The sequence below is a fragment of the Kluyvera sp. genome (assembly GCF_965301105.1).
Map to the genome: position 1 here is coordinate 1 of NZ_CBDKZX010000028.1, position 45,629 is coordinate 45,629.

The following is a 45,629-nucleotide window of genomic DNA, read 5'->3' on the forward strand; positions in this document are numbered from 1 at the left end:
GTAACAACGGCGGTGGCGGTAACAACGGCGGTGGCGGTAACAACGGCGGTGGCGGTAACAACGGCGGTGGCGGTAACAACGGCGGTGGCGGCAACAACATCGGTGGCGGCAACAACATCGGTGGCGGCAACAACATCGGTGGCGGTAGCAACAACGTCAGTGGTCGTAGCAACGGCGGTGGTTCAGGCGTAACCGCGACAACCGTTCGCGGCGGACAAGCGGGTAATAACAACTCGGATAACAACAGTTCTCGATCGTCTAAGTGCAATCAGCCTGGGGCGATTGGCTGTAACTTCCGCTAATCAGGTCAAATGTTAGTCGGGAGATACCGATATACGTTTCATCTCCAGAAGGCCGTAGCCGGTGTGCTGCGGCCTTTTTATGTTTGAGAGTCGTTATAAAGAATGCACTGACACTGCCGATAATGAAGCTAACTATATAAATTTTCTATGTAAAACGGAGTTGCAAAAGTCTTAATGTAAGCATAATGTGAGAAAAATGTTTACATTTAGAGTGCTCGCTTCGAATTGCAGATCCTGGACGCAACGTCTTCATGGAAGATCTCAAATTATCGGAGAGTTACCATGCAAACATTCCCGCGATTTTTCACTGCTATCATCTCCTCGCTTGCCTTTTTCTGTTTCAGCGCGCTGGCCGCAAACAGTGGTGTGATCCACTTTCGTGGGCAGATCGTCGAGCCGCCCTGTGATTACCAACCTTCGCCGACCAAAATGAGCGTGAACTGTTATCAGGACGGTAAGAATCATGTTCAGACAGTATCAATGAAATCCCTGCTACAGGGGCAGCAGTTCGTCAATGACAAGAGCACCGCCACGCTGCACTGGCTAAATACGGATAAAAATGCAGCGATCCTCACCGTACAGTACAAATAGCCCGAAACGAAATGACGGGGTGTGTTGTTTATGGTAGGCAGTTTTAGTTGGCCACTTCATTTTCGATCTGGTTGATAGCAAGAAAGCTAACCCTGTTAACAACATAACTGAGCTATGTCGTGAAAGCTGGAGATGGGTGATAACAGCATAACAACTAAGGCCAGCCTCAGGGCTGGCTTTCTCTTCATCTAACCTGTCCACATTCACTGTAAGTTAAACTCATCATTGCAAGTAGATGGCTTGCTACTTCAAACGGGAGAGTAAAAAGAATGATTTTGGATTCCGATAAAGAAACGTTGACATTTTCTCATCATCAATATGAGCAATTACAGCAAAGGTATGAAGTAACATCAAATTATTTTATTCATCATTGCGTTCATCTCGGACTACAGGTGGTGAATCGAGTACAAATACATTTCTCAAAAAGTCATCCCGTCACTTTTTAATCTCATGGCATGTAGCATCTGAGACAGAATTAGTTACCCTCTGAACCCATCCCCATCCAGACATTTTATTCCCATCAAAATCTAGCTCAAAATCAGTAGCATTACCATCAGTGAAATGCGTCGCAGTTGTTTTATTCGATGAGAAATAACATTCTGCATCAGGTTTTACTTCTGGCTTATCATCACACCCAATCAAGGCAAATAGGCATAGTATCGCAAAGATCTTTTTCATTTTATTCACTATCCACTACACAATCAACGCCCATCAATGAACGCTGTTTACCACTGACTTTTATGACCATCTGAATTCCAGAATATGTCTCACCATCTTTGATGTAGATTAATTGATTACTGGCTTCACTTGTTTCAATCAATCCTGTTCTCATTTGCATCTTATCCCCTTCCTTCCACTTGTCATTACGTACAGGGCTAGTTTGAAAATCAAAATTCACTCCATGCATTTTAATCATCATTAAATTTCCATTTTCAAGGAATTCTAATGGATACTTAGAAACACCCTGAGAGGTAATTTCACCAGTGTTAAGAATTGAATCTTCGACAATTACTTTGTCACAATGACCTATAGCCATTACATTAAATGCAGATGCTAATAAAGTTAAACCTAATACAATCTTTTTCATTTAAACCACCATCAATATTGAAAAATATAAATAAGGATATTTCATTGTATTTTTTTCTGAACATAATTTACCTTGTAGTACAGGATCTATGCAATAACCCTGTGCATTAAACCTTTTCATTAACATGAGAGGAAATAGATTTCTTACTTATAAGTGGACTATCCATGATTACATATGTATTCACAGATAGCCACTAATGTTAAAGAGTGGTTACCTATCTTTTGTTAGACAGGCATTACATGTGGCTTTTGAGTAAGAAACTAAAGTTAGATAAGACTCTTCCACCTGACCAGGGGTCATAGTTGTTCTATTGAACACCTTAGCTAATAGATTATTCTTTCTATCAGATTCATAGATAGTAGTTGCAAGGTTCCCACAGTGTTCTTTATCTACTTTTAACCGAGTTACTGCTCTTATAGTTCCTTGTGTAACTACATCCATAAAATCATCTGTTTCATCCTTGGATAATATCTCATTTCTCATTGCAGAAACTTCAAATAATTCCACACACACTTCAATTCCTTTCATATGAAATATTGTTAACCGTTGAGAACCTGCATGAATATATCCACACGCTAATGCTTTGATCTGTAATATTTTTTCATTTTGTTATGCCGCAAAAATATCCAATCCTATTTTTTACAGTGCCATCATTCCCTCTTAATGTTGCTGCTCTATACATTTCTTGTTCTGCTGAACCAACGTTAGTAAAATCGACAACCATGAAATCAGCATCTTTATGTAAATCTTCTGCATTCTGTCTAGTTGTAAATAAAATACTATTGTGATTATCTGGTGATTGTTTATCACCTTTGAAATAAGTCAAACCTCTTGCTTTTGTTCCATCAGGTTTAAGATACTCTGAGGTTGCATAACCTGTCTTATCATCACTTTGCTTAATGTGAATGAACAAGATGTTATCTTTAGTCTTGTTGTCCTTAATCATGGCCTCAGTGATACATGTAAGATCCAATACTGATGTATCGGCTAATACTGGTGCTGATACAGTTGAAAGTACTGCTAACATCATTATTAATTTTTTCATTTTATTCACCATGTTATTAATTTTATTTGCTGAAAGTTGTCAATCAGATGATAACGCATAGTAAATCAATTCCTTTATAGTAGAACGTGAGATAGATAAGTAAATCAAGATTGTTCATTAGTTCATCAAGTTTGCAATGAAAGTGCTTACCCTCCAGATTTGATGTAGTAGCACCGTTATACTTTTGCTCACGCTCAGCAGCATCTATAGTGATGAACGATCTTGAGAAAGCCTTGTCTACGCCTTTACTACGTAACTGAACCTGAAACGAGATAGTGCCTTATGCACTGGCTCTTTCTTTGATATTGATACTCGCTATATGAGTTATTCCTAAGGGGTACTTTACACAAGTAGTAGTGTTGTTTCTAAGGAAAACCTATTTCAATCAGATTCTTATAGGTTTAAAACTACGGCTATGGTAGATAATCGATTCGTCTTAGTAAGAGGATAGTGAGCATGACCGAACGAATTCAGGTGCAGCAGGGGGATATCACCCGCCTTGAGGTGGATGTTATCGTCAATGCCGCCAATCCTTCACTGATGGGGGGCGGTGGCGTGGATGGCGCAATCCATCGCGCCGCCGGGCCGTCATTACAGGAGGCTTGCGCCGTTGTTCGCCAGCAGCAGGGCACCTGTCCGACCGGACATGCGGTGATCACCCACGCGGGAAACCTGAAAGTAAAAGCTGTCATTCATACTGTCGGGCCGGTCTGGCAGGGCGGGGGAGAACAGGAAGCCTCGCTCTTGCAGCAGGCGTACCACAACAGTTTGCAGTTGGCGCTGGATAATGGCTATCGCACGCTGGCCTTTCCGGCGATTTCAACCGGGGCCTACGGCTATCCTCATCGCGAGGCAGCGGAAATTGCCATCAGTACGGTGGCGGCATTTCTGACTCGCCGTAGCCTGCCGGAAATCGTCTTTTTCGTCTGCTTCGATGACGAAACCACGCGTTTATATCAGGAAATACTTGGCCAGACGCGGATCCCCGCGCTGGCCAACGACGCCAACACCTAGTGGCCGGCCGTCTGCGGTTTAGGTGCTTTTTGCTGTGGTTTGCCGGAAAACAGGAAACGCAGCAGGGGAATACGCAGATGAATTTCGTACAACACCAACGCACAGCCCACCACAAAAACCAACCCGGTCAGGAAGCCGAGCGTATTTGAGCTGATGCTCGGCATAATCCAGGCGCCGAAGAACAGCGTCAGCGGGTGGTGCACCAGATAGATAAATAAGGAAGCATTGACGAAATAGGTGACGCGTGCGGACTGGAAGTTCAGCATACGGTGGCCGAATGAGAACACCACGTTCACCATCCACACGCCTAATACCATCGTAATCACATATTCCGTTTCATACATCCATGCATCGCCAGAACCGTAGTGCTGATTCAGTCGATAGGCGATAAACCCGAACAGGGCCGCCACGATGCACCACGGTGAAGGGGTGGTGAACAGCGTTTTTAACTTCGGATGAATAAAGGCCAGCGCGCCGAGAATAAAGAAGGGCACGTAAAACAGCGTCTGCATGACCACGAAGTTAAACAGGCCATCACTCAGAATCGGCGGGTAAATAAGGAATAGCGTCCGACGGATAGCGGCGTAAACCACACCGAGCAGCAGGAACATGAGCGTAAGTTTGCCCATGGTCATGTTGTCGAAGAGATCGGCCCGGCGACGCATCTGGCGGCGGCGCATCTGGTGAAAGACCAGAATGCCGAGAGTAGTCAGCACCACCAGAACGAGCAGGAACCACAGGTGCGACACCAGTTCCCAGGCCAGCGTATTATATTTTTCGTAAAACGACAGCGTATGCCAGGTTTCCGTCTTACCCTTAACGTATTGCAGCATCAGGAATTGCGGCAGCGTGAGCAGCGGAATGGCGGTTAGCATCGGAATACCCACGCGCTCAACGCGAACCTTCCACCATTTTTTGATGGGATAGCGCAAAAAGAGCATGTAGGAAAAGTAGCCGGAGATAACAAAGAACACCTGCATGCGAAATGCGTGCACAAAATCGTTAAAAAGCGTCAGCCACCATGACGGCGTCGGGCTATTCATATGCCAGGTGTGGGTAGAATACAGGAGCGAAATGTGAAAAGGGATCCCCAGCAACATTAGCCAGGCCCGAATCGAGTCGAGAAAATATTCACGCTGTGCGGGTTTGTTATTCATAGGGTTAGGTACGATTCTCAGACTAATCGCCTTACAGACTAAGACGAGAAAGTTTACATTCGTTGGCAACCCTACACGAACTCTGGTTACCTGTCTCCAGGATAAGCACGCAAAGTGCAAAGCACAGTCGACGGTTGCTTAATACCTAAGCCACCGGGCTGAACAATATGGGGATTATGTTGTCGGATTGCTTGAATTTCCAGTAAAATGGATCGGATCGATTTAAGCACACAAAGGGGGAAGTGCTTAGTTATATGAAACAGAAACCACAGATGATGAAACTGCGTTGGTTAGGCGCAGCCGTAATGTTGTCCCTGTGTACTTCATCTGCATGGGCATTCACTATTGATGACGTTGCAAAGCAGGCTAAGTCGCTGGCGGATAAAAGCTATGAAGCGCCGAAAAGCAACCTGCCTTCCGTCTTCCGCGATATGAAATATGCGGACTACCAGCAAATCCAGTTCAACCACGATAAGGCATACTGGAGCAACATTAAGACCCCGTTTAAGCTCGAATTCTACCACCAGGGTATGTATTTCGACACGCCGGTGACCATTAATGAAGTCACGGCGACCTCCGTGCGGAAAATTAAGTACAGCCCGGACTACTTCACGTTCGGTGACGTTAAGCATGACAAAGACACCGTGAAGGATCTTGGCTTTGCAGGCTTCAAAGTGCTGTATCCGATCAACAGCAAAGATAAGAACGACGAGATCGTCAGCATGTTGGGTGCCAGCTACTTCCGCGTGCTCGGTCAGGGGCAGGTGTATGGCCTGTCTGCCCGCGGTCTGGCGATTGACACGGCGCTGCCGTCCGGTGAGGAGTTCCCTCGCTTCCGTGAATACTGGATCGAGCGTCCAAAAGCGACCGATAAGCGTCTGACTATCTATGCGCTGCTGGATTCCCCGCGTGCAACCGGCGCTTACCGCTTTGTGGTGATGCCGGGTCGCGATACTGTCGTCGACGTGCAGAGCAAAATTTATCTGCGGGACAAAGTGGGTAAACTGGGCGTTGCGCCGTTGACCAGTATGTTCCTGTTCGGGCCGACCCAGCCTTCCGCCGCGACCAACTATCGCCCGGAACTGCACGATTCTAACGGTTTGTCTATCCACGCCGGCAACGACGAATGGATCTGGCGTCCGCTGAACAACCCGAAACATCTGGCCGTCAGCAGCTTCGCGACCGAAAATCCGCAGGGCTTTGGTCTGCTGCAGCGTGGCCGTCAGTTCTCTCGTTTTGAAGATCTGGATGACCGCTACGATCTGCGCCCAAGCGCCTGGATCACGCCGAAAGGCGATTGGGGCAAAGGCACCATTGAGCTGGTCGAGATCCCAACCAACGACGAAACCAACGATAACATCGTGGCTTACTGGACGCCGGATAAACTGCCGGAAGCCGGTAAAGAGATGAACTACAAGTACACCATCACCTTTACCCGTGACGAAGACAAACTGCATGCCACGGACAACGCGTACGTGATGCAGACTCGCCGTTCTACCGGCGATGTCAAACAGTCGAACCTGATTCGTCAGCCTGACGGTACCCTGGCGTTCATCGTCGACTTTACCGGTGCCGATATGCGTAAAATGCCGCAGGATACGCCGGTAACGGCGCAGACGAGCATTGGTGATAACGGTGAAATCGTTGAAAACAGCGTTCGCTATAACCCGGTGACCAAAGGTTGGCGTTTAACGCTGCGCGTGAAGGTGAAAGATCCGAAGAAAACCACTGAAATGCGCGCTGCGCTGGTCAACGCGGACCAAGCGCTGAGTGAAACCTGGAGCTATCAGCTGCCTGCAAATGAATAAGACAACGAAGTATATCGACGCACTGTCGCTTACGGATGCAGAAAAAGCGGCGCTCCCGGACACGACGCTGCGCGCCGTGCACGAAGCGCTGGATGACGAGCATCAGACAATTGCACGCGATGACGACACGCCGTTGGCGTCCGTCAAAGCGCGTCTGAAAGAGAGCTGGCCAGATTCTCTGGGCGGCGATCAGCTCATCAAAGACGAGGAAGGGCGCACGCAGCTGCAGGCGATGCCGAAAGCTACGCGTTCTTCTATGTTCCCGGACCCATGGCGTACCAACCCGGTTGGTCGCTTCTGGGATCGTCTGCGTGGCCGCGATGTCACTCCGCGCTACCTGTCTCGTCTGACCAAAGAAGAGCAGGAACGTGAAGCGAAATGGCGTACGGTGGGTTCCTTACGCCGTTACACGCTGCTGATTCTGACGCTGGCGCAGACCGTGGTCGCGACCTGGTATATGAAGACCATCCTGCCGTATCAGGGCTGGGCGCTGATTAACCCGGCCGATATGGTCGGGCAGAATCTGTGGGTCTCCTTTATGCAGCTGCTGCCGTATTTGCTGCAAACCGGGATCCTGATCCTCTTTGCCGTCCTGTTCTGCTGGGTCTCCGCCGGTTTCTGGACCGCATTGATGGGCTTCCTGCAACTGCTAATTGGCCGCGACAAGTACAGCATTTCTGCGTCTACCGTGGGCGATGAGCCGCTGAATCCGGAACACCGGACGGCGCTGATTATGCCTATTTGTAACGAAGACGTGTCCCGCGTATTCGCCGGTTTGCGTGCGACCTGGGAGTCAGTGAAAGCCACTGGTCAGCAGAAGCACTTTGACGTTTACATTCTCAGCGACAGCTACAATCCGGACATCTGCGTAGCAGAGCAAAAAGCCTGGATGGAGCTGATTGCCGAGGTGCAGGGTGAAGGGCAGATCTTCTATCGTCGTCGTCGTCGTCGCGTGAAGCGTAAAAGCGGCAACATTGATGACTTCTGCCGCCGCTGGGGTAATCAGTACAGCTATATGGTTGTGCTGGATGCCGACTCGGTGATGTCCGGCGACTGCCTGACCAACCTGGTGCGCCTGATGGAAGCGAACCCGAATGCCGGGATCATCCAGTCTTCGCCGCGCGCCTCCGGAATGGACACGCTGTACGCCCGCTGTCAGCAGTTTGCAACCCGCGTTTACGGCCCGCTGTTTACCGCCGGTTTGCACTTCTGGCAGTTAGGCGAATCGCACTACTGGGGCCACAACGCCATCATCCGCGTGAAGCCGTTTATCGAGCACTGCGCGCTGGCGCCGCTGCCGGGTGACGGTAACTTCGCCGGGTCGATTCTGTCGCACGACTTCGTTGAAGCCGCGCTGATGCGTCGTGCCGGGTGGGGCGTGTGGATTGCTTACGATCTGCCGGGCTCATATGAAGAGCTGCCGCCGAACCTGCTGGATGAACTGAAGCGCGACCGTCGCTGGTGTCAGGGTAACCTGATGAACTTCCGACTGTTCCTGGTAAAAGGGATGCATCCGGTTCACCGTGCGGTGTTCCTCACCGGTGTGATGTCCTACCTCTCCGCGCCGCTGTGGTTTATGTTCCTGGCCCTGTCGACCGCGCTGCAGGTAGTGCATGCGCTAACCGAGCCACAGTACTTCCTGCAGCCGCGTCAGCTGTTCCCGGTCTGGCCGCAGTGGCGTCCTGAGCTGGCGATCGCGCTGTTTGCCTCGACCATGGTGCTGCTGTTCCTGCCGAAACTGCTGAGTATCATTCTCGTGTGGTGCAAAGGCTCGAAAGAGTATGGCGGCTTTGTACGTGTGACGATCTCCCTGCTGTTGGAGGTGCTGTTCTCCGTGCTGCTGGCACCGGTGCGTATGCTGTTCCACACCGTATTCGTGGTCAGCGCGTTCCTGGGCTGGGAAGTGGTCTGGAACTCGCCGCAGCGTGATGATGACTCCACGCCGTGGAGTGAAGCCTTTATGCGTCACGGTTCTCAGCTGCTGCTGGGCCTGGTGTGGGCTGTCGGCATGGCGTGGCTGGATCTGCGCTTCCTGTTCTGGCTGGCGCCGATTGTGTTCTCGCTGATTCTGTCGCCGTTCGTGTCGGTGATCTCCAGCCGCTCGACCGTGGGTCTGCGCACCAAACGCTGGAAGCTGTTCCTGATTCCGGAAGAGTACAGCACGCCGAAGGTGCTGGCTGATACCGAAGCGTATCTGGAACAGAACCGCGCACGCGTGCTGGACGACGGCTTTATGCATGCGGTGTTTAATCCGTCGTTTAACGCCCTGGCAACGGCGATGGCAACCGCGCGTCACCGTGCGAGCCATGTGCTGGAGATCGCCCGCGATCGCCACGTTGAACAGGCGCTGAACGAAACGCCGGATAAGCTGAACCGCGATCGTCGTCTGGTGCTGCTGAGCGACCCGGTCACCCTGTCGCGTCTGCACTACCGCGTCTGGGCCGCGCCGGAGAGATATTCCTCCTGGGTGGCTGAGTACGATAAGCTGACGCTGAATCCACAGGCGTTAAAAGCCAAATAACCCGGAGCGTCCCCGGTCGAGGTAGAACCCCGCCGGGGAAGGTCAGGGGAGATATTTGCCGTAAGGAAATACCGGCCATCCAGCCGGTATTTTTTTGTCTGTAACAATGAGGAAGAACAACGTGATACGAATGTTACTGGTTGTCGTCATGACGATAGTGCTGAGCGGATGCGGCAGCATTATCAGTAGAACGATTCCCGGACAGGGCCATGGAAACCAGTATTATCCGGGCGTAAAGTGGGATTTGCGCGATTCCGCCTGGCGCTATGTCACCATTATCGATCTACCGTTCTCGCTGGTGTTCGACACCCTGTTGCTGCCGATTGACGCCAGCCACGGGCCTTATGAGTAGCTAGCGCTCATCCCATTCATCGGCAGCGGTCTGGCCCTCTTCGGTATCGAGAGAGGGCTCCAGCTGATACTCGCCTTCATCCCACTCGTGTAGCGTATTCTCTTCTACCCATTCCTGACGAAGCTCAATCTCGTCAAAGTCACCGTCAAACACGCTCTGCGCGGCTTCGCCGCTGAGCATTGGCAGACATTCGCCTTCTTCATCCTCATCGGCGAAGAACTCGGCCTGCCACATGATGTCACCGTCCTGTAAAACGTACTTTTGCATATTGAACTGCTGTACGTCCGCTTCGCTCTCCTCCAGACCGGGATTCTCGGCGAGAAAAGTTTCACGTGCCGCATCAATAGCTTCTTCGAGCGTGGCGTATAAGGTCATCTCTTTCTCCCTGCAATTTGACGTGGTATTTAGGGAAATAATAGCTGAAGTTTTCGGTTGTACACGCCCTGCGCGATGTTTTCACGCAAACCGCAGGGCGAGAGGGCTAGGGGCGAGAGGGTTCCGGGTTACGGCGTAGGCTGAAACCGGTATAAACGGCGTTAAACAGCACCACGACGGCGGTCACGCAGAACACCGCGCGGAAGCCATAGTTGGCCGATACGGCGGCGCCAATCAGTGGCCCGGTCACGTTGCCTATATCGCGGAACGACTGGTTGTAGCTGAAAATACGCCCGGCAATCTGGTTGCTGGAGTTATAGACCAACAGCGTTTGTACCGCCGGAAGGAGCGCGCCGTCGGCGGCCCCCAACAGGAAGCGCAGAATACCCAGCTGTAGCGGGTTTTGCACAAATGACATCGGAATCAGCAGCAGCACCGAAACAATCAGCGCGACGATAAGAATTTTCTCCGGGCCGATGCGGTCGCCAAGTTTCCCCAGGCGTGGTGCGCAAATCAGCGCCGCCACGCCGGGGACTGAGGCTATCATGCCGCTGATAAAGGCGATGTTGCTGATATTCCCCGCCAGATCGCGCACGTAGAGCGTGAGGATTGGCGCAATTGAACCGGTGGCGACTTGAATAATTAAGGTGGTGACGAACAGGCTAAGCACCAGCTCGCGATTTTTCAGTGAGCCGAATACCTCTTTAACGTGCAGCATCTCCTTTTTGGAGACCGGCGTGAACTGCTCGCGGATAAAGAACAGGGTCAGGACGAAGCAGATAAACAGTACCGTTGCGGTCATAAAGAAGACCGGACGCAGCCCGTAGTTATCGGCCAGGAAACCACCGGCGAGCGGCCCAAGCAGCGCGCCGCTGACCGCGCCAGTCGAGAGCGTCCCCAGCGCCCAGCCGCTTTTATGGCGTGGGATTTGAGTGGCAATCAGCGCGTTGGCGTTAGGAATAAAACCCCCCAGCAGCCCCAGCAGCGCGCGCAGGATTAAAAATTGCCAGATATTCTGCGCCAGCCCCATCAGCAGCATGACGATGGCCATGCCCAGTGCCGAACGCAGCAGCATGATTTTGCGGCCTTTACGGTCGGCTAAACCGCCCCACAGCGGGGAGGCGATGGCGGAAAACAGAAAGGTGATACTGAAGACCAGGCCAGACCACATATTCAGCGCGCTGTGGCCAGTCACGCCAAGTTGCTCAACGTACAGGGGAAGGAACGGCATCACCAGGCTGAATGCAGCGCCGGTTAAAAAACAGCCGAGCCAGACGACAGCGAGGTTACGCTTCCAGTTTATGGGGGCATCTGAGGGTAGCATAGGGTTCCGCAGGCAATATCGCCAAAAGAGAGTGTATTTATAAGCCTGCTAATTATGCGCCCGTGTTCATATCACCGCAATGTGGGTAGCTTTTAAAGCTAAAATAAAACGCGCAGCCAGGGCTGCGCGTTGCGATCAGTAGCGGGAGGGGACACCTTCCGGACGCGTCTTAAAGCGCCGATGCAGCCACATATATTGCTCGGGCGCCATCAGGATGCATTTCTCGACGATGGTGTTCATCCATGCGGCAGTCGTTTCCGCGTCGTCCAGCGGCGGATTGCACTCCGGCTCAAGGATAATCAACTCGTAGCCTTTACCGTCCGGTTTGCGGCGCGGCACAAACGGCACAACGCAGGCTTTAGACATCTTCGCCAGCATCCAGGTACCGGAAGTGGTCGCTGCGTCTTTCACCGCAAACAGCGGGGCGAACACGCTGGCGCGCGGACCGTAGTCGTGATCCGGCGCGTACCAGATGATCTCGCCGTTTTTCAACGCCCTGACCATCCCTTTGAGGTCTTTACGATCGAGCATGCTTTTATTCGAACGCATGCGACCCCAGGTTTGCAGCCAGTCGAGTACCGGGTTGTCGTTTGGGCGATAGACGCCGATGCCGGGGTTGTGGATACCAAACATCCGGGCGCCCATTTCGAGCGTCAGGAAGTGAATACCGATCAGCAAAACGCCGCGGCCAGAATCCTGTACGGCGCGAATGTGCTCAAGGCCGCTGGCGTCCATCCAGCGGTTAATACGCTTCGTTGGCCAGAACCAGGCGATGCCGGTCTCCATCACGCCCATGCCCACGGACTCAAAATTCTTCACCACCATCCGATGACGTTCTTCTTCGCTCATCTCCGGGAAGCAAAGCTCCAGATTACGGTAGGCAATTTTTGCGCGGCGCTTCATCAGCCGCAATGCCAGTCTACCCATCGCGTTGCCGAGACGGTAGATAACCGGATAGGGCAGTTGAACGACCAGCCAGAGCAGACCAATGCCCAGCCATGATGGCCAGTAGCGAGGATGCAGCAGCGCAGCGGTGAACTTGGGTAACTGGGTCATGTGTTTCCTGTTTTTACGAGCAACTGGTTCTATTGTCGCACTATTTTTCCGTCAACCAAAATGCCGGGGCCACGACCGACGATAATTTAGCCAGAGATTTTGCGCGGTATTATTATTGGTGATGAAAATGTAGCGCAAAATGTGGGGATGTAAATTAACGATGATTGCTATATCATGCGCCCCGATTAAGACCATCCATTCTATTTTGCAGGATAAGAACACCATGCCAGTGTTGCATAACCGCATTTCGAATGAGACGCTGAAAGCGCAGATGCTGGCAGAAACCGAGCCACGCACCACTATCTCATTCTATAAATACTTCACCATCGTCGATCCCAGGGCTACCCGGGATGCGCTGTATGTTGCGCTAACGGAGCTCAAGGTCTTTGGCCGTATCTATCTCGCCCACGAGGGCATTAACGCCCAGATCAGCGTCCCTGCCAGCCTCGTGGAAAAGCTGCGCGAACGGTTGTACAGCTTTGATCCGGCGCTGAAAGACCTGCGTCTGAATATCGCCCTTGATGACGATGGTAAATCCTTCTGGGTGCTGCGCATGAAGGTCCGCGATCGTATCGTCGCGGACGGGATTGACGATCCTACCTTCGATGCCAGCGACGTCGGCGACTACCTGAAAGCGGCTGAAGTTAACGCCATGCTGGACGATCCGGACGCGGTATTTATCGATATGCGCAACCACTATGAATATGAAGTGGGCCATTTTGAGCAGGCGCTGGAAATTCCGGCAGATACTTTCCGCGAGCAGTTGCCGAAGGCCGTGGAAATGATGCAGGAACATAAAGATAAAAAAATCGTCATGTACTGCACCGGTGGTATTCGCTGCGAGAAAGCCAGCGCCTGGATGAAGCACAACGGCTTCAAGCAGGTGTGGCATATTGAAGGCGGTATTATTGAATACGCGCGTCGCGCCCGCGAGCAAGGCTTACCGGTACGCTTTATCGGCAAAAACTTCGTCTTCGACGAGCGTATGGGCGAGCGTATCTCCGATGAGGTGATTGCCCACTGCCATCAGTGCGGCACGCTTTGCGACAGCCACACCAACTGCCTGAACGACGGCTGCCACCTGCTGTTTATTCAGTGCCCGGCCTGCGCCGAGAAGTTTGAAGGCTGCTGCAGCGAAGCCTGCCAGCAGGAACACAAGCTGCCGGAAGAGGAACAACGTCAGCGACGTGCGGGCCGCGAAAACGGCAATAAGATCTTTAATAAGTCGCGCGGGCGTTTGAATACGCGTTTAGGCATTCCTGACCCGGAAGGGCAAAACAACTAGCTGAAATAGAGATAGGCGATATCGGCGAGGGCCAGCAGCAGCCAGAGCATCAGATAAAGCATCAGGTGCTCGCGAATGTTGTTGATCAGGTAGTAAAACAGACGACGCATATCATTCTCTGTAGAACGGCCCCGCATTGTCGGGGCCGTTCATTTTTAGTGGTTAAAACGGGCCAGCGCGAAGGGGCTTAAATCGAACGCTGGCGTCTGCTGCTGCGCAAATTGGGCGGCAATTTCGCCCAGTACGGTAGCGAACTTAAAGCCATGGCCGCTCAGACCGCCGATAAACAGCACGTCGGGCTGGCCGGGCAGGGTGTCGATAATAAAGTCTTCATCCGGCGAGTTATCGTAGGTACAGGCTGCGCCGTACAGACAGCCGCCGATGCCGGGCAAAATCTGGCGCAGGAAGCCGAACGCTTCTGAGCCGTCGCTGGCGACCGAACCGAACGCTTTGCGCTCTTCCGGGCTGTTGATTAGCTGCCCGCCGTTGTGTTTGCCAATTTTCAATTCGTTTTCAACCGCCGGGAAACCGTAGAACTGATCGCCGTCAGGCAACTCGCCGGTAAACGCCGGGAAGTTATTCTTACGGCTATAGCGGCCATCGGCCTGGAACCAGGCAAAAACCTTACGTACCGGCTGAATCGGCAGTTCAGGGTAGAACTGTTTCACCCAGGTACCGGCGGTCAGCAGCAGTTTTTTACCTTGCCAGCGGCCTTCAGACGTTTCAATCGTTACGCCATCGGCATCGCTGTGGATGGCGGTGACCGGGCAGTTAAACAGCTGGGCGCAACCCGCGTCTTTCGCCATCGCGATCAGCGTTTTTACCGCCAGTTCGCTTTTCAGTACGCCGGAGCCGGGTTCAAAAATGGCCTGATAGTCGGCGGGCACGGTGATTTCGGGCCAGCGGGCCATCAGCGCGCTGGCGTCCAGCCGCTCTACCGGCAGGTTAAACTGCTCGGCGCTCTGGGCGACGGTCTGCAGGAAGGTGGAGTTGGCGGGGCCAAGATTCACCACGCCGCTGCGTTCGAACAGCTCTTCGCCGCTGATGGCGGACAGCTCGTCCCAAAGCGCTTGCGCACGCAGTACCAGCGGCACATATTTCTCACCCTCGCCGTAGGCGTGGCGCATCAGACGCGTGTCGCCGTGGTGGCTACCCTGCTGGTGGGGCGGCATATGGGCGTCGGTCATCAGGACGTTTAAACCCGCTTTACGGGCGTAATAACCGGCAGCGGCACCGACGGAGCCACTGCCAACAATAATGAGATCGTATTGCATAGTCTTTCCTGACTCGATAATGAGGCGCGAAATCTGTGTCTGGTAGAGTAAATTAAGCTGCAGTTGTTATACAAGCGTGAAAATAATTAAGGCACCCGAGGGTGCCTGTTTGCCATTACGACGAGAAAAGTATCGGCGCTAATGCCGGCGATACTCGTTGACCTGGTAATCGCCAGACTCAATTTTGGCAATCCCGGCTTCCAGTATGGAAATAAACTGACGTGCGACATCGGTCGTCAGCCATAGCGTTTGGCCAACTTCTGCTTCTTTATTGCTCGATTGATTGGGGTCTTGGTAGTGCAGGCGCAACATCAGCGCATCATAGCTATCTACGGTGCTGATGTCCCATCCGACGAGGGGATGGGTCTGGATGACTTCATTATTCTTTTCCATCATAACCCCTTATTTACGTGTTAAAAGGCAACAACTCTCGAGGTCTAATGCAATTTTTTGTGAAGCTTTATCAGTATACAACACTTCAATAAATACTCGAGAATTGAAATCAAAAGCAACACAAATTCCTGAGTTAGTCGGCTATTTGCGCAATAAACAACCATGTCGCGCAATTTTTTACCGCTAATGTAAAAAGTGGGGATTGATCACAGAAAAACAAGCGCGGGAATAAAAAAAGCCGGGGCGACCCGGCAAAAAAAACACAATGAGGGAAAATTTAGTCGGTGATGAACCAGTCGTCGGCGCTTTCCCAGGTTTCCTGGAGGATTTCGCTGATGCGGTCTTTATCTTCTTTAATGCCACCGATCACGGAAAGGTTATTGCTGGCAGCATAGCGCACGCTAAGGGCGCCACCGCTGTCTGGAAATTGGTTGTTGATACGGCGGGAAAGTTCGTCTGCCAGCGCGTCTAAGGCGCCTGCCGGCAGCGCGGTGGTTTTTGCAATAGTGACTTCAATACGCATAATTGCCCCCTGTGTAATATACTGTATATTTATACAGCCATATTCAGGCGTTTACAACAGGGGGGCGATTTTATTTTTTCACCGTCCAGCGCAGCGTTTCTCCGGCGAGGAACGGCACTAAGGTATCATCACTCAGGGCGATGCTTTCCGCGACCTGACTCTCTTCACGCACCAGCTCAACGTAGCTGTCGTTAACCGGCAGGCCGTAGAAGCGCGGGCCGTTCAGCGAGCAGAACGCTTCGAAATGCTCAAGCGCGTTCATCTCTTCAAACACGGTGGCGTAGCTGCCCAGCGCGCCAGGCGCATTAAAGCAACCCGCACAGCCGCAACTGGCTTCTTTACGGTGACGGGCGTGCGGCGCGGAATCAGTGCCGAGGAAGGCGCGGGTAAAGCCGCTGGCAACCAGTTCGCGCAGCGCCTGCTGGTGAACGTTGCGTTTCAGAATCGGCAGGCAGTACAGATGCGGACGCACGCCGCCGACCAGCATATGGTTGCGGTTGAACATCAGATGCTGTGGCGTGATGGTGGCGGCCAGCAGGTCATTGCCGTCGCGCACATACTCGGCGGCATCTTTGGTGGTGATGTGTTCGAACACCACTTTCAGGCCCTGAAGACGCTGGCGTAGCGGCTCCATCACGCTGTCGATAAAGCGCGCCTCGCGGTCGAAAATATCGATTTCTGCATGGGTCACTTCGCCGTGCACCAGCAGCGGCATACCCAGCTTCTCCATGCGCTCCAGCACGGGCATAATCGCATCGATGCTGGTGACGCCGTGGCTGGAGTTGGTGGTAGCGTTAGCCGGATACAGCTTCGCGGCGGTGAATACGCCTTCGTTAAAACCGCGCTCCAGTTCGTTTGGATCCAGCGTATCGGTCAAATAGCAGGTCATCAGCGGAGTGAAGTCGTGCCCGGCAGGCACCGCGTCGAGGATGCGCTGGCGATAGGCGATAGCCGCATCGACGGTGGTAATTGGCGGAACCAGGTTCGGCATAATAATCGCGCGGCCATACAGCTCGCTGGTATACGGAACAACCGTTTTCAACATCTCGCCGTCGCGAAGATGGATATGCCAGTCGTCTGGGCGGCGAATTTTCAGAACTTGCGGTAATGCGGTCATGTAAGGCTCCGGCTGGTGGGATATCAGTCATTTTTGCCGGGCACTAAGGATAAGCGGAAACGTTTTCCTTTGCATCCTTTTCCGTAAAAAATAATGCCCGATGACATGGCGCCATCGGGCATGAACAACAAGGGATTAGTTGGTGAACGGGATAATGATTTCGCCTGGCTTCACTTCAATGCCTTTCGCGAATTTCTTCGCCAGCGCTTCACCCTTGCTGGCATCTTCTTTCAGCACGTAGGCCGGCTGCTTGTTGAAGTAGGTTCGCAGCGACTGATTAAGATACGGAATTAACGTTTGCACCACCGACTGCATTTTCTCCGGCGTGACTTTAGCATCCACCACTTCCATCTCCTGCAGGTAGATGGCGCCTTGCTCCTGATTAAACACCGGTAAGGCCTTCAGCTTGAGGGCTATGTTAGCTTTCTGGCTGCCGAACAGGGAGTTCAGATCCAGCTTCGCGTCACCGCTCAGGCTCACTTTATTCGGCTCTTCACGGCCAATGGCGCTGGTCAAATTGTTGAGGACGATATGGGCGTCTGCCACGCCCGGAACCCCGATATCTTTGGAGAAATTATTGCGTTTTTGCAACGCCTGATTAATCTCCTGCTCGCTGACCGAATATTGCGTAAGCTGATTACAGCCAACAACCAGGCCGCTAACGATCAGGGCGGCAATGACTAACAATTTTTTCATGGGGTTCCTCAACGTAAAGCGTTGTATGCATCCTGACAATAAGCAGCATACGCTGTCAGTAACAATCTGACAGCGGAAAATACTGAAAGTGCCGCGGATGGGGCAAAATGGTGAACGCTACTCGCTGATTTTGCGGGCTTCAGGCTTGGTCGTGCGGCTTATTCTCTGCCGTTTTCTTCTCTGCGGTAAAGTCGGCATCCGTGTCGGCGTGCACGTCGTTCATCGCTTTTTTAAAGCCCTTTAACGCCGTGCCCAGGTCCGCCCCGAGGGAACCGAGTTTTTTGGTGCCGAACACCAGAACAAAAAGCACGACGACCACTAAGAGTTTGGTAACGCTAATTTCACCCATGATACAAACCTATTGAGAAAATAATGACCAATTCTCGCAAACCGCGCGGGGAAATATTTGTCTGTTAATGGCATAAATTCACCTGCTGGAACCGATAAAAAATAACCTCTGCGTTTTATCTCATTTCTCAACTGCTTAGCGCCTGTCGGCCGTTAAGACAAAACATCTTCATTTTCCGCGCGATCTCACCTTTTCTCGTATTGCCAGCGGTGGTCCTTTTTTATCACAATGCAAAAAGACAGCGTGTTGTTTTCATTGGCTGCCGTCGGGCAGGTATAGTTAAACGATCAGGGTATAGTTTGGGTACAGGAGTAGTGAGATGTTTGGCTATCGCAGTAACGTGCCGAAAGTTCGGTTGACCACGGATCGGTTGGTTGTGCGGTTGATTCACGACCGGGATGCGTGGCGTCTGGCGGATTATTACGCCGAGAATCGACAGTTTTTAAAACCCTGGGAACCCATTCGCGATGACAGCCACTGCTATCCCTCAGGATGGCAGGCGCGCCTGTCGATGATTAACGAGTTCCACAAGCAGGGAACCGCCTTTTATTTCGCGCTGCTTGACCCTGAGGAAAAAGAGATCATCGGCGTCGCCAACTTCTCCAACGTGGTGCGCGGGTCGTTCCATGCGTGTTATCTCGGCTACTCCATCGGCCAGAAGTGGCAGGGGCAGGGGATGATGTACGAAGCGCTGACCGCCGCCATTCGTTATATGCAGCGCACGCAGCATATTCACCGTATTATGGCGAACTATATGCCGCATAATCAGCGCAGCGGGAATCTGCTGGCGCGTCTCGGTTTTGAAAAAGAGGGTTATGCGAAGGACTATTTACTGATTGACGGTGAATGGCGCGATCATGTACTGACCGCCTTAACCACCCCACAATGGACGCCTGGCCGCTAAGGAATCACCATGAAATACCAATTAACGCCTCTGGAAGCTCGCGTGATCGGCTGCCTGCTGGAAAAGCAGGTGACGACGCCGGAGCAGTATCCGCTGTCGATCAACGCCGTAGCGACGGCCTGTAATCAGAAAACCAATCGCGAGCCGGTGATGACGCTCAGCGAAGCGGAAGTTCAGGATCAGCTCGATACTTTGGTCAAGCGCCACTATTTGCGTACGGTCAGTGGGTTTGGTAACCGCGTCACCAAGTACGAACAGCGTTTTTGCAACTCGGAGTTTGGCGATCTGAAACTCTCTTCTGCCGAAGTCGCGCTGGTGACGACACTGCTGCTGCGCGGCGCGCAGACGCCAGGTGAATTGCGTGGTCGCGCGCAGCGCATGCATGAATTTGCCGACATGGCCGAGGTGGAGAGTACCCTGGAACGTCTGGCGAACCGCGAAGACGGCCCGTTTGTTGTGCGTCTGCCGCGTGAACCAGGCAAGCGGGAAAGCCGCTATATGCATCTGTTTAGCGGTGAAGTTGATTTACAGTCGGTAGCGGCTCAGAGCAGTGCGCCAGCGGCTGATAGCGATCTGCGCGACCGGGTTGAAGCGCTGGAAGGCGAAGTTGCGGAACTGAAACAGCGTCTGGATTCACTGCTGGCGCACCTTGGGGAGTAATCAGCATGGCTAAAATTCGCATTGGTGTGGTCGGCCTGGGCGGTATTGCGCAGAAGGCATGGTTGCCGGTGGTGAGCGCGGCAACAGACTGGACGCTACAGGCCGCCTGGTCGCCGGGTAAAGAAAAGGCGCTGAAGGTGTGCGAAACCTACCGCATGCCTTACGCCGATTCGCTGGCGGCGCTGGCCGCCCAGTGCGACGCGGTATTTGTGCACAGTTCCACGGCGTCTCACTATGCGGTGGTCAGCGAGTTGCTGAACGCAGGGGTGCACGTCTGCGTGGACAAACCGTTGGCCGATAAGCTTGATGATGCGGAACGGCTGGTGGCGCTGGCGGCGCGCAAAAAGTTGACCCTGATGGTGGGTTTCAACCGCCGCTTTTCGCCACTGTACCGTGAGCTGAAAAAACAGGCGGGTGAAATGGCCTCGCTGCGGATGGATAAACATCGTAGCGACAGCGTCGGCCCGCACGATCTGCGATTTACCCTGCTGGATGACTATCTGCACGTGGTGGATACCGCGCTGTGGCTGGCGGGCGGTAAGGCCAAACTCAGCGATGGCGTGCTGCAAACCACCGATGAAGGCTGCATGTTCTATGCCGAGCACCACTTCAGCCAGCCAGGCCTACAGATTACCACCAGTATGCATCGCCGCGCAGGCAGCCAGCGTGAGTCGGTGCAGGCGGTGGCGGACGGCGGGCTCTATGAGGTCACCGATATGCGCGAATGGCGTGAAGAGCGTGGCGCTGGCGTCGTGACGCGGCCGATTCCCGGCTGGCAAACGACCCTCGAACAGCGTGGGTTTGTCGGCTGTGCGCATCATTTTATTGAATGCGTGCAAAATCAGACGGTTCCGGAAACGGCGGGGGAGCAGGCTATTATGGCCCAGCGTATCGTGGAAGGGCTGTGGCATGAGGCGATCCGCGAATAACCAGCTGTAACAACTGGCAGTAGCAATTCATCCCGAACCCGGTAGACTAACGCCACTTTTTCGCGCCCGTCTACCGGGCGTTTTGTTTGCGGGTTGTGGAATCACAAAGTCATGAACCTATTAAAATCGCTGGCAGCCGTCAGCTCGATGACCATGTTTTCGCGCGTGCTGGGATTTGCGCGCGACGCGATTGTGGCGAGGGTGTTTGGGGCAGGAATGGCCACCGACGCCTTTTTCGTGGCGTTTAAGCTACCGAACCTGCTGCGTCGAATTTTTGCCGAAGGGGCGTTTTCCCAGGCGTTTGTGCCGATTCTGGCCGAATACAAAAGCAAGCAGGGTGAAGAGGCCACGCGGGTATTTGTCGCTTACGTTTCCGGGCTGCTCACGCTGGCGCTGGCGATTGTTACCGTGCTGGGGATGCTGGCCGCGCCGTGGGTGATCACCATTACCGCGCCGGGCTTTGCCGACACCGCTGACAAGTTCACGCTGACCACCCAGCTACTGCGTATTACCTTCCCGTATATTCTGTTGATTTCACTCGCCTCGTTGGTCGGCGCGATCCTGAATACCTGGAACCGCTTCTCGGTGCCAGCCTTTGCGCCAACCTTCCTTAATATCAGCATGATTGGCTTCGCGCTGTTCGCCGCGCCGCATTTCCATCCGCCGGTGCTGGCGCTGGCGTGGGCGGTGACCGTCGGCGGCGTGCTGCAACTGGCCTATCAGCTTCCGCATCTGAAAAAAATCGGCATGCTGGTGCTGCCGCGCATCAACTTTAAAGACGCGGGCGCGGTGCGGGTGGTGAAACAGATGGGGCCGGCAATTCTCGGCGTCTCGGTGAGCCAGATCTCGCTGATCATCAACACCATTTTTGCCTCGTTTCTCGTTTCCGGCTCCGTCTCGTGGATGTATTACGCCGACCGTCTGATGGAGTTCCCGTCAGGCGTGCTGGGCGTGGCGCTGGGGACTATCCTGCTGCCGTCGCTGTCGAAAAGCTTTGCCAGCGGCAACCACGACGAATACTGTCGCCTGATGGACTGGGGCCTGCGCCTGTGTTTCCTGCTGGCCCTGCCGAGCGCGGTGGCGTTGGGTATTCTGGCCAAGCCGCTGACCGTGGCGCTGTTCCAGTACGGTAAATTTACCGCCTTTGATGCCGCGATGACCCAGCGCGCGCTGGTGGCTTACTCTGTTGGCCTGATGGGGCTTATCGTCGTTAAAGTTCTGGCGCCGGGTTTCTATTCGCGTCAGGACATTAAAACACCGGTGAAAATTGCTATCGTCACGCTGATTATGACCCAGTTGATGAACCTGGCGTTTATCGGCCCGCTGAAGCACGCCGGGTTGTCGCTGTCGATTGGTCTGGCAGCCTGTCTGAACGCCGCGCTGCTGTACTGGCAGCTGCGTAAGCAGAAAATCTTCACCCCGCAGCCGGGCTGGCGCATGTTCTTAGTGCGTCTGGTGGTGTCGGTGCTGGTGATGGCGGCGGCGCTGCTCGGTATGATGCACGTCATGCCGGAGTGGTCGCAGGGTACGATGCCTTTCCGTCTGTTGCGTCTGATGGCCGTGGTGGTGGTAGGCGTGGTGGCTTATTTTGCCGCGCTGGCCATTCTGGGCTTCAGAATTAAAGAGTTTGTACGCCGGACGGCGTAAACGAAATACACTTCGCGGGGCACGTTCTGTGGCCCCGCCCGTGTTCAGACTGAGAACTTCTTGGCGCTACGGGTAAGGCTGCTGCCTGCTGCCTGACCATCCTTTCCGTACAGTCCCGTCTCCTGAAAAGGCTTCAGCACATCGAGCGCCTGCTGGGTGCGGACAATCTGTCCTTCAAGCAGCCAGCCATTATGCTGATTTAACCGACGCAGCTGCTGCGTGGTTTCCGTAATGGTCTGCCAGCGACTGCCGATATCTTCATTATCGGTGCTTTGTCGGGCGTCCTGTTCGACGCGACGCTGTTTTTCCAGGTAGTCTAAGGTCGCCAGCAGAGAGCTTTTCTCTTCGGTAATGCTGGCAAGCCGCAGGCCGTTAACGCTGCCTGCAGAGAGCTGTTGTTGCTCAGCATCCATCACTTCTTTAAGAGAGTGAAGGATGCTGGTCATTTGGTCCAGAATGGCTGACAAACTGCTCATGCGCTTATTTACTCTGTAGATAATCTTGCGTGTCTTGAATCAGCGCGTCGGCAATCTTACCGGTATCCATTTTTAACTCGCCGTTACGAATGGCGGTTTTCAGTTCCTCGACGCGCGCCATATTAATATCGCCGCTGCTTGAACGGGTCAGTGCGGTCTGCGCATTGCTTAACGTCACGCTGGCGCTGGTGGCGGTTTCGGTTTTCTCGGCACGTACTTTTTGTGCACTGGTCTCCGGCGTTTCGCGATGTTGTACCGGCGTTACCGCTTTCAGAGATGATGTACGATCGATGCTCATAATGCTTTCCTCATTGGAGGCTTTGGTATGGCGCAGGCGCCGACTCTCATTAATTGTTAATTATCTATCGGCAAGCGACACATATTCTTTAAGAAGTTTATAGATTAATCAGAATATTCCCATCAGCGCTCACCTGACCGCTCACCACCTGACCAGAAGGCATTCTCACGCGGGCGTTCTGGGCCACCGCGGCGTTGTTTAACGCCTGCCCCTCGCTGTTGATGCTAAAGCCTTCCCCCTGGGCGACGACCATCACTTTCTGTCCTGCTTTCACCCGCCACGACTGGCGCACCATCGATAGCTGAATCGGCTGGCCGATGGCAACGTCGCGCAGACTGATGGCATCCTCGGCCTGCGACAAATTCAACATGGTACGCGGCGGTAGCTGATCGAGCCGCCCACGCATTAACGTGACGCTCTGCGACTCAATCGGCGATCCGCGCACGATGGGCGCCGCGGCGACAACGTAATCGCCTACCACCTGCACGGTCACCTGTAAATACTGTTTCGCATTTCCGCACTGGGCCACCACCGTCAGATTTCCCCATAGCCGCGAGTTACCCGGCGTGCTGAACGTGGGTGCGTCACAGCTAAGCTGCTGATTCTGCGTATTGCGCAGCTTCACGCTGACCTCATCGCTAAAGCCAGTCAGCCGTTCACGAAAGAACGCGGTCAGCTGCGACTGAATATCAGCCGCCTGAGCAAGCGGGCTAAAGGCCAGTATCGCAGCGGTGAATGGGACAATGAGCTGACGCATTGAACGCTCCTGTGGATGGCGAATGCACGCATTTTACTCAACTTGCGATGACATCAACGCAACAAATAGCGACGCATATTGCGCTTATTCCGTCGATGACGCGCGCATAAGGAGAATTAAGCTGTCGGCTGAAACTTTGTCATTAGCGGAGGAGACATGCTCGATAAACTCGACGCCGCATTACGTTTTCAGCAAGAGGCATTAAACCTGCGCGCAGAGCGCCAGGAGATTCTCGCTGCCAATATCGCTAACGCCGATACCCCGGGGTATCAGGCGCGCGATATGGATTTTTCCAGTGAACTGAAAAAGGTGATGTCACGCGGGCGCGCGGAAGGCAGCGGCGTTGCGCTGACGCTGACCTCCGAACGTCATATTCCTGCCCAGGCGCTTTCCGCGCCGAATACCGATCTGCTGTACCGCATTCCCGATCAGCCAGCGATGGATGGCAACACCGTCGATATGGACCGGGAGCGTACGCAGTTCGCCGATAACAGCCTCCAGTACCAGACCGGCCTCACGGTTCTGGGCGGACAGATTAAGGGCATGCTGAGTGTCCTGCAGGGGAACTAATCCATGGCACTACTCAATATCTTCGATGTTGCAGGTTCCGCGCTGACCGCGCAGTCCAAGCGATTGAACGTGGCCGCGAGTAACCTCGCCAACGCCGACAGCGTCGCCGGGCCGGATGGCCAGCCGTATCGTGCTAAGCAGGTTGTTTTTCAGGTGGATGCGCCGATGGGCGCGGCGACCGGCGGCGTGAAAGTCGCTGATGTCGTTGAAAGCCAGGAGCCGGACAAGCTGGTCTACCAGCCGGGGAATCCGCTGGCGGATGCGAAAGGCTATGTGCGCATGCCTAACGTCGACGTCGTGGGCGAGATGGTGAACACCATGTCGGCGTCGCGCAGCTATCAGGCAAACGTTGAGGTACTGAATACCGTGAAGAGCATGATGCTCAAAACGCTGACGCTTGGGCAATAAGGGAGGTAACCGATGTCTGTCGTAGCCAATATCAATGATACCAGCAGTAGCAGTTCGACCTCATCGTCGATCAGCAGCTCCGGCACCAACAGTTCGTCCGACCTGCAGAGCAGCTTTCTGACGCTGTTGGTTGCGCAGCTGAAAAACCAGGATCCGACTAACCCGTTACAAAACAATGAACTGACTTCGCAACTGGCGCAGATCAGCACGCTCAGTGGCATTGAGAAGCTCAACACCACGCTGGGTTCCATCTCCGGACAGATTAATAGCGGCCAGTCGCTGCAGGCCAGCGCGTTAGTGGGCCACGGCGTGATGATTCCCGGCAGCACCATTCTGGCTGGCAAAAACAGCAGCGATGAAACCAGCGTGGATACCACGCCGTTTGGCATTGAGCTGACGCAGTCCGCCGAGAAGGTTACCGCCACCATAGTCGACGGGACCGGCAAAGTGGTCCGGACGTTAAATCTGGGGGCGCAAACCGCCGGCGTTCATACCTATACCTGGGACGGCAAGATGGATGATGGCACGGCAGCACCTGACGGCGCTTACAACATCAACTTCGCCGCCAGCCAGGGCACCACGCAGCTGGTGGTTCAGCCGCTGCAGTTCGCCCTGGTGCAGGGCGTTACGCTGGGCAGCGATGGCAACAAACTGGATTTGGGTACCTATGGCACCACCACGCTGGATCAGGTTCGCCAGATTATTTAAGCCTCTAACTATTTCAGGAGAGACGTTATGGCCTTTTCACAAGCGGTAAGCGGATTAAACGCTGCTGCCACTAACCTCGATGTTATCGGCAACAACATCGCCAACTCCGCGACCTACGGGTTTAAATCCGGGACCGCATCGTTTGCCGATATGTTTGCCGGTTCCAAAGTGGGGCTGGGGGTAAAAGTTGCGGGGATTACCCAGGACTTTACCGACGGCACCACCACCGGTACCGGACGCGCGCTGGACGTGGCGATTAGCCAGAACGGTTTTTTCCGTCTGGTCGACAGCAACGGTTCCGTTTACTACAGCCGTAACGGCCAGTTCAAGCTTGATGAGAACCGCAATCTGGTCAACATGCAGGGGCTGAGCGTCACCGGCTACCCGGCGACCGGTAACCCGGCGACCATCCAGCAGGGGGCGAACCCGGTGGCGCTGACGATCCCGAATACGCTGATGTCGGCGAAAACGACCACCACCGCGGCGATGCAGATGAACCTGAACTCCACGGATGACAAAATTGATCAGACGACGAAGCCTTTCAATCCGACCGATCCGGATACCTATAACAAAAAGGGTACCGTTACCGTGTACGACAGTCTGGGTAACTCCCATGACATGAACGTCTACTACGTGAAGACGGATAACAACAAATGGGACGTCTGGACGCTGGACTCCAGCGTCAGCGGTGCCAATCCGGTGAAAGCGGCTCAGATGGAGTTTTCTTCAAGCGGTACGCTGACAGGTGTGACCAACTATACAGAAGATACGACCACTACGCCGAGCACCTGGACGCTGAATGGCACGGCCAACGCGACGCCGCAAATTGACGTCGCCCTGGCGGGACTGAACGGTTCCGCGGGTAGCACCTTCTCCCTGAGCTTCCTCAACTCCATGCAGCAGAACACCGGCTCGAACGATATCGTCGCCACCACCCAGAACGGCTTCGCGCCGGGCAACCTGGTGAGCTACCAGATCAACGAAGACGGCACGGTGGTGGGTAACTACTCCAACCAGCAGAGCCAACTGCTGGGGCAGATTGTGCTGGCGAATTTCGCCAACAACGAAGGTCTGCAGTCAGAGGGCGATAACGTCTGGTCGGCAACGCAGTCCTCGGGCGTCGCGCTGCTGGGCACTGCGGGCACCGGTAACTTCGGTACGCTGACCAACGGCGCGCTGGAAGCCTCCAACGTCGACCTCAGCAAAGAGCTGGTGAACATGATCGTCGCGCAGCGTAACTACCAGTCGAACGCGCAGACCATCAAGACCCAGGATCAGATCCTCAACACGCTGGTTAACCTGCGTTAATCGTAACAGGGTGACGTTATGGATCACGCCATATATACGGCAATGGGCGCCGCCAGCCAGACCATGCAGCAGCAGTCGGTCACGGCGAGCAACCTTGCCAATACCTCCACGCCGGGCTTTCGCGCGCAGCTGACGGCAATGCGCGCGGTGCCGGTGGTCGGCCCGAGCGTCGAGACCCGTACGCTGGTCGCCGCCACCACGCCGGGCGCGGATATGACCCCCGGCCAACTGGACTATACCGCGCGTCCGCTGGACGTGGCGGTTCAGCAGGATGGCTGGCTGGCGGTGCGGTCGGCAGACGGTACGGAAGGATATACCCGTAACGGCAATATTCAGGTAAGCGCCACCGGGCAGTTGACCATCCAGGGGAACCCGGTGATTGGTGAGGCCGGTCCGCTGAACGTGCCGGAAGGCTCGCAGGTGACGATTGCCGCCGACGGGACCATTTCGGCACTGACGCCGGGCGACCCGCCGAACACGGTGTCGCCGGTCGGCAAGCTGAAGATGGTGAAGGCCAACGGCACCGAAGTCGCGCGTGGCGATGACGGTCTGTTTCACCTGACGCCGCAGACCGTGGCAACGCGTGGGCCGGCCCTCCAGGCGGACCCAACGCTGCGCCTGCAGTCCGGTGTGCTGGAAGGCAGTAACGTTAAACCCGTGGCGGCGATGGCGGACATGATCGCCAGTTCACGCCGCTTTGAAATGCAGATGAAGGTTATCAGCAGCGTGGATGAAAACACGCAGAAAGCTAACCAGTTGCTGTCAATGAGCTAAGGAAAATTATGATCAGTTCATTATGGATCGCCAAAACCGGTCTGGACGCGCAGCAAACCAATATGGACGTTATCGCCAACAACCTGGCGAACGTCAGTACCAATGGTTTTAAGCGCCAGCGCGCGGTGTTTGAAGACTTGCTCTATCAAACCGTTCGCCAGCCGGGTGCGCAATCATCCGAACAAACGACACTCCCTTCCGGCCTGCAAATTGGTACCGGGGTACGTCCCGTGGCGACCGAGCGTCTGCATAGCCAGGGCAACCTGTCGCAGACCAACAACAGTAAAGACGTGGCGATCAAAGGCGACGGGTTCTTCCAGATCCTGCTGCCGGACGGTTCCTCCGCCTACACTCGCGACGGTTCGTTCCAGGTTGACCAGAACGGCCAACTGGTGACCGCCAGCGGCTATCAGGTACAGCCCGCCATCACCATTCCGGCCAACGCCATCAGCATCACCATTGGCCGTGACGGGATTGTCAGCGTGACCCAGCAGGGCCAGGCAAACCCGGTGCAGGTGGGACAACTGAACCTGTCGACCTTTATGAATGACACCGGCCTCGAGAGTATCGGGGAAAACCTGTACATCGAAACCCAGGCATCAGGCGCGCCGAACGACACTACGCCGGGTCTGAACGGCGCGGGTCTGCTGTACCAGGGTTATGTTGAAACCTCTAACGTCAACGTGGCGGAAGAGCTGGTCAACATGATTCAGGTGCAGCGCGCGTACGAGATCAACAGTAAAGCGGTATCGACGACTGACCAGATGCTGCAAAAACTGACGCAGCTGTAAAGGCAAGGCCTCGGCGTCGCGTCGCCTGGCGAGGCGATGCGACGTCGGGATGTTCCCGAGATTCAGAAGAAGAAAGCAATGCAAAAATCTGCAGCGTTTCGCTATCCGCTTTTAACCCTCGTCGCGCTCAGCGTGGTGGGGTGCGCATGGATCCCCTCTAAACCGTTGGTTGAAGGGGCGACGACCGCACAACCAATTCCCGGCCCGGTGCCGGTGGCGAACGGTTCGATATTCCAGACCGCTCAGCCGATTAACTACGGCTATCAGCCGCTGTTTGAAGACCGTCGTCCGCGCAATATCGGCGATACGCTGACCATCGTGCTGCAGGAAAACGTCAGCGCGAGCAAAAGCTCCTCGGCAAATGCGAGTCGTGATGGCAAAACCAACTTCGGCTTCGACACCGTGCCGCGCTACCTCCAGGGGCTGTTTGGTAATGAGCGCGCGGATGTGGAAGCGTCTGGCGGCAACTCCTTCAACGGCAAGGGCGGCGCTAATGCCAGCAATACCTTTAGCGGCACGCTGACCGTGACCGTCGATCAGGTTCTGGCCAACGGCAACCTGCACGTGGTGGGCGAGAAGCAAATCGCGATTAATCAGGGCACCGAATTTATCCGTTTCTCCGGGGTCGTTAACCCGCGCACCATCAGCGGCAGCAACACCGTGCCGTCGACGCAGGTGGCGGATGCGCGTATCGAATACGTGGGCAACGGCTATATCAATGAAGCGCAGAATATGGGCTGGCTGCAGCGTTTCTTCCTTAATTTATCGCCGATGTAACGAGGTGAACCATGTTTAAAACTCTGCTTACTCTGGCGTTGGTGCTGGTCACCGGGCTGGCGAATGCCGAACGCATCCGCGATCTGACCAGCGTGCAAGGGGTCAGGGAAAACTCGCTGATCGGTTACGGCCTGGTCGTGGGCCTTGATGGCACGGGCGACCAGACCACGCAGACGCCGTTCACCACCCAGAGCCTGAACAACATGCTGTCCCAACTGGGGATTACCGTTCCGGCGGGGACCAACATGCAGTTGAAAAACGTGGCGGCGGTAATGGTGACCGCGCAGCTGCCGGCTTTTGGGCGTCAGGGACAGACCATCGATGTGGTGGTGTCTTCCATGGGGAACGCCAAAAGCCTGCGCGGCGGTACGCTGCTGATGACGCCGCTGAAAGGCGTCGACAGCCAGATCTACGCCCTGGCTCAGGGTAACATTCTGGTCGGCGGCGCGGGCGCGTCGGCGGGCGGCAGCAGCGTGCAGGTGAACCAGCTTAACGGCGGGCGAATCACCGGCGGCGCGACCATTGAGCGCGAATTGCCGAGCCAGTTTGGCGCGGGCAACACCATTAATCTGCAATTGAACGACGATGATTTCACCATGGCGCAGCAGATCGCCGACACCATTAACCGTCGCAGCAGCCTGGGCAACGCCACCGCGCTGGATGCCCGTACCGTGCAGGTGCGCGCGCCGGTTGGCGGCAGTGGGCAGGTTCGTCTGCTGGCGGATATCCAGAATCTGGAAGTGGGCATGCCGCCGCAGGATGCGAAGATCATTATCAACTCGCGTACCGGCTCGGTGGTCATGAACCGGGAAGTAACGCTCGATACCTGCGCGGTAGCTCAGGGCAACCTCTCCGTTTCCGTCAACCGTTCGGCGCAAGTCAGCCAGCCGGATACGCCGTTTGCCGGTGGGCAAACCGTGGTGACGCCGCAAACCCAAATCGATCTGCGCCAGAGCGGTGGCTCGCTGCAAAGCGTTCGCGCCAGCGCCAATCTGAATAACGTGGTACGCGCACTGAACGCCTTAGGCGCGACGCCGATGGAGCTGATGTCGATTATCCAGGCGATGCAGAGTGCGGGTTGTCTGCGCGCTAAGGTGGAGATTGTCTGATGCTAACCGACAGCAAATTACTGGCGAGCGCCGCGTGGGACGCGCAGTCACTGAATGAACTGAAGACCAAAGCGGGGCAGGATCCGCAGGCGAATCTGCGTCCCGTTGCCCGGCAGGTGGAGGGCATGTTCGTGCAGATGATGCTGAAAAGCATGCGCGAAACGCTGCCGAAGGACGGATTGTTCAGCAGCGACCAGACGCGGCTTTACACCAGTATGTATGACCAGCAAATCGCCCAGCAGATGACGGCCGGGAAAGGCCTTGGCCTGGCAGAGGAGATGGTCAAACAGCTGTCGGCGCAGCAGCAGGAACCGGCGGATAACGTCGGCCAGGTACCGATGAAGTTTGATATGCAGACGGTGACCAGCTACCAGAACGCCGCTCTGACGCAGATGGTGCGTAAGGCGTTGCCGAAAGCGCCGGACAACAGCGATACGCCGTTGTCCGGCGACAGCAAAGATTTCCTTGCCCAGCTGTCGCTGCCCGCGCGGCTGGCGAGCGAACAGAGCGGTATCCCACACCACCTGATTCTGGCGCAGGCGGCGCTGGAGTCCGGCTGGGGTCAGCGGCAGATCCGCCGTGAAAACGGCGAACCGAGCTTTAACCTGTTTGGGGTGAAAGCATCCGGTGACTGGAAGGGGAAGGTGACGGAAATCACCACCACCGAATTTGAGAATGGCGAGGCGAAGAAGGTGAAGGCGAAGTTCCGCGTCTACGGCTCGTATCTGGAGGCGCTGTCGGACTACGTCGGCCTGCTGACCCGCAACCCACGCTATGCGGCGGTAACGTCGGCGGCCACGGCGGAGCAGGGCGCTCAGGCGTTGCAGAATGCTGGATACGCTACCGATCCGCAGTATGCGCGCAAGCTGACCAGCATGATTCAACAGCTGAAATCAATGAGCGATAAGGTCAGCAACGCGTACCGAAATGATATCGAAAATCTGTTCTGATTTATCTCAAGTTTGCCATCCGCCATCCGATAAGTAATACCATGGCCTTAAGAAGGAGCGTTCATGTCCAGTTTAATTAACAGTGCGATGAGCGGGCTGAGCGCAGCCCAGTCGGCGCTGAATACGACCAGTAACAACATCGCGAGCTACAACGTTACCGGCTACACCCGTCAAACCACGGTGCTGGCTTCTGCCAACAGCACGCTGGGCGCAGGTGGTTGGGTAGGCAATGGCGTTTACGTGTCTGGCGTACAGCGCGAATACAACGCCTTCATTACCAATCAGTTGCGCGCGGCGCAGAACCAGAGCAGCGGCTTGACCACTCGCTATGAGCAGGTGTCGAAAATTGACAATATGCTCTCCAGCTCAACCAACAATATCTCAACCACGGTGCAGGATTTCTTCAGCAGTCTGCAAACGCTGGTGAGCAACGCCGAAGACCCGGCGGCGCGTCAGACCGTACTCGGCAAAGCCGCGGGTGTGGTGAACCAGTTCAAGGTGGCGGATCAGTATCTGCGCGATCAGGATAAGCAGGTTAACCTGTCGATTACCTCGACAGTCGATCAGATCAATAACTACACCTCACAGATTGCCAGTCTCAACGATAAGATTTCTCGCCTGACCGGCGTAGGCGCGGGCGCATCGCCAAACGACCTGCTGGATCAGCGCGACCAACTGGTGAGTGAGCTTAACAAGCTGGTGGGCGTTGAGGTCAACGTACAGGATGGCAGCACCTACAACATTACCATGGCTAACGGTTATAGCTTGGTAGCGGGTACCAAATCGAATCAGTTGGCCGCGGTACCGAGCAAGGCCGATCCGACGCGCACCACCGTGGCCTATGTGGATAACGTTGCCGGCAACGTGGAGATCCCAGAAAAGCTGCTGACCACCGGTTCGCTGGGCGGCCTGCTGACCTTCCGTTCGCAGGACCTTGACCAGACCCGCAATAGCCTGAACCAAATGGCGCTGGCGTTTGCCGATGCCTTTAACCAGGTGCATCGTGGGGGTATTGATGCCGATGGTAATACCAACGTCGACTTCTTCGACTTCGGCGATCCCTCTGTCGTTGCCAACGGCAAAAACGGGGGCAAAGCCGAGCTGACGGCAACGATGACCGATTCATCTGCTGTGCAGGCTACCGATTATCGCATCACCAAAACCGACAGCGGCTGGCAGGTAACGCGCCTTTCCGATAACACCAACGTGAACTTCCAGACCGCTACCGATGGTTCGCTGCAGTTCGATGGCCTGTCGGTCAGCGTTGATAACAGCAACGGCGCGGCCAACACGGGCGACAGCTTTACCGTGAAACCGGTGAGCAACACCATTGTGAACATGAAAGTGGCGATCACCAGCGAGTCACAAATTGCGATGGGCCTCGCCGATACCACCACCGGCACGAGCGTGGGTGAAAGCGATAACCGTAACGGGCAGAAGCTGCTGGATCTGCAAAACAGCAAGGTGGTCGGCGGCTCAAAGACCTTTAACGATGCCTATGCCGCGATGGTCAGTAATATCGGCACCCAAACCGCGACCCTGAAGAGCAGCAGTACCACTCAGGCGAACGTGGTGACGCAGCTGAGCAACCAGCAGCAGTCTATCTCCGGGGTTAACCTTGATGAAGAGTACGGCAACCTGCAGCTTTTTCAGCAGTACTATCTGGCTAATGCGCAGGTGCTGCAGACGGCAAGCACGCTCTTCGACGCATTAATTAATATCCGTTAAGGAAGGGGAGAGCTATGCGCGTTAGTACCATCATGATGTACCAGCAGAATATGAGAGGCATTACCGACTCTCAGTCTGCATGGTTGAAGTACGGTGAACAGATGTCTACCGGCAAGCGGGTTAACCGCGCTTCGGACGACCCGGTTGCTGCCTCACAGGCCGTGGTGCTGTCTCAGGCGCAGGCGCAGAATAGCCAGTACGCCACCGCGCGGACTTTCGCGACTCAGCGCGTGTCGATTGAAGAAAGCACGTTGTCGCAGGTGACAACCGCGATCCAGTCGGCGCAGGAGAAGATCGTTTATGCCGGTAACGGCACGTTGAGCGACGATGACCGCAATTCACTGGCCACCGACCTGCAGGGTATCCGCGACCAGCTTCTTAACCTGGCGAACAGCACCGACGGTAACGGGCGTTATATATTCGCCGGTTATAAAACGGATACGCCGCCTTTTGATGATACCGGCAAGTACGTTGGCGGCACGCTCAACGTGGAACAGCAGGTCGATTCTTCACGCACCATGGTTATTGGCCACACAGGCAACCTGATCTTTGATAATGCGACCAGCAACGCCAAACCGGATGCCGATACCAACGTTTTCACAGCGTTAGATTCGGCAATTGCCGCGCTGAAAACCCCGGTTGAAGGTGATGAAACGGCCCAGGACACGGCGCTGGCGGCGATTGATAAAACCAACCGTAGCCTGAGTAATTCGCTTAATAACGTGCTGACCGTACGTGCTGAACTGGGCACCCAGCTCAATGAGCTGGATAAGCTGGATTCGTTGGGTGATGACCGGGCGCTGGCGCAGACGCAGCAGATGAGCAATCTGGTGGACGTCGACTGGAACTCGACCATCTCGAACTACACGATGCAGCAAACGGCCCTGCAGGCCGCCTATAAAGCCTTTACCGACATGCAGGGCATGTCTTTGTTCCAACTGAATAAATAACAACATGTAGTTTTAAACATATCTGTAGAAACTGGGTATGTTTTTATCGCCCGCGTCATTACCCCGTCGCGGGCTTTTTTTATTGCCTTACTGTACGTTCAGCGCAGCGCTACGTAAGCGGTAGGTTTCGCTGACGCGAATCGCCAGTGCGATCAGACCGGCTACTGTGGCTAACGCCACCACGCCTTCCCAACCGGCCAGCGAATAAACCTGCGTCCCGAGGACTGAACCCAGCGCCATGCCGATAAATACGCCGGTAAACAGCAGGGCGTTGAGGCGACCGCGGGCTTGCGGTTCCAGGCTGTACACCAGATTCTGGTGCGCGACCAGGCTTGATTGCAGACCCAGGTCGAAGCCAACGGCGGACAGTGCAATCAGCGCCATCTGCGCCATCGGCGGCAGAACCGGCAGCAGGAACATCAGCGCAAACGAGATGCTGACCAGCAGCGCACCCAGCTGGGTCACTTTCTCCGCGCCAACTTTATCCGCTAGACCGCCAGCCAGCGGCGCCGCCAGCGCACCTGCCGCACCGGCGATACCAAAGCCACCCGCCACCGCACTCCCCATGTGATAGTGCTCGGCCAGCATGACCGCCAGCGTTGACCAGAAGGCGCTAAAGGCGATTGAGAGAAAGCCCTGAGCCATGGCGGCGCGACGCAGCGTCGGGTAGCGACGCCAGAGGTGCACCATCGACACCATGAGTGCCGGATAACGCAGTTCGGAGTGAGCGGCGAAGTGCGGCAGCACGCGCCACAGCAGCAGGCCAATCAGCGCAATGCTGACGGCTGCGGCCTGGTACATTACGCGCCAGCCAAACAGTTCACCGACCACGCCGCTTACGGTACGCGACAGCAGGATCCCCAGCAGCAGGCCGGTCATCACCGTGCCAACCATTTTCCCCTGTTTCCCCGCCGGGGCAAGAATGGCGGCGGCGGGAACGATGTCCTGCGCCATGGTGGCGGCCATACCGATCAGCAAACTGATCGCCAGCAGGGAAGGAAATTGCTGAGTCAGGCTATAAAGCAGTAATAAAACCGCCAGCGTCAGGCTTTTCAGCAGAATCAGCGTGCGGCGGTCGTAACGGTCGCCTAACGGCAGTAAAAACAGGATCCCCAGCGCATAGCCAGCCTGAGTCAGTGTGGGAATCAGCCCCATACCTTCCACGCTCAGATTCAGGGTTGAACCCATCAGCGGCAGCAGCGGCTGGGCGTAATAAATGGCGGCAACGCTGAACCCGGCGCCGAGCGCCAGGACAAAAATCAGCAGGCTGGTGGCCCGGGAAGAAAGGTTATCAGTGTTCATGGTTTCATCCTCAACGGTGTATGCCGCTATTCTCTGCGTCTTCGCGGTGGCGCGGTAGCCGTCGCGGTGGTAAAACAGTTATACGTTTCACGTATAGGCAATGAGTTGATGAAAAGAGCAGAGCGTATAGACCGCGTTGAACTGATGCGCACGTTTATCCGTATCGTTGAGGCAGGCTCGTTGTCTGCCGCCGCGCGCCAGCTTGAGACCACCCAGGCAACCATTAGCCGCCGATTGCAGTCCCTTGAGGAGATGCTGGGGGCCAAGCTGCTGCTGCGTTCAACGCACGCAATGAAGCTGACCGACGACGGCGAGCGCTGCTACCAGCATGCGCGTCAGGTGGTGGATAGCTGGCTGGCGCTGGAGGATGCCTTACAGTTGACCGACGAACAGCCGGTGGGCACGTTACGTGTACGTGCTCCGCATGCTTTCGGCCAGCAGCAATTACTGATGCCGTTGGTGGGCTTCCTCGCGCGCTACCCGCAGCTCTCCGTCGAGTGGATGCTGCACGACAGGGCGGTGGACTTTATCAGCGATAACGTTGATTGCGCGATTCGCGTTGGCGCGGAGGTGGATCCGGCGACAGTGTCGGTGCTTCTGGCGGAGGTGCCGCGCTGTATTGTCGCTTCACCGCAGGTTGTGGCGCGCTATCCGCAAGTGACGGCTCCGGAGCAACTTTCTGCGCTTCCATGGATTGCAATCAGTACCTTCTATCAGCACGAAGTGGTGCTACATCATCCGACTCTCGGCCAGACGGAGAGCGTGAATATTGCTGCGCGGCTGAGCACCGATAGCCTGTATGTGGCAAAGAATGCCGCGCTCGCGAACGTGGGGGCCGCGGTGGTTTCAAGCTGGACGGTGGAGGAGGAGTTGGCCAATGGCACGTTAGTGGAGCTGCTACCGGAGTGGCAGACGACGCCGCTGCCGGTTCATCTGGTTTATCCATGGGCGCGTTATTATCCGACCCGGCTGCGTAAGTTTCTCGATCTGATGCGCGAGGTCATGCCGCAAATCGCCGGGATGCGGCAGCCCGAGCAGAATGGATAAACACATTGCGTCAGGTAAAAAAAATCGGCCACTTGGGCCGATTTTTTACTTCACGCTGGCGGTTTATTCAACCGACTGCGGGCGGGTAGGTTCAGCGGTAGCCGTGTGCGTCGCACTATGGCCGCCAGCGGAACCTTTACCGTCGAAGTTAAAGGACGGACGAACCCAGTCGCTGTGGCGCGGTGCTTCTGGCACGTATGCCGGTGCCGGCGCTCGGGTCATCGGCGCTGAGGCACGGTTGGCATCGGAAGATTTCGCAGCCGGTGCCGGTGCGGTCACAACCGGTTCAGCAACGACTGGCGCGGCAACCTCTGGCGTTTCCTCGACCGGAGCCTCTTCAACAACCGGTTCTTCTGCCACAGGCGCACTGTCAATCATCGGCGCGGCCTCAACCACTGGCGCGGTTTCAACAACCGGTGTTTCGGCCTCGGCTTTCACTTCTTCAGCGACAACCGGTGCTTCATCGACAACCACCTCTTGCGCAACGGTTTCTTCAACCACTGCGGCAGGCGCTTCTTCCACTGCTGACGCTGGAGCTTCTTCCTGCGCTGGCGCCGTTTCCTGCGCCATGGTAACCGGTTCGGCTACGGCTGCCGGGGCGGCAACTTCAGGCGCTTCAACGACGGTTTCAACAACTGCTGGCTCGGCAACGACCGCCTGTTCAGCAGCTTGCGCTACGATTGGCTGTTCTGTTACGTCCTGCTCTACCGGTGCTTCCGCTTCGGTCTGAACCTGAGCGATCGGATAGGTAATCCATACTTTACCGGAAGCCAGTTCTGGCGACGCACAGGCGACGGTCAGCGGCATCGGTGACTGGGTCGGGTAACGCTCGTCACGGTAACGACGACGACGCTGACCGCTCACGCGCAGATGACGCGGAGAACGGCGGGAACGACGCGGCATGCCGTTGTTATCACGACCTTCCGTATTTTCATCCTGCTCGCCCTGTACTGGCGCATCAACGACTGCCGGCAGATCGACTTTCGCCAACGCGGTACGCGGCGCTTCCTGCTGCTGCGGTTCATCCGCAATCAGTTCACGAGCGGCAGTCTGCTCAGGGGTTTCGATGCGGACTTTCTGTGCCAGCTGGCGCGGTTTGCGGCGCGGCATAGTCTGTACGCGTTCTTCCTGTGCGGCTTCCGGTGCGGCAACGGCCTGTTCTTCACGAGCCTGCGGTTTCGCTTCCTGCGGCTGCTGACGTTTATCGTCGCTACGGCGGCGGTTACGTTCACGGCGTGGCTGCTGCTGTTCGTCACGTGAGCGGGATTTCTCCGCGTCATCCACGACGTTCTGCTGGCGGTTTTCGCGTGCTTCAGACTGCTGCGGTTTCTCGCGACGGTTACGACGGTTATCGTCGCGACCTTCACGGCTTTCACGCGGTTCGCGGCCTTCGGCGTTTTCGTTACGGTCATTGCGCTCGTTGCGGTCATTACGACGATCGCTACGCTCGTTACGGTCGCGACGGTTATTCTGACGCGGCTTGCGGCGTTCCTGCTGACGCTCAGGTTTTGCTTCTTGTTTCTCCGGCTGTGCTTCAACCGCTTTCTCCGGGCTACCGGCAAACAGGCTTTTCAGCGCAGCAAAGAAACGAGAGAGCAGGCCTGGAGCCGCCGGTGCGGCAACTGCAGCGGCTTTCGGCTGAGCGGCAGCTGGCGCGGCTTTCTCTGCGGTAGGCTCAGGCACTTCCGGCATCACGAAGGTCGCCAGCGCCGGCTGCTCAGGCAGCTTACGCTCAACAAACTCTTCTTCAACCGGCAGCGCCATGGCTTCTTCGTGCAGCTTCGGCAGCAGGTAGCTCAGCGTGGTGGTTTCTTCGCCTTTACGCACGCGCAGCACGGAGTAGTGCGGGGTTTCCATCTCGTCGTTCGGGACGATGATGCAACGCACGCCGCCCTGGCGGGATTCAATGGCGCTTACCGCAGCACGTTTTTCGTTCAGCAGGTAAGAGGCAATGGGCACCGGAACAATGGCGTGGACTTCTTTGGTGTTCTCTTTCAGCGCTTCTTCTTCAATCAGACGCAGAATAGAGAGCGACAGCGATTCGTTATCACGCACGGTGCCGGTGCCGGAGCAGCGCGGGCAGACGTGGTGGCTGGATTCGCCCAGCGACGGGCTCAGACGTTGGCGAGACATCTCCAGCAGGCCAAAGCGGGAAATGTGGCTAATCTGGATACGCGCACGGTCCTGACGGACGGCCTCGCGCAGACGATTTTCTACCGCGCGCTGGTGGCGAACCGGGGTCATATCGATAAAGTCGATAACGATCAGGCCACCAAGGTCGCGCAGACGCAGCTGGCGAGCAATTTCATCAGCCGCTTCGAGGTTGGTGTTGAACGCGGTTTCTTCGATATCGCCGCCGCGGGTTGCACGCGCGGAGTTGATGTCGATAGCGGTCAGCGCTTCGGTGCTATCGATAACGATAGAACCGCCGGAAGGCAGACGCACTTCACGCTGGAAGGCGGACTCGATCTGCGATTCAATCTGGTAGTGGCTGAACAGCGGGATTTCACCGGTGTACAGTTTGATTTTGCTGCTGAAATCCGGACGGCCCAGTGCAGAAATGTGCTGACGCGCCATTTCCATCACTTTCGGGTTGTCGATCAGGATTTCGCCGATATCCTGGCGCAGATAGTCGCGGAAGGCACGCACGATCACGTTGCTTTCCTGGTGAATCAGGAACGGAGCAGGACGGCTTTCAGCGGCTTTCTGAATAGCTTCCCAGTGCTTCAGACGGAAGCTTAAGTCCCACTGCAGCGCTTCGGCTGATTTGCCGACGCCCGCGGTACGCACGATTAAGCCCATGCCGTCCGGCAGCTCGAGGCTAGCCAGCGCTTCTTTCAGTTCGGTGCGATCGTCGCCTTCGATACGGCGAGAGATACCGCCCGCGCGCGGGTTGTTCGGCATCAGCACCAGGTAGCTACCCGCGAGGCTGATAAAGGTCGTCAGCGCAGCGCCTTTATTGCCGCGTTCTTCTTTATCAATCTGGACGATGACTTCCTGGCCTTCACGCAGCACATCTTTGATGTTCGGACGACCGTGAGAACTGTAGTTGGCTGGGAAATATTCGCGAGCGATTTCTTTGAGGGGGAGGAAACCATGACGCTCGGCGCCGTAATCAACAAATGCGGCTTCGAGACTCGGTTCAATACGGGTAATTTTGCCTTTGTAGATGTTCGCTTTTTTCTGTTCGTGTCCTGGGCTTTCAATATCCAGATCGTACAGACGCTGCCCATCAACGAGAGCGACACGCAACTCTTCCTGCTGAGTTGCGTTGATTAACATTCTTTTCATCGTAACTTACTCATTATTCTTACATTGACGACTAAGCTGCGAGCAGAGTGTTGCCTTTCCGGGGTAAACCGATGGCCTCGTGACTATTCACGTCGCCAACCTCACGGTTGTCGCTCGCTTAAGAGGCGCAGAGTGTCGGTAGCCTGTGTTTCAAACGGAAACACAGCGCAATTATTAGGGGAACAGCCTGGGATAACTCTCCAGAGAAGATTCCATTTATACTCGTCATCTTTCAGAAGGTAGAGATTGGCACGGATGTTTCCCGTTGCGTTATTTTTCTGCCATCTAAAATTCGTACAGTATATGTACCGGTAAGGACTGCAACTCGCAGCCCGCTAACTGTCTGAGGGATCAATACGTCTTACGCCATTGCTGCGTGGATGATCGAACAGACAAAACTGGTCATTCCGTCATACACTTCATCTTTCAGGCTGCCTCGGCGTTGGCTGAACACGCTCACCTTAGTCACGTACTCGGGTACGTTCCTGCGGGCTCACTCGCTTGCCGCCTTGATGCCGCTTGAATGATTTGGTGTATATATCCTTGTTATTCCAGGTTCACCACGGAAAACAGTTTCATTATTCCTTGGTAACCCGGTTATAGCAAGTTGACTTTCACCTTTTATCACCCGGTTACTCACAGTTTCTTCACCAGTCCGTTGAGATTGTTCTAATAACAAACAGCTCGCTGGGAAAAGCAACAGCGGTAAACGGGGTATGATAAATATAAGCATAGAAAAATGAGTGGCGCTAATGAGCCTGGATATTTAGAATCGCGCACCATGAAAACTGAGACTCCGACTGTAAAAATGGTTGCCATCAGCGCTGACGAAGCCGGGCAACGAATCGACAACTTTTTGCGTACCCAGCTAAAAGGGGTACCGAAGAGTATGATTTATCGCATCTTGCGTAAGGGCGAGGTGCGGGTAAATAAAAAGCGCATTAAGCCTGAATACAAGCTGGAAGCCGGCGATGAGGTGCGAATCCCGCCGGTGCGCGTCGCCGAGCGTGAAGAGGACGCGGTTTCGCCGCATCTGCAAAAAGTGGCTGCGCTGAGCGACGTGATCCTGTACGAAGACGATCACATCCTCGTGCTGAACAAGCCCTCCGGCACGGCGGTACATGGCGGTAGCGGCTTAAGTTTCGGCGTGATTGAAGGGCTGCGCGCTCTGCGCCCGGAAGCACGCTTCCTGGAGCTGGTCCACCGTCTTGACCGCGATACCTCCGGCGTGCTGCTGGTGGCGAAGAAGCGTTCGGCGCTGCGTTCGCTGCATGAGCAGTTGCGCGAGAAGGGGATGCAGAAAGACTACCTGGCGCTGGTGCGCGGGCAGTGGCAGTCCCACGTGAAGGCTGTACAGGCCCCGCTGCTGAAAAATATTTTGCAGAGCGGTGAGCGTATCGTACGCGTCAGCCAGGAAGGCAAGCCATCGGAAACCCGCTTTAAAATAGAAGAACGTTACGCGTTCGCCACGCTGGTCCGCTGTAGCCCGGTGACCGGACGTACGCACCAGATCCGCGTGCATACCCAGCATGCGGGGCACCCGATCGCTTTTGACGATCGCTACGGCGACCGCGAGTTTGATAAGCAACTGGCGGGTACCGGGCTGAATCGTCTGTTTTTGCACGCGGCGGCGCTGAAGTTTACCCACCCGGGGACCGGCGAAGTGATGCGCGTGGAAGCGCCGATGGATGACCAGCTCAAGCGCTGTCTCCAGGTGCTACGCAACCAGAAGTAAGCAAAAACGGGCCATGCGGCCCGTTTTTTTATGCCGCTTCGCGAAGGCGAACGGCAACGCTTTTCTCTTTAATCGGCAGATTCACCAGTGCCGCCAGCAGCGCCAGCGCGATATCTGCATACCACACCCACGTCAGGCTGCCTTCATATTGCATCGCTACGCCACCCAGCCACGCACCGAAGAAGGCGCCGATCTGATGGCTAAACAGCGTAAAGCCAAACAGCGTGGCCAGGTAGCGCGTGCCAAACAGCTTGCCGATGATACCCGCGGTGGGCGGTACGGTGGCCAGCCAGGTAAAACCGATGGCGCAAGCAAAGAGATAAAAAGCCGTCTCGGATTTTGACGACAGCAGGAAGAGGGCGATCATCACCGCGCGCGAGGCGTAAAGTACCGCCAGAATGTACTTCATCCGATAGCGCTTGCCGAGAAACCCAGCCACGATGCTGCCGACAATATTGCACAGTCCAATCAACGACAGGCTGATGGCGGGCACCGTGGCGTCGTGGCCGCACAGGGCCGCTTCTGTAGGCAGGTGGGTTGTCAGAAACGCCACGTGAAAACCGCAGGTTAGAAAGCCTGCGTGCAGCAGCAAGTAGCTGGGATTGCGAAAGGCGAGGGCGATCTGCTGCTTTAATCCCGCATCGGCGGCAACATGGACGGTGGGCGCTGCCGCCTGACGCTTTGCGCCGCGGCACAACAGCCATGACGGGAAAATGGTGGCCAGCGCGGCCATTGCCAGAAAGACCAGCCCGGAGGCCATCCCACGCAGGCCAATAATCAATTGTACCAGCGGCGCGAAGATAAACTGGCCAACGGAGCCGCCGGCGTTAATCAGTCCGCTGGCCATTGAGCCTTTATCCGTGGGCAGCCGGCTGGCCACGACGCCAATCAGGACGGAAAAGCTGCCCGCCGCTGCGCCTGCCGGGCTGAGAAGCCCCTGGGCTAGCGTTAACGGCAGGAACGAGGCGGCCCACAGCGTGCCCAACTGCCCCAGCGCAATCATCACGGCCCCGAGTACCAGCACGCTGAATGCGCCGCGTTTATCCGCCCATGCGCCAAACAGCGGCTGGAAAGCGCCCCACATTAGCTGGCCGATAGCCAGAGCCATGCTGATTTCGGCAATACTCATCGAGGTTTGCATGACGATCGGGTGAACGAACAGACCCACGGTCTGGCGGATGCCCATGGTGATCATCAGGATCACGCTGGCGAGCGTTATCGGCAGCCATAGAGAAGAAGCGGATTGCGATGGGGTGCGCACGGTGCGCTCCTGTTGTCATTGTTATCAATGACGAGAGAGTACTGAGGGCGACGTTAAAAAGCTACGTCCCCTCAGCCCGCCGACGCGGTGAGCTGAGGGAAAAAGGTTAAGGTTTTAACCATTTATCCAGCCAGGGGAAGACTTCCTCCTGCTGTTGCTGGTAAAAGACGTGCCCAAGCTCTGGCCAGCTCTTCGTCACCAGCATATCGTCGGCTTTTTGCGAGGCCCACACTTTGTGGACTTTGGCAAAGGCGTCGCTTACCGCTTTCGCCGGGAACAGCTTGTCCTGTCCGCCGCTGAAAATCAGCATCGGTTTTGGTGCGGCAATGCTGGCAATATCGGGGATATCCATTTTCGCGGGCATTCCCGGATGCAGCATATAAAAGGCCGACTGCCCGCGCAGCACGTTGTTCCCCGGCGTCATCAGGCCGTCATAGGTGCCAAACCAGGAAATCACCGCCGTGGCGGCCACCTTCTCGGAAAGCGCCGCTAACTGCCAGGCGCGGAAACCGCCCATTGAGAAGCCCAGCACGCCAATGCGTTTGCTATCAACGCCTTTCAATGAGGCGACAAAGTCGACGGTACGCATATCCTCATAGGCGACTTCACCGGCCAGTGAGCGCCCGAGATTGAAATAGTTGCTGGCCAGCGCCTGCTGCTGTTCGTAAACCATTGGACCACGATCGCCCCAGCCGGGGCTGTCGATGGCGATAACCACGTAGCCGCGCTTCGCCAGCTCGTCACCGATAAAACGTCCGGTAAAGAACTTATCGGCCCACGCCTGGGCGCTGGCGAGCTGCTCCGGATTGCCCCACGGACGAATTAGCTTCTCCTTACCGATATCAAACTTTGAACCATGGTCATGAAGCAGGACGATAGCCGGGTGTGGACCGGGCGTTTTTGGCGTGAGCATCAGGGCGGAGATGCGGTTATCGTCGGTAATGTTGAGCGCGAGTTTTTCAGCGGTGTAGCTGCCACGGTCTTCGCTGGCGATAATCTGCTCATCGAACGGTTTGGTGGCGTCCGGCGTCAGCAACGCCTGGCGGAATTCCTGGCGCGCGTGCTGCTGCCAGCTCTTAAAATCAGAATAGTGCCCGGAAAGCCATGAGTCCGGATATTGCATCTGGGTTTTCATCTGTTGCCAACTGGCAGGAAGGTTGCCTTCAACCACCCCTTGCTTCTGCCAGTCATCAGCGGCAGTGGCCTGAATTGCGGTTAGCATTGCCAGAATAAATAATATCTTACGGTTGCCACGCATCCTCACTCCTTAAATCAAAACAATGTTTCAATATGGAGTGGGGATTGTAACGGTGCCGGGAAAATAAACTGTGATCGCAGAAGGAATAAGCAACAATAGGGGGAAAGGCCGGCGTCGCGTAATCCGACAGAGCGTCGCGACGCCAGATGTGACGCTAATCTAACAGCGGATTATGATTTTCCCGCCGTAACATTTTGCACAAGGCTATTAGCGGTAAACCGACCAGGGTATTCGGGTCGCGCCCTTCAAGACGGTCAAAGAGGGCAATGCCCAGTCCTTCACTTTTAAAACTGCCGGCGCAGTTAAGCGGATTTTCTTTGCGAATATAGGTGAGGATTTCTTGTTCACTCAGATGGCGAAAATGCACATCGAACGGTTCACATTCCGTCTGGAGATGACCATTTGCTGAATTATACAGCGCCAACCCAGTATAAAAAGTCACCACATTACCGCTGGCCTTTTTTAATTGTAAGCGCGCATTTTCCTCGGTATGAGGTTTGCCGGTAATTTCGCCTTCCAGCATACAGACCTGATCGGAACCAATAATGAGATGGTTCGGAAAGCGTTCCGCCAGCGCCTGCGCTTTTAACTGCGCCAGCCGTAGCACCAGGCTGCGCGGGGTTTCGCCAGGCAGCGGCAGTTCATCAACCTCCGGTGCGGCACATTCGAAGGCGATACCGAGCTTCTCAAGCAGCTGTTTGCGATAGGGGGAGGTGGAGGCAAGAATCAAATCAGGCATAATTTTTCAAATAGACTGTAGCGAATTAGATTCCGACATTTTAAACTATAGGCCGCAATGTGTGCGAATTATTGGCAAAAGGCAACCTGAGGCTGCCTTTTTCTTTGACTCTATGACGTTACAAAGTTAATATGCGCGCCCTATGCAAAAGGTAAAATTACCCCTGACTCTCGATCCGGTTCGTACGGCTCAAAAACGCCTTGATTACCAGGGTATCTATACCCCCGATCAGGCGGAGCGCGTCGCCGCGTCCGTAGTCAGTGTAGACAGTGATGTGGAATGCGAAATGTCCTTCGCTATCGATAACCAACGCCTCGCGGTCATTACCGGTGATGCGAAGGTCACGGTATCGTTGGAATGTCAGCGTTGCGGGAAACCGTTTACTCATCATGTTTACACAAAGTATTGTTTCAGCCCGGTCAAGAATGACGATCAGGTTGAGGCACTCCCGGAAGCGTATGAGCCGATTGAGGTTAACGAATTCGGTGAAATCGATCTGCTTGCAATGGTTGAAGATGAGATTATCCTCTCCTTGCCGGTAGTTCCGGTGCATGATTCTGAACACTGTGAAGTGTCCGAGGCGGACATGGTCTTTGGCGAATTGCCTGATGAGGCGCAAAAACCAAACCCATTTGCCGTATTAGCCAGCTTAAAGCGTAAGTAATTGAGGAGTAAGGTCCATGGCCGTACAACAGAATAAACCAACCCGTTCCAAACGTGGCATGCGTCGTTCTCATGACGCTCTGACCGCAGTCACCAGCCTGTCTGTAGACAAAACTTCTGGTGAACAACACCTGCGTCACCACATCACTGCCGACGGTTACTACCGTGGCCGTAAGGTAATCGCTAAGTAATCACGCGCAAGCGTGATTATGCTTAGTGAGGAATTTCCCCGTTCACGCGGGGAAACACCGAACCAGGCGGCGAAGATACCTTGACACGTCTAACCCTGGCGTTAGATGTCATGGGGGGCGATTTTGGCC

Annotated in this window: 48 protein-coding genes and 1 pseudogene; 26 read left to right on the forward strand and 23 right to left on the reverse strand. The window is 55.2% G+C overall.

Annotated elements, in window-relative coordinates; genetic code table 11:
• Together ACW14G_RS11725 and ACW14G_RS11730 are read left to right on the forward strand one after the other, a co-directional pair.
• Positions 1–302, forward strand: a pseudogene (locus ACW14G_RS11725) (hypothetical protein); the annotation flags it as partial.
• Positions 303–584: 282 nt separating this feature from the next.
• Complete coding sequence (locus ACW14G_RS11730; protein WP_163448135.1) at positions 585–893, forward strand: type 1 fimbrial protein; 309 nt, start codon at positions 585–587, stop codon at positions 891–893.
• 435 nt (positions 894–1,328) lie between these two features.
• Here the strand turns inward: ACW14G_RS11730 and ACW14G_RS11735 are convergent, their stop codons facing one another.
• The 4 genes from ACW14G_RS11735 to ACW14G_RS11750 form a co-directional block, all read right to left on the reverse strand.
• Positions 1,329–1,571: a hypothetical protein gene (locus tag ACW14G_RS11735; RefSeq protein ID WP_167576209.1), complete on the reverse strand. Its 243-nt coding sequence runs from the start codon at positions 1,569–1,571 to the stop codon at positions 1,329–1,331.
• 1 nt (position 1,572) lies between these two features.
• Positions 1,573–1,980 carry a hypothetical protein gene (locus tag ACW14G_RS11740; protein WP_163448133.1) on the reverse strand — a complete coding sequence of 136 codons (408 nt, stop codon included), beginning with the start codon at positions 1,978–1,980 and terminating at the stop codon, positions 1,573–1,575.
• 210 nt (positions 1,981–2,190) lie between these two features.
• Positions 2,191–2,487 carry a hypothetical protein gene (locus tag ACW14G_RS11745; RefSeq protein ID WP_419057580.1) on the reverse strand — a complete coding sequence of 99 codons (297 nt, stop codon included), beginning with the start codon at positions 2,485–2,487 and terminating at the stop codon, positions 2,191–2,193.
• 94 nt (positions 2,488–2,581) lie between these two features.
• Complete coding sequence (locus ACW14G_RS11750) at positions 2,582–3,025, reverse strand: hypothetical protein (RefSeq protein ID WP_347291343.1); 444 nt, start codon at positions 3,023–3,025, stop codon at positions 2,582–2,584.
• A gap of 456 nt (positions 3,026–3,481) precedes the next feature.
• On the opposite strand from ACW14G_RS11750, the gene ymdB reads away from it, so the two are divergent.
• On the forward strand, positions 3,482–4,039 hold the full coding sequence (gene ymdB, locus ACW14G_RS11755; protein WP_163448132.1) for an O-acetyl-ADP-ribose deacetylase: 558 nt from the start codon (positions 3,482–3,484) through the stop codon (positions 4,037–4,039).
• On the opposite strand, the gene mdoC is transcribed toward ymdB, so the two are convergent.
• Positions 4,036–5,196, reverse strand: coding sequence for a glucans biosynthesis protein MdoC (mdoC, locus tag ACW14G_RS11760; RefSeq protein WP_163448131.1), 1,161 nt, complete (start codon positions 5,194–5,196; stop codon positions 4,036–4,038). The genes ymdB and mdoC overlap by 4 nt on opposite strands.
• 272 nt (positions 5,197–5,468) lie before the next feature.
• On the opposite strand from mdoC, the gene mdoG reads away from it, so the two are divergent.
• The 3 genes from mdoG (at position 5,469) to ACW14G_RS11775 (ending at position 9,877) form a co-directional block, all read left to right on the forward strand.
• Complete coding sequence (gene mdoG / locus ACW14G_RS11765; RefSeq protein ID WP_223802319.1) at positions 5,469–7,004, forward strand: glucans biosynthesis protein MdoG; 1,536 nt, start codon at positions 5,469–5,471, stop codon at positions 7,002–7,004.
• Positions 6,997–9,525 (forward strand): glucans biosynthesis glucosyltransferase MdoH, encoded by a 2,529-nt coding sequence (mdoH, locus tag ACW14G_RS11770; RefSeq protein ID WP_249022015.1) that lies wholly within the window; start codon positions 6,997–6,999, stop codon positions 9,523–9,525. The genes mdoG and mdoH overlap by 8 nt, the downstream gene beginning before the upstream one ends.
• Before the next feature lie 130 nt (positions 9,526–9,655).
• Positions 9,656–9,877 (forward strand): YceK/YidQ family lipoprotein, encoded by a 222-nt coding sequence (locus tag ACW14G_RS11775; RefSeq protein WP_411908127.1) that lies wholly within the window; start codon positions 9,656–9,658, stop codon positions 9,875–9,877.
• Here the strand turns inward: ACW14G_RS11775 and ACW14G_RS11780 are convergent, their stop codons facing one another.
• The 3 genes from ACW14G_RS11780 to ACW14G_RS11790 all read right to left on the reverse strand — a co-directional run bounded on the left by ACW14G_RS11780 (position 9,878) and on the right by ACW14G_RS11790 (position 12,632).
• Entirely contained in the window at positions 9,878–10,252 is a 375-nt protein-coding gene (locus tag ACW14G_RS11780) for a MysB family protein (RefSeq protein ID WP_249022014.1), read from the reverse strand.
• A gap of 106 nt (positions 10,253–10,358) precedes the next feature.
• Positions 10,359–11,576: a multidrug efflux MFS transporter MdtG gene (mdtG, locus tag ACW14G_RS11785; RefSeq protein WP_167576206.1), complete on the reverse strand. Its 1,218-nt coding sequence runs from the start codon at positions 11,574–11,576 to the stop codon at positions 10,359–10,361.
• Positions 11,577–11,711: 135 nt separating this feature from the next.
• On the reverse strand, positions 11,712–12,632 hold the full coding sequence (locus ACW14G_RS11790; protein WP_249022013.1) for a Kdo(2)-lipid IV(A) acyltransferase: 921 nt from the start codon (positions 12,630–12,632) through the stop codon (positions 11,712–11,714).
• A 223-nt stretch (positions 12,633–12,855) separates the two neighbouring features.
• Between ACW14G_RS11790 and trhO the strand changes: the two genes are divergently transcribed.
• On the forward strand, positions 12,856–13,917 hold the full coding sequence (gene trhO / locus ACW14G_RS11795; protein ID WP_167576204.1) for an oxygen-dependent tRNA uridine(34) hydroxylase TrhO: 1,062 nt from the start codon (positions 12,856–12,858) through the stop codon (positions 13,915–13,917).
• On the opposite strand, the gene ACW14G_RS11800 is transcribed toward trhO, so the two are convergent.
• The 7 genes from ACW14G_RS11800 to tatA form a co-directional block, all read right to left on the reverse strand.
• Positions 13,914–14,027, reverse strand: a complete 114-nt coding sequence (locus ACW14G_RS11800) for a DUF2770 family protein (protein ID WP_065356368.1) — start codon at positions 14,025–14,027, stop codon at positions 13,914–13,916. The genes trhO and ACW14G_RS11800 overlap by 4 nt on opposite strands.
• A 45-nt stretch (positions 14,028–14,072) precedes the next feature.
• A complete protein-coding gene (gene solA, locus ACW14G_RS11805; protein ID WP_163448125.1) occupies positions 14,073–15,191 on the reverse strand; it encodes an N-methyl-L-tryptophan oxidase in 1,119 nt (372 codons plus the stop codon).
• A gap of 138 nt (positions 15,192–15,329) precedes the next feature.
• On the reverse strand, positions 15,330–15,584 hold the full coding sequence (bssS, locus tag ACW14G_RS11810) for a biofilm formation regulator BssS (protein WP_064549067.1): 255 nt from the start codon (positions 15,582–15,584) through the stop codon (positions 15,330–15,332).
• Positions 15,585–15,861: 277 nt separating this feature from the next.
• Positions 15,862–16,107, reverse strand: coding sequence for a DNA damage-inducible protein I (dinI, locus tag ACW14G_RS11815; protein ID WP_455648602.1), 246 nt, complete (start codon positions 16,105–16,107; stop codon positions 15,862–15,864).
• Positions 16,108–16,177: 70 nt separating this feature from the next.
• Positions 16,178–17,224, reverse strand: coding sequence for a dihydroorotase (gene pyrC, locus ACW14G_RS11820; RefSeq protein ID WP_249022012.1), 1,047 nt, complete (start codon positions 17,222–17,224; stop codon positions 16,178–16,180).
• 135 nt (positions 17,225–17,359) lie between these two features.
• The gene (locus tag ACW14G_RS11825; protein ID WP_163448123.1) at positions 17,360–17,920 is read right to left on the reverse strand and encodes a lipoprotein; all 561 of its coding nucleotides are present in this window, start codon (positions 17,918–17,920) and stop codon (positions 17,360–17,362) included.
• Positions 17,921–18,059: 139 nt separating this feature from the next.
• A complete protein-coding gene (tatA, locus tag ACW14G_RS11830; RefSeq protein ID WP_163448122.1) occupies positions 18,060–18,269 on the reverse strand; it encodes a twin-arginine translocase TatA/TatE family subunit in 210 nt (69 codons plus the stop codon).
• 319 nt (positions 18,270–18,588) lie between these two features.
• Between tatA and rimJ the strand changes: the two genes are divergently transcribed.
• The 4 genes from rimJ (at position 18,589) to murJ (ending at position 22,409) form a co-directional block, all read left to right on the forward strand.
• Positions 18,589–19,173, forward strand: a complete 585-nt coding sequence (gene rimJ / locus ACW14G_RS11835; protein ID WP_064549078.1) for a ribosomal protein S5-alanine N-acetyltransferase — start codon at positions 18,589–18,591, stop codon at positions 19,171–19,173.
• 9 nt (positions 19,174–19,182) lie between these two features.
• Positions 19,183–19,833: a YceH family protein gene (locus tag ACW14G_RS11840; protein ID WP_163448121.1), complete on the forward strand. Its 651-nt coding sequence runs from the start codon at positions 19,183–19,185 to the stop codon at positions 19,831–19,833.
• A gap of 5 nt (positions 19,834–19,838) precedes the next feature.
• The gene (locus ACW14G_RS11845; RefSeq protein ID WP_163448120.1) at positions 19,839–20,762 is read left to right on the forward strand and encodes a Gfo/Idh/MocA family protein; all 924 of its coding nucleotides are present in this window, start codon (positions 19,839–19,841) and stop codon (positions 20,760–20,762) included.
• 111 nt (positions 20,763–20,873) lie between these two features.
• A complete protein-coding gene (gene murJ / locus ACW14G_RS11850) occupies positions 20,874–22,409 on the forward strand; it encodes a murein biosynthesis integral membrane protein MurJ (RefSeq protein ID WP_249022011.1) in 1,536 nt (511 codons plus the stop codon).
• 44 nt (positions 22,410–22,453) lie between these two features.
• Here the strand turns inward: murJ and flgN are convergent, their stop codons facing one another.
• The 3 genes from flgN to flgA form a co-directional block, all read right to left on the reverse strand.
• Complete coding sequence (gene flgN / locus ACW14G_RS11855; protein ID WP_249022010.1) at positions 22,454–22,885, reverse strand: flagella biosynthesis chaperone FlgN; 432 nt, start codon at positions 22,883–22,885, stop codon at positions 22,454–22,456.
• Positions 22,886–22,889: 4 nt separating this feature from the next.
• Entirely contained in the window at positions 22,890–23,183 is a 294-nt protein-coding gene (gene flgM / locus ACW14G_RS11860; RefSeq protein WP_064549088.1) for a flagellar biosynthesis anti-sigma factor FlgM, read from the reverse strand.
• A gap of 97 nt (positions 23,184–23,280) precedes the next feature.
• Positions 23,281–23,940 (reverse strand): flagellar basal body P-ring formation chaperone FlgA, encoded by a 660-nt coding sequence (gene flgA, locus ACW14G_RS11865; RefSeq protein WP_249022009.1) that lies wholly within the window; start codon positions 23,938–23,940, stop codon positions 23,281–23,283.
• A gap of 156 nt (positions 23,941–24,096) precedes the next feature.
• Between flgA and flgB the strand changes: the two genes are divergently transcribed.
• The 11 genes from flgB (at position 24,097) to flgL (ending at position 34,013) form a co-directional block, all read left to right on the forward strand.
• Complete coding sequence (gene flgB / locus ACW14G_RS11870) at positions 24,097–24,510, forward strand: flagellar basal body rod protein FlgB (protein ID WP_163448116.1); 414 nt, start codon at positions 24,097–24,099, stop codon at positions 24,508–24,510.
• Between the two features lie 3 nt (positions 24,511–24,513).
• Complete coding sequence (flgC, locus tag ACW14G_RS11875) at positions 24,514–24,918, forward strand: flagellar basal body rod protein FlgC (protein WP_163448115.1); 405 nt, start codon at positions 24,514–24,516, stop codon at positions 24,916–24,918.
• 12 nt (positions 24,919–24,930) lie between these two features.
• Positions 24,931–25,626 (forward strand): flagellar hook assembly protein FlgD, encoded by a 696-nt coding sequence (gene flgD, locus ACW14G_RS11880; protein WP_223802342.1) that lies wholly within the window; start codon positions 24,931–24,933, stop codon positions 25,624–25,626.
• 27 nt (positions 25,627–25,653) lie between these two features.
• A complete protein-coding gene (flgE, locus tag ACW14G_RS11885; RefSeq protein ID WP_167576199.1) occupies positions 25,654–26,934 on the forward strand; it encodes a flagellar hook protein FlgE in 1,281 nt (426 codons plus the stop codon).
• 18 nt (positions 26,935–26,952) lie between these two features.
• The gene (locus ACW14G_RS11890) at positions 26,953–27,708 is read left to right on the forward strand and encodes a flagellar basal body rod protein FlgF (RefSeq protein ID WP_163448112.1); all 756 of its coding nucleotides are present in this window, start codon (positions 26,953–26,955) and stop codon (positions 27,706–27,708) included.
• Positions 27,709–27,716: 8 nt separating this feature from the next.
• Positions 27,717–28,499, forward strand: coding sequence for a flagellar basal-body rod protein FlgG (flgG, locus tag ACW14G_RS11895; RefSeq protein WP_035894201.1), 783 nt, complete (start codon positions 27,717–27,719; stop codon positions 28,497–28,499).
• A gap of 78 nt (positions 28,500–28,577) precedes the next feature.
• Positions 28,578–29,276 carry a flagellar basal body L-ring protein FlgH gene (gene flgH / locus ACW14G_RS11900; RefSeq protein WP_163448111.1) on the forward strand — a complete coding sequence of 233 codons (699 nt, stop codon included), beginning with the start codon at positions 28,578–28,580 and terminating at the stop codon, positions 29,274–29,276.
• Positions 29,277–29,287: 11 nt separating this feature from the next.
• Entirely contained in the window at positions 29,288–30,385 is a 1,098-nt protein-coding gene (locus ACW14G_RS11905) for a flagellar basal body P-ring protein FlgI (protein ID WP_163448110.1), read from the forward strand.
• The gene (gene flgJ, locus ACW14G_RS11910) at positions 30,385–31,335 is read left to right on the forward strand and encodes a flagellar assembly peptidoglycan hydrolase FlgJ (protein ID WP_163448109.1); all 951 of its coding nucleotides are present in this window, start codon (positions 30,385–30,387) and stop codon (positions 31,333–31,335) included. The genes ACW14G_RS11905 and flgJ overlap by 1 nt, the downstream gene beginning before the upstream one ends.
• Positions 31,336–31,398: 63 nt before the next feature.
• Positions 31,399–33,063: a flagellar hook-associated protein FlgK gene (flgK, locus tag ACW14G_RS11915; protein ID WP_249022008.1), complete on the forward strand. Its 1,665-nt coding sequence runs from the start codon at positions 31,399–31,401 to the stop codon at positions 33,061–33,063.
• A gap of 14 nt (positions 33,064–33,077) precedes the next feature.
• On the forward strand, positions 33,078–34,013 hold the full coding sequence (flgL, locus tag ACW14G_RS11920; RefSeq protein WP_163448107.1) for a flagellar hook-associated protein FlgL: 936 nt from the start codon (positions 33,078–33,080) through the stop codon (positions 34,011–34,013).
• Between the two features lie 87 nt (positions 34,014–34,100).
• On the opposite strand, the gene ACW14G_RS11925 is transcribed toward flgL, so the two are convergent.
• Entirely contained in the window at positions 34,101–35,315 is a 1,215-nt protein-coding gene (locus ACW14G_RS11925; protein ID WP_249022007.1) for an MFS transporter, read from the reverse strand.
• Between the two features lie 108 nt (positions 35,316–35,423).
• On the opposite strand from ACW14G_RS11925, the gene ACW14G_RS11930 reads away from it, so the two are divergent.
• Positions 35,424–36,362 carry a LysR family transcriptional regulator gene (locus ACW14G_RS11930; protein WP_249022006.1) on the forward strand — a complete coding sequence of 313 codons (939 nt, stop codon included), beginning with the start codon at positions 35,424–35,426 and terminating at the stop codon, positions 36,360–36,362.
• 63 nt (positions 36,363–36,425) lie between these two features.
• Here ACW14G_RS11930 and rne read toward each other — a convergent pair whose 3' ends face one another.
• On the reverse strand, positions 36,426–39,653 hold the full coding sequence (gene rne / locus ACW14G_RS11935; RefSeq protein ID WP_249022005.1) for a ribonuclease E: 3,228 nt from the start codon (positions 39,651–39,653) through the stop codon (positions 36,426–36,428).
• 781 nt (positions 39,654–40,434) lie between these two features.
• On the opposite strand from rne, the gene rluC reads away from it, so the two are divergent.
• Positions 40,435–41,388 (forward strand): 23S rRNA pseudouridine(955/2504/2580) synthase RluC, encoded by a 954-nt coding sequence (gene rluC, locus ACW14G_RS11940; RefSeq protein WP_167576194.1) that lies wholly within the window; start codon positions 40,435–40,437, stop codon positions 41,386–41,388.
• Positions 41,389–41,416: 28 nt separating this feature from the next.
• On the opposite strand, the gene ACW14G_RS11945 is transcribed toward rluC, so the two are convergent.
• The 3 genes from ACW14G_RS11945 to ACW14G_RS11955 form a co-directional block, all read right to left on the reverse strand.
• Positions 41,417–42,649, reverse strand: coding sequence for an MFS transporter (locus tag ACW14G_RS11945; protein ID WP_223802346.1), 1,233 nt, complete (start codon positions 42,647–42,649; stop codon positions 41,417–41,419).
• A gap of 106 nt (positions 42,650–42,755) precedes the next feature.
• Positions 42,756–43,871, reverse strand: coding sequence for a dienelactone hydrolase family protein (locus tag ACW14G_RS11950; RefSeq protein WP_223882177.1), 1,116 nt, complete (start codon positions 43,869–43,871; stop codon positions 42,756–42,758).
• 190 nt (positions 43,872–44,061) lie between these two features.
• A complete protein-coding gene (locus ACW14G_RS11955; protein ID WP_163448101.1) occupies positions 44,062–44,646 on the reverse strand; it encodes a Maf family protein in 585 nt (194 codons plus the stop codon).
• A gap of 142 nt (positions 44,647–44,788) precedes the next feature.
• On the opposite strand from ACW14G_RS11955, the gene yceD reads away from it, so the two are divergent.
• Both yceD and rpmF read left to right on the forward strand, forming a co-directional pair.
• A complete protein-coding gene (yceD, locus tag ACW14G_RS11960) occupies positions 44,789–45,310 on the forward strand; it encodes a 23S rRNA accumulation protein YceD (protein WP_455648603.1) in 522 nt (173 codons plus the stop codon).
• A 16-nt stretch (positions 45,311–45,326) separates the two neighbouring features.
• The gene (gene rpmF, locus ACW14G_RS11965) at positions 45,327–45,500 is read left to right on the forward strand and encodes a 50S ribosomal protein L32 (protein ID WP_064549135.1); all 174 of its coding nucleotides are present in this window, start codon (positions 45,327–45,329) and stop codon (positions 45,498–45,500) included.
• Positions 45,501–45,629 lie beyond the last annotated feature (129 nt).

Excerpts from the sequence above, each read along its gene's own strand:
- ACW14G_RS11840 (WP_163448121.1), top strand. The coding sequence starts at position 19,183 with ATGAAATACCAATTAACGCCTCTGGAAGCTCGCGTGATCGGCTGCCTG.
- ACW14G_RS11890 (WP_163448112.1), top strand. The coding sequence starts at position 26,953 with ATGGATCACGCCATATATACGGCAATGGGCGCCGCCAGCCAGACCATG.
- flgG (WP_035894201.1), top strand. The coding sequence starts at position 27,717 with ATGATCAGTTCATTATGGATCGCCAAAACCGGTCTGGACGCGCAGCAA.
- rne (WP_249022005.1), bottom strand. The coding sequence starts at position 39,653 with ATGAAAAGAATGTTAATCAACGCAACTCAGCAGGAAGAGTTGCGTGTC.
- ACW14G_RS11930 (WP_249022006.1), top strand. The coding sequence starts at position 35,424 with ATGAAAAGAGCAGAGCGTATAGACCGCGTTGAACTGATGCGCACGTTT.
- rimJ (WP_064549078.1), top strand. The coding sequence starts at position 18,589 with ATGTTTGGCTATCGCAGTAACGTGCCGAAAGTTCGGTTGACCACGGAT.
- murJ (WP_249022011.1), top strand. The coding sequence starts at position 20,874 with ATGAACCTATTAAAATCGCTGGCAGCCGTCAGCTCGATGACCATGTTT.
- ACW14G_RS11800 (WP_065356368.1), bottom strand. The coding sequence starts at position 14,027 with ATGCGTCGTCTGTTTTACTACCTGATCAACAACATTCGCGAGCACCTG.
- ymdB (WP_163448132.1), top strand. The coding sequence starts at position 3,482 with ATGACCGAACGAATTCAGGTGCAGCAGGGGGATATCACCCGCCTTGAG.
- flgH (WP_163448111.1), top strand. The coding sequence starts at position 28,578 with ATGCAAAAATCTGCAGCGTTTCGCTATCCGCTTTTAACCCTCGTCGCG.
- mdoC (WP_163448131.1), bottom strand. The coding sequence starts at position 5,196 with ATGAATAACAAACCCGCACAGCGTGAATATTTTCTCGACTCGATTCGG.
- mdoG (WP_223802319.1), top strand. The coding sequence starts at position 5,469 with ATGATGAAACTGCGTTGGTTAGGCGCAGCCGTAATGTTGTCCCTGTGT.
- ACW14G_RS11730 (WP_163448135.1), top strand. The coding sequence starts at position 585 with ATGCAAACATTCCCGCGATTTTTCACTGCTATCATCTCCTCGCTTGCC.
- ACW14G_RS11955 (WP_163448101.1), bottom strand. The coding sequence starts at position 44,646 with ATGCCTGATTTGATTCTTGCCTCCACCTCCCCCTATCGCAAACAGCTG.
- mdoH (WP_249022015.1), top strand. The coding sequence starts at position 6,997 with ATGAATAAGACAACGAAGTATATCGACGCACTGTCGCTTACGGATGCA.
- ACW14G_RS11905 (WP_163448110.1), top strand. The coding sequence starts at position 29,288 with ATGTTTAAAACTCTGCTTACTCTGGCGTTGGTGCTGGTCACCGGGCTG.
- pyrC (WP_249022012.1), bottom strand. The coding sequence starts at position 17,224 with ATGACCGCATTACCGCAAGTTCTGAAAATTCGCCGCCCAGACGACTGG.
- flgD (WP_223802342.1), top strand. The coding sequence starts at position 24,931 with ATGTCTGTCGTAGCCAATATCAATGATACCAGCAGTAGCAGTTCGACC.
- dinI (WP_455648602.1), bottom strand. The coding sequence starts at position 16,107 with ATGCGTATTGAAGTCACTATTGCAAAAACCACCGCGCTGCCGGCAGGC.
- ACW14G_RS11790 (WP_249022013.1), bottom strand. The coding sequence starts at position 12,632 with ATGACCCAGTTACCCAAGTTCACCGCTGCGCTGCTGCATCCTCGCTAC.
- flgC (WP_163448115.1), top strand. The coding sequence starts at position 24,514 with ATGGCACTACTCAATATCTTCGATGTTGCAGGTTCCGCGCTGACCGCG.
- ACW14G_RS11780 (WP_249022014.1), bottom strand. The coding sequence starts at position 10,252 with ATGACCTTATACGCCACGCTCGAAGAAGCTATTGATGCGGCACGTGAA.
- yceD (WP_455648603.1), top strand. The coding sequence starts at position 44,789 with ATGCAAAAGGTAAAATTACCCCTGACTCTCGATCCGGTTCGTACGGCT.
- rluC (WP_167576194.1), top strand. The coding sequence starts at position 40,435 with ATGAAAACTGAGACTCCGACTGTAAAAATGGTTGCCATCAGCGCTGAC.
- bssS (WP_064549067.1), bottom strand. The coding sequence starts at position 15,584 with ATGGAAAAGAATAATGAAGTCATCCAGACCCATCCCCTCGTCGGATGG.
- tatA (WP_163448122.1), bottom strand. The coding sequence starts at position 18,269 with ATGGGTGAAATTAGCGTTACCAAACTCTTAGTGGTCGTCGTGCTTTTT.
- ACW14G_RS11925 (WP_249022007.1), bottom strand. The coding sequence starts at position 35,315 with ATGAACACTGATAACCTTTCTTCCCGGGCCACCAGCCTGCTGATTTTT.
- flgE (WP_167576199.1), top strand. The coding sequence starts at position 25,654 with ATGGCCTTTTCACAAGCGGTAAGCGGATTAAACGCTGCTGCCACTAAC.
- ACW14G_RS11950 (WP_223882177.1), bottom strand. The coding sequence starts at position 43,871 with ATGCTAACCGCAATTCAGGCCACTGCCGCTGATGACTGGCAGAAGCAA.
- flgJ (WP_163448109.1), top strand. The coding sequence starts at position 30,385 with ATGCTAACCGACAGCAAATTACTGGCGAGCGCCGCGTGGGACGCGCAG.
- mdtG (WP_167576206.1), bottom strand. The coding sequence starts at position 11,576 with ATGCTACCCTCAGATGCCCCCATAAACTGGAAGCGTAACCTCGCTGTC.
- ACW14G_RS11740 (WP_163448133.1), bottom strand. The coding sequence starts at position 1,980 with ATGAAAAAGATTGTATTAGGTTTAACTTTATTAGCATCTGCATTTAAT.
- flgB (WP_163448116.1), top strand. The coding sequence starts at position 24,097 with ATGCTCGATAAACTCGACGCCGCATTACGTTTTCAGCAAGAGGCATTA.
- rpmF (WP_064549135.1), top strand. The coding sequence starts at position 45,327 with ATGGCCGTACAACAGAATAAACCAACCCGTTCCAAACGTGGCATGCGT.
- solA (WP_163448125.1), bottom strand. The coding sequence starts at position 15,191 with ATGCAATACGATCTCATTATTGTTGGCAGTGGCTCCGTCGGTGCCGCT.
- ACW14G_RS11825 (WP_163448123.1), bottom strand. The coding sequence starts at position 17,920 with ATGAAAAAATTGTTAGTCATTGCCGCCCTGATCGTTAGCGGCCTGGTT.
- flgN (WP_249022010.1), bottom strand. The coding sequence starts at position 22,885 with ATGAGCAGTTTGTCAGCCATTCTGGACCAAATGACCAGCATCCTTCAC.
- ACW14G_RS11750 (WP_347291343.1), bottom strand. The coding sequence starts at position 3,025 with ATGAAAAAATTAATAATGATGTTAGCAGTACTTTCAACTGTATCAGCA.
- ACW14G_RS11775 (WP_411908127.1), top strand. The coding sequence starts at position 9,656 with ATGTTACTGGTTGTCGTCATGACGATAGTGCTGAGCGGATGCGGCAGC.
- flgA (WP_249022009.1), bottom strand. The coding sequence starts at position 23,940 with ATGCGTCAGCTCATTGTCCCATTCACCGCTGCGATACTGGCCTTTAGC.
- trhO (WP_167576204.1), top strand. The coding sequence starts at position 12,856 with ATGCCAGTGTTGCATAACCGCATTTCGAATGAGACGCTGAAAGCGCAG.
- flgM (WP_064549088.1), bottom strand. The coding sequence starts at position 23,183 with ATGAGCATCGATCGTACATCATCTCTGAAAGCGGTAACGCCGGTACAA.
- flgK (WP_249022008.1), top strand. The coding sequence starts at position 31,399 with ATGTCCAGTTTAATTAACAGTGCGATGAGCGGGCTGAGCGCAGCCCAG.
- flgL (WP_163448107.1), top strand. The coding sequence starts at position 33,078 with ATGCGCGTTAGTACCATCATGATGTACCAGCAGAATATGAGAGGCATT.
- ACW14G_RS11845 (WP_163448120.1), top strand. The coding sequence starts at position 19,839 with ATGGCTAAAATTCGCATTGGTGTGGTCGGCCTGGGCGGTATTGCGCAG.
- ACW14G_RS11735 (WP_167576209.1), bottom strand. The coding sequence starts at position 1,571 with ATGAAAAAGATCTTTGCGATACTATGCCTATTTGCCTTGATTGGGTGT.